The organism is Brevibacterium sp. FAM 27836 (genome assembly GCF_051351055.1).
GTDB lineage: Bacteria > Actinomycetota > Actinomycetes > Actinomycetales > Brevibacteriaceae > Brevibacterium.
On sequence record NZ_CP195711.1, the window covers coordinates 3,267,558 to 3,324,049 of the forward strand.

At 66.3% G+C, this 56,492-nt stretch carries 55 protein-coding genes and 3 tRNA genes (2 of these 58 cut by a window edge); 43 read left to right on the forward strand and 15 right to left on the reverse strand.

Going from position 1 to position 56,492, the window contains the following annotated elements; all coding sequences use genetic code 11:
• Positions 1-1,242 carry the 5' portion of an ATP-dependent helicase HrpB gene (gene hrpB, locus ACSE4D_RS14625; protein WP_436326149.1) on the reverse strand. 1,476 nt of this gene lie to the left of the window's left edge, so 1,242 of the gene's 2,718 nt are visible here — the first part of the coding sequence; the start codon lies at positions 1,240-1,242; the stop codon falls past the left edge of the window.
• Between the two features lie 178 nt (positions 1,243-1,420).
• Between hrpB and ACSE4D_RS14630 the strand changes: the two genes are divergently transcribed.
• The 5 genes from ACSE4D_RS14630 to ACSE4D_RS14650 all read left to right on the forward strand — a co-directional run bounded on the left by ACSE4D_RS14630 (position 1,421) and on the right by ACSE4D_RS14650 (position 5,415).
• A complete protein-coding gene (locus tag ACSE4D_RS14630) occupies positions 1,421-2,227 on the forward strand; it encodes a fumarylacetoacetate hydrolase family protein (RefSeq protein WP_426937374.1) in 807 nt (268 codons plus the stop codon).
• A 122-nt stretch (positions 2,228-2,349) separates the two neighbouring features.
• Positions 2,350-3,762, forward strand: coding sequence for a glutamate--tRNA ligase (gene gltX / locus ACSE4D_RS14635; RefSeq protein WP_426937499.1), 1,413 nt, complete (start codon positions 2,350-2,352; stop codon positions 3,760-3,762).
• Positions 3,763-3,764: 2 nt separating this feature from the next.
• The gene (locus ACSE4D_RS14640) at positions 3,765-5,105 is read left to right on the forward strand and encodes an alpha/beta fold hydrolase (protein ID WP_426937375.1); all 1,341 of its coding nucleotides are present in this window, start codon (positions 3,765-3,767) and stop codon (positions 5,103-5,105) included.
• A gap of 126 nt (positions 5,106-5,231) precedes the next feature.
• Positions 5,232-5,303: transfer RNA gene (locus tag ACSE4D_RS14645), tRNA-Gln, on the forward strand.
• A 39-nt stretch (positions 5,304-5,342) separates the two neighbouring features.
• A tRNA-Glu gene (locus tag ACSE4D_RS14650) sits at positions 5,343-5,415 on the forward strand.
• A 118-nt stretch (positions 5,416-5,533) separates the two neighbouring features.
• Here the strand turns inward: ACSE4D_RS14650 and ACSE4D_RS14655 are convergent.
• Both ACSE4D_RS14655 and ACSE4D_RS14660 read right to left on the reverse strand, forming a co-directional pair.
• Entirely contained in the window at positions 5,534-6,250 is a 717-nt protein-coding gene (locus ACSE4D_RS14655) for a DUF4282 domain-containing protein (protein ID WP_135539523.1), read from the reverse strand.
• Between the two features lie 138 nt (positions 6,251-6,388).
• Positions 6,389-7,462, reverse strand: coding sequence for an aldose 1-epimerase family protein (locus tag ACSE4D_RS14660; RefSeq protein ID WP_436326150.1), 1,074 nt, complete (start codon positions 7,460-7,462; stop codon positions 6,389-6,391).
• Between the two features lie 122 nt (positions 7,463-7,584).
• Between ACSE4D_RS14660 and galT the strand changes: the two genes are divergently transcribed.
• Together galT and galK are read left to right on the forward strand one after the other, a co-directional pair.
• Entirely contained in the window at positions 7,585-8,811 is a 1,227-nt protein-coding gene (gene galT, locus ACSE4D_RS14665; RefSeq protein ID WP_436326151.1) for a galactose-1-phosphate uridylyltransferase, read from the forward strand.
• The gene (gene galK, locus ACSE4D_RS14670; RefSeq protein ID WP_436326152.1) at positions 8,808-10,097 is read left to right on the forward strand and encodes a galactokinase; all 1,290 of its coding nucleotides are present in this window, start codon (positions 8,808-8,810) and stop codon (positions 10,095-10,097) included. Before galT ends, galK begins: the two co-directional genes overlap by 4 nt.
• 152 nt (positions 10,098-10,249) lie before the next feature.
• Here galK and ACSE4D_RS14675 read toward each other — a convergent pair whose 3' ends face one another.
• The 4 genes from ACSE4D_RS14675 to ACSE4D_RS14690 form a co-directional block, all read right to left on the reverse strand.
• Positions 10,250-10,537 carry a hypothetical protein gene (locus tag ACSE4D_RS14675; RefSeq protein WP_135539515.1) on the reverse strand — a complete coding sequence of 96 codons (288 nt, stop codon included), beginning with the start codon at positions 10,535-10,537 and terminating at the stop codon, positions 10,250-10,252.
• A 17-nt stretch (positions 10,538-10,554) separates the two neighbouring features.
• Positions 10,555-12,252, reverse strand: coding sequence for a sodium:solute symporter family protein (locus ACSE4D_RS14680; RefSeq protein ID WP_135539514.1), 1,698 nt, complete (start codon positions 12,250-12,252; stop codon positions 10,555-10,557).
• Between the two features lie 172 nt (positions 12,253-12,424).
• Entirely contained in the window at positions 12,425-13,183 is a 759-nt protein-coding gene (locus tag ACSE4D_RS14685; protein WP_135539512.1) for a DeoR/GlpR family DNA-binding transcription regulator, read from the reverse strand.
• A 76-nt stretch (positions 13,184-13,259) separates the two neighbouring features.
• Entirely contained in the window at positions 13,260-13,976 is a 717-nt protein-coding gene (locus ACSE4D_RS14690) for an IclR family transcriptional regulator (RefSeq protein WP_135539510.1), read from the reverse strand.
• A gap of 176 nt (positions 13,977-14,152) precedes the next feature.
• On the opposite strand from ACSE4D_RS14690, the gene leuC reads away from it, so the two are divergent.
• From leuC to ACSE4D_RS14725, 7 genes are all read left to right on the forward strand, one after another.
• Positions 14,153-15,637: a 3-isopropylmalate dehydratase large subunit gene (gene leuC / locus ACSE4D_RS14695; RefSeq protein WP_436326153.1), complete on the forward strand. Its 1,485-nt coding sequence runs from the start codon at positions 14,153-14,155 to the stop codon at positions 15,635-15,637.
• Between the two features lie 16 nt (positions 15,638-15,653).
• Complete coding sequence (gene leuD, locus ACSE4D_RS14700) at positions 15,654-16,253, forward strand: 3-isopropylmalate dehydratase small subunit (protein ID WP_135539506.1); 600 nt, start codon at positions 15,654-15,656, stop codon at positions 16,251-16,253.
• A 162-nt stretch (positions 16,254-16,415) separates the two neighbouring features.
• Positions 16,416-17,732 (forward strand): UDP-N-acetylglucosamine 1-carboxyvinyltransferase, encoded by a 1,317-nt coding sequence (murA, locus tag ACSE4D_RS14705; protein ID WP_425118820.1) that lies wholly within the window; start codon positions 16,416-16,418, stop codon positions 17,730-17,732.
• Positions 17,729-18,496, forward strand: a complete 768-nt coding sequence (locus ACSE4D_RS14710) for a lysophospholipid acyltransferase family protein (protein WP_425118818.1) — start codon at positions 17,729-17,731, stop codon at positions 18,494-18,496. Before murA ends, ACSE4D_RS14710 begins: the two co-directional genes overlap by 4 nt.
• Positions 18,493-19,506 (forward strand): NAD(P)H-dependent glycerol-3-phosphate dehydrogenase, encoded by a 1,014-nt coding sequence (locus ACSE4D_RS14715; RefSeq protein ID WP_425118817.1) that lies wholly within the window; start codon positions 18,493-18,495, stop codon positions 19,504-19,506. The genes ACSE4D_RS14710 and ACSE4D_RS14715 overlap by 4 nt, the downstream gene beginning before the upstream one ends.
• Positions 19,507-19,514: 8 nt before the next feature.
• Entirely contained in the window at positions 19,515-20,048 is a 534-nt protein-coding gene (locus ACSE4D_RS14720; protein ID WP_135539498.1) for a YbhB/YbcL family Raf kinase inhibitor-like protein, read from the forward strand.
• Between the two features lie 92 nt (positions 20,049-20,140).
• A complete protein-coding gene (locus ACSE4D_RS14725) occupies positions 20,141-21,256 on the forward strand; it encodes a D-alanine--D-alanine ligase family protein (protein ID WP_135539496.1) in 1,116 nt (371 codons plus the stop codon).
• 4 nt (positions 21,257-21,260) lie between these two features.
• On the opposite strand, the gene ACSE4D_RS14730 is transcribed toward ACSE4D_RS14725, so the two are convergent.
• Positions 21,261-21,809, reverse strand: coding sequence for a DUF3515 domain-containing protein (locus tag ACSE4D_RS14730; protein WP_135539494.1), 549 nt, complete (start codon positions 21,807-21,809; stop codon positions 21,261-21,263).
• Between the two features lie 32 nt (positions 21,810-21,841).
• Here ACSE4D_RS14730 and thiL point away from each other — a divergent pair, with 32 nt between their 5' ends.
• The 4 genes from thiL to rsmD are packed head-to-tail and all read left to right on the forward strand — an operon-like array spanning position 21,842 to position 27,260.
• The gene (thiL, locus tag ACSE4D_RS14735) at positions 21,842-22,885 is read left to right on the forward strand and encodes a thiamine-phosphate kinase (RefSeq protein ID WP_135539492.1); all 1,044 of its coding nucleotides are present in this window, start codon (positions 21,842-21,844) and stop codon (positions 22,883-22,885) included.
• 1 nt (position 22,886) lies between these two features.
• Positions 22,887-24,518: a DAK2 domain-containing protein gene (locus ACSE4D_RS14740; protein ID WP_135539490.1), complete on the forward strand. Its 1,632-nt coding sequence runs from the start codon at positions 22,887-22,889 to the stop codon at positions 24,516-24,518.
• Positions 24,515-26,662 carry an ATP-dependent DNA helicase RecG gene (locus ACSE4D_RS14745; RefSeq protein WP_436326154.1) on the forward strand — a complete coding sequence of 716 codons (2,148 nt, stop codon included), beginning with the start codon at positions 24,515-24,517 and terminating at the stop codon, positions 26,660-26,662. Before ACSE4D_RS14740 ends, ACSE4D_RS14745 begins: the two co-directional genes overlap by 4 nt.
• A gap of 10 nt (positions 26,663-26,672) precedes the next feature.
• The gene (rsmD, locus tag ACSE4D_RS14750; RefSeq protein WP_135539486.1) at positions 26,673-27,260 is read left to right on the forward strand and encodes a 16S rRNA (guanine(966)-N(2))-methyltransferase RsmD; all 588 of its coding nucleotides are present in this window, start codon (positions 26,673-26,675) and stop codon (positions 27,258-27,260) included.
• Between the two features lie 35 nt (positions 27,261-27,295).
• Here rsmD and ehuA read toward each other — a convergent pair whose 3' ends face one another.
• The 4 genes from ehuA to ehuB are packed head-to-tail and all read right to left on the reverse strand — an operon-like array spanning position 27,296 to position 30,492.
• Positions 27,296-28,117 carry an ectoine/hydroxyectoine ABC transporter ATP-binding protein EhuA gene (gene ehuA / locus ACSE4D_RS14755; protein WP_425118815.1) on the reverse strand — a complete coding sequence of 274 codons (822 nt, stop codon included), beginning with the start codon at positions 28,115-28,117 and terminating at the stop codon, positions 27,296-27,298.
• Positions 28,104-28,763 carry an ectoine/hydroxyectoine ABC transporter permease subunit EhuD gene (gene ehuD, locus ACSE4D_RS14760; protein WP_425118814.1) on the reverse strand — a complete coding sequence of 220 codons (660 nt, stop codon included), beginning with the start codon at positions 28,761-28,763 and terminating at the stop codon, positions 28,104-28,106. Before ehuD ends, ehuA begins: the two co-directional genes overlap by 14 nt.
• Positions 28,760-29,590, reverse strand: a complete 831-nt coding sequence (gene ehuC, locus ACSE4D_RS14765) for an ectoine/hydroxyectoine ABC transporter permease subunit EhuC (protein WP_425118813.1) — start codon at positions 29,588-29,590, stop codon at positions 28,760-28,762. Before ehuC ends, ehuD begins: the two co-directional genes overlap by 4 nt.
• Before the next feature lie 23 nt (positions 29,591-29,613).
• The gene (ehuB, locus tag ACSE4D_RS14770; protein ID WP_135539478.1) at positions 29,614-30,492 is read right to left on the reverse strand and encodes an ectoine/hydroxyectoine ABC transporter substrate-binding protein EhuB; all 879 of its coding nucleotides are present in this window, start codon (positions 30,490-30,492) and stop codon (positions 29,614-29,616) included.
• A 116-nt stretch (positions 30,493-30,608) separates the two neighbouring features.
• Here ehuB and ACSE4D_RS14775 point away from each other — a divergent pair, with 116 nt between their 5' ends.
• From ACSE4D_RS14775 to mutM, 7 genes are all read left to right on the forward strand, one after another.
• A complete protein-coding gene (locus tag ACSE4D_RS14775) occupies positions 30,609-31,367 on the forward strand; it encodes a GntR family transcriptional regulator (RefSeq protein ID WP_425118812.1) in 759 nt (252 codons plus the stop codon).
• Positions 31,368-31,433: 66 nt separating this feature from the next.
• Positions 31,434-31,964, forward strand: coding sequence for a pantetheine-phosphate adenylyltransferase (gene coaD, locus ACSE4D_RS14780; RefSeq protein WP_135539475.1), 531 nt, complete (start codon positions 31,434-31,436; stop codon positions 31,962-31,964).
• A 3-nt stretch (positions 31,965-31,967) separates the two neighbouring features.
• A complete protein-coding gene (locus ACSE4D_RS14785) occupies positions 31,968-33,158 on the forward strand; it encodes an MFS transporter (RefSeq protein WP_135539473.1) in 1,191 nt (396 codons plus the stop codon).
• Positions 33,159-33,313: 155 nt separating this feature from the next.
• A complete protein-coding gene (locus tag ACSE4D_RS14790; protein ID WP_240689754.1) occupies positions 33,314-33,793 on the forward strand; it encodes a YceD family protein in 480 nt (159 codons plus the stop codon).
• A gap of 2 nt (positions 33,794-33,795) precedes the next feature.
• Positions 33,796-33,999 (forward strand): 50S ribosomal protein L32, encoded by a 204-nt coding sequence (gene rpmF / locus ACSE4D_RS14795; RefSeq protein WP_025777330.1) that lies wholly within the window; start codon positions 33,796-33,798, stop codon positions 33,997-33,999.
• A gap of 4 nt (positions 34,000-34,003) precedes the next feature.
• On the forward strand, positions 34,004-34,708 hold the full coding sequence (gene rnc / locus ACSE4D_RS14800) for a ribonuclease III (protein WP_135539469.1): 705 nt from the start codon (positions 34,004-34,006) through the stop codon (positions 34,706-34,708).
• A gap of 38 nt (positions 34,709-34,746) precedes the next feature.
• Entirely contained in the window at positions 34,747-35,766 is a 1,020-nt protein-coding gene (gene mutM / locus ACSE4D_RS14805) for a bifunctional DNA-formamidopyrimidine glycosylase/DNA-(apurinic or apyrimidinic site) lyase (RefSeq protein ID WP_135539467.1), read from the forward strand.
• An 89-nt stretch (positions 35,767-35,855) separates the two neighbouring features.
• Here the strand turns inward: mutM and ACSE4D_RS14810 are convergent, their stop codons facing one another.
• Together ACSE4D_RS14810 and ACSE4D_RS14815 are read right to left on the reverse strand one after the other, a co-directional pair.
• On the reverse strand, positions 35,856-36,338 hold the full coding sequence (locus tag ACSE4D_RS14810; protein ID WP_135539465.1) for a hypothetical protein: 483 nt from the start codon (positions 36,336-36,338) through the stop codon (positions 35,856-35,858).
• Between the two features lie 534 nt (positions 36,339-36,872).
• A tRNA-Asn gene (locus tag ACSE4D_RS14815) sits at positions 36,873-36,945 on the reverse strand.
• Positions 36,946-37,031: 86 nt separating this feature from the next.
• Between ACSE4D_RS14815 and smc the strand changes: the two genes are divergently transcribed.
• From smc to ACSE4D_RS14905, 18 genes are all read left to right on the forward strand, one after another.
• Complete coding sequence (gene smc, locus ACSE4D_RS14820; protein ID WP_425118811.1) at positions 37,032-40,619, forward strand: chromosome segregation protein SMC; 3,588 nt, start codon at positions 37,032-37,034, stop codon at positions 40,617-40,619.
• Between the two features lie 287 nt (positions 40,620-40,906).
• Positions 40,907-41,308 (forward strand): hypothetical protein, encoded by a 402-nt coding sequence (locus ACSE4D_RS14825; protein ID WP_135539461.1) that lies wholly within the window; start codon positions 40,907-40,909, stop codon positions 41,306-41,308.
• Between the two features lie 195 nt (positions 41,309-41,503).
• On the forward strand, positions 41,504-42,646 hold the full coding sequence (gene ftsY, locus ACSE4D_RS14830) for a signal recognition particle-docking protein FtsY (RefSeq protein WP_425118810.1): 1,143 nt from the start codon (positions 41,504-41,506) through the stop codon (positions 42,644-42,646).
• A gap of 161 nt (positions 42,647-42,807) precedes the next feature.
• Complete coding sequence (locus tag ACSE4D_RS14835) at positions 42,808-44,028, forward strand: ammonium transporter (protein ID WP_425118809.1); 1,221 nt, start codon at positions 42,808-42,810, stop codon at positions 44,026-44,028.
• A gap of 327 nt (positions 44,029-44,355) precedes the next feature.
• Positions 44,356-45,969, forward strand: coding sequence for a signal recognition particle protein (gene ffh / locus ACSE4D_RS14840; protein WP_425118808.1), 1,614 nt, complete (start codon positions 44,356-44,358; stop codon positions 45,967-45,969).
• A gap of 157 nt (positions 45,970-46,126) precedes the next feature.
• Positions 46,127-46,561: a 30S ribosomal protein S16 gene (rpsP, locus tag ACSE4D_RS14845; RefSeq protein WP_135539453.1), complete on the forward strand. Its 435-nt coding sequence runs from the start codon at positions 46,127-46,129 to the stop codon at positions 46,559-46,561.
• Between the two features lies 1 nt (position 46,562).
• Positions 46,563-46,793 carry an RNA-binding protein gene (locus tag ACSE4D_RS14850; RefSeq protein ID WP_135539452.1) on the forward strand — a complete coding sequence of 77 codons (231 nt, stop codon included), beginning with the start codon at positions 46,563-46,565 and terminating at the stop codon, positions 46,791-46,793.
• A gap of 190 nt (positions 46,794-46,983) precedes the next feature.
• Positions 46,984-47,484 carry a ribosome maturation factor RimM gene (gene rimM / locus ACSE4D_RS14855; RefSeq protein ID WP_425118807.1) on the forward strand — a complete coding sequence of 167 codons (501 nt, stop codon included), beginning with the start codon at positions 46,984-46,986 and terminating at the stop codon, positions 47,482-47,484.
• A gap of 74 nt (positions 47,485-47,558) precedes the next feature.
• Positions 47,559-48,329 carry a tRNA (guanosine(37)-N1)-methyltransferase TrmD gene (gene trmD / locus ACSE4D_RS14860; RefSeq protein ID WP_425118892.1) on the forward strand — a complete coding sequence of 257 codons (771 nt, stop codon included), beginning with the start codon at positions 47,559-47,561 and terminating at the stop codon, positions 48,327-48,329.
• Between the two features lie 174 nt (positions 48,330-48,503).
• Positions 48,504-48,845, forward strand: coding sequence for a 50S ribosomal protein L19 (gene rplS, locus ACSE4D_RS14865; protein WP_135539448.1), 342 nt, complete (start codon positions 48,504-48,506; stop codon positions 48,843-48,845).
• A 31-nt stretch (positions 48,846-48,876) separates the two neighbouring features.
• Positions 48,877-49,500, forward strand: a complete 624-nt coding sequence (gene lepB / locus ACSE4D_RS14870) for a signal peptidase I (RefSeq protein ID WP_425118806.1) — start codon at positions 48,877-48,879, stop codon at positions 49,498-49,500.
• 173 nt (positions 49,501-49,673) lie between these two features.
• Positions 49,674-50,378: a signal peptidase I gene (lepB, locus tag ACSE4D_RS14875; RefSeq protein WP_436326155.1), complete on the forward strand. Its 705-nt coding sequence runs from the start codon at positions 49,674-49,676 to the stop codon at positions 50,376-50,378.
• Complete coding sequence (locus tag ACSE4D_RS14880) at positions 50,378-51,139, forward strand: ribonuclease HII (protein ID WP_436326156.1); 762 nt, start codon at positions 50,378-50,380, stop codon at positions 51,137-51,139. Before lepB (ACSE4D_RS14875) ends, ACSE4D_RS14880 begins: the two co-directional genes overlap by 1 nt.
• Positions 51,126-51,443: a DUF2469 domain-containing protein gene (locus tag ACSE4D_RS14885; RefSeq protein ID WP_135539440.1), complete on the forward strand. Its 318-nt coding sequence runs from the start codon at positions 51,126-51,128 to the stop codon at positions 51,441-51,443. The genes ACSE4D_RS14880 and ACSE4D_RS14885 overlap by 14 nt, the downstream gene beginning before the upstream one ends.
• Positions 51,444-51,597: 154 nt before the next feature.
• Positions 51,598-51,999, forward strand: coding sequence for a YraN family protein (locus tag ACSE4D_RS14890; RefSeq protein ID WP_436326157.1), 402 nt, complete (start codon positions 51,598-51,600; stop codon positions 51,997-51,999).
• A complete protein-coding gene (locus ACSE4D_RS14895; protein WP_240689750.1) occupies positions 51,996-53,576 on the forward strand; it encodes a YifB family Mg chelatase-like AAA ATPase in 1,581 nt (526 codons plus the stop codon). Before ACSE4D_RS14890 ends, ACSE4D_RS14895 begins: the two co-directional genes overlap by 4 nt.
• Positions 53,573-54,781, forward strand: a complete 1,209-nt coding sequence (gene dprA, locus ACSE4D_RS14900) for a DNA-processing protein DprA (protein ID WP_135539438.1) — start codon at positions 53,573-53,575, stop codon at positions 54,779-54,781. The genes ACSE4D_RS14895 and dprA overlap by 4 nt, the downstream gene beginning before the upstream one ends.
• Positions 54,782-54,937: 156 nt before the next feature.
• Entirely contained in the window at positions 54,938-55,990 is a 1,053-nt protein-coding gene (locus tag ACSE4D_RS14905; protein ID WP_436326158.1) for a tyrosine recombinase XerC, read from the forward strand.
• Between the two features lie 9 nt (positions 55,991-55,999).
• On the opposite strand, the gene ACSE4D_RS14910 is transcribed toward ACSE4D_RS14905, so the two are convergent.
• Positions 56,000-56,492, reverse strand: partial view of a D-alanyl-D-alanine carboxypeptidase family protein gene (locus ACSE4D_RS14910; protein WP_436326159.1) — the 3' end only. The gene runs 611 nt beyond the window's last position; only the last 493 of its 1,104 coding nucleotides appear in the window; its start codon lies off the right edge, out of view; its stop codon occupies positions 56,000-56,002.

Consider the following 56,492-nt stretch of genomic DNA (forward strand, 5'->3'; position numbering starts at 1 on the left):
GAGGTCCGAGGTCGCAACCTCGGGCGGAGTGTGCTCGGGCAGGCTCGCCCAATCGGCCTCGGACAGGCAGCGATAGGCCACACCGGGCCCCTGTCTCGCGGCGCGACCGGAACGCTGAGTGCCCGAGGCCTTCGACTCGCGCATCGTCACCAGGCCGGACATGCGCCGACGTGTATCCAATCGCGGCCCGCGTGCGAGCCCGGAATCGACGACGATCCGCACACCCGGAACCGTCAGCGCCGATTCGGCGACCGAGGTCGAGACGATGACGCGACGGGAAGACTGCGACTCATGAGGGCGGAGGATCGCGTCCTGTTCCTTCGCCGGCGTCCGGCCGGTGAGCGTGTGCACCTCGACCGGCGCGGCGGGTTCCGTCCCGGACGACGCAGACTCGGACGAGGCTGACTCCAAACGCCGCCGCACCCGCACAGCCACTTCGTCGACCTCACGGGCACCGGGTGCGAAGACGAGCACATCACCGGACCCGTTCTCTTCGATCGCCCGCAGCGTCGTCGCCGCCAGGTGATCCAGGAAATCTCGGGTCACACCCCTGGCGTCGAGGGGCCGCTCCTTCGCCGGTGCCCACCGGATCTCCAGAGGATGGACGTCCGCGGCCACCGACAGCAGCGTCGCCGGCGACTGCAGACCCTCACCGAGGCGTGCAGCCCACAGTCGGGCATCGAGAGTCGCCGACATGACGACCACGGACAGGTCCTCGCGCAGATCCACCAGCTCCCGACACATCGCGAACATCAGATCGGTGTCCAACTGCCGCTCGTGCACCTCGTCGAGGATCACCCCCGACACCCCGGCCAGCTCCGGATCCCGCAGCATCCTGGCCATGAGCACACCGGTGGTGACGAACTCGATGCGTGTGCGCGCTGAGGTCCGCGAATCACCGCGGACCGTGAACCCCACCACCTCGCCGAGGCGGGTCCCCGTCAATGCGGCCAGTCGCCTGGCCGCCGCGCGGGCAGCCATCCGCCGCGGCTGGGTGACGATGATCCGCCCCGGTGCGGCGTCTGCACCGCCAGCAGCGGTCGCACCGGCCGCCAGGGCCAGGCGCTCGGCAATCATCGGCGGCACCACGGTGGTCTTACCGGTGCCGGGAGGAGCCTCGATGACCAATCGCGGGGGACCGGCCGCCTCGGCGAGGTGGAGCTCCTCGATGAGCGCGGCTGCGGGCAGGCCCGCACCGATGCGGGCGAGATCGAAGCTGTGCGGGGCGGACGGATCGGGCATGACACCAGTCTCTCAGCCGCGCGGCCCCACCCGCGCACTCAGCCCCACCCGCGCACGCGGCTGCGCGGCGCTCCTGGACGGGAGCCGACCAGTCATCCGGACGCATCCGGCCCACCGGCGCACGGACCGACAACGACCCGTGCGCGGAAGCGGCCCGTCACTGACTAGACTGGGGCACATGCGTATCGCCAGATTTGTGCATCAGGACGAACCCAAATACGGAGTCGTCGAGGGAGACGTGCCGCCGATCACCGACGGCAGCTGGGACACCTCGGGACTCGAACTCGCCGTCCTCGACTCGGACCCGTTCTTCTCACCGGCCCAATCGACGGGGGAGAGGCTGAAGCTCGACGATGTGCGTCTGGTCAGCCCCATCCTGCCGCGCTCGAAGGTCATCGGCGTCGGCCGCAACTTCGCCGACCACGCCGCCGAACTCGGCAACGAAGTGCCCGTATCACCGCTGACCTTCTTCAAACCCAACACCGCGGTCATCGGTCCCGGCGACCCCATCCGACTGCCGGCCATCAGCGAATACGTCTCCTATGAGGCCGAACTCGCGGTCATCATCGGCCGCGTCGCCAAGGGTGTGAAGGCCGAGAACGCCCTCGACCACGTCCTCGGCTACACAGCCGGCAACGACGTCACCCTGCGCGACATCCAGAAGGCCGACAAGCAGTGGTCGCGAGCGAAGGGCTTCGACACCTCCTGCCCGCTGGGTCCGTGGATCGAAACCGCACTCGACATCGACGATCTGAACATCCGCTCCTGGGTCGACGGAGACAAGAAGCAGGACGGCACCACCGCCGACTTCATCTTCGACATCCCGACTCTCATCGAACACCTGTCGGAGACGATCACCCTGCTGCCCGGCGATGTCATCCTCACCGGAACACCGGCCGGAGTCGGCCAGATCGTGTCCGGCAACCGCGTCGACATCGCCATCGAGGGACTCGGCGTCCTGTCGAACCCCGTCATGGACGCCTGAACCGCGCCACCGCGCACCGACTCACACACCACCGACTCACACCCGAGAAGAACACGCAAAGGACAATCGTGAGCGTCACAGTTCGTTTCTGCCCATCACCCACCGGCACTCCGCACGTCGGCATGGTCCGCACAGCCCTGTTCAACTGGGCTTACGCCAAGCACACCGGCGGCAAGTTCGTCTTCCGCATCGAGGACACCGACTCCGCCCGTGACTCTGAGGAGAGCTTCGGCCAGGTCGTCGAGGCCCTCAAATGGCTGGGCCTGGACTGGGACGAAGGCATCGAGGTCGGCGGCGTCAACGGACCCTACCGCCAATCGCAGCGCGGTGAGATCTACGCCGATGTCATCGCCAAGCTCAAGGCCGGCGGCCACATCTACGAGTCCTACTCGACGAACGAGGAGGTCGAAGCCCGGCACAGAGCCGCCGGGCGTGACCCGAAGCTCGGCTACGACGGCTTCGACCGGGACCTGACCGACGAGCAGAAGGCCGCCTTCCGCTCCGAAGGCCGCGAGCCGGTGTGGCGCGTGCGCATGCCCGATGAAGACATCACCTTCACCGACCTCGTCCGCGGCGAAATCACCTTCAAGGCCGGCACCGTGCCCGACTTCGTCGTCGTCCGCGCCACCGGGCAGCCGCTGTACACCCTGGTCAACCCCGTCGACGATGCACTCATGGGCGTGACTCATGTGCTCCGCGGCGAGGACATCCTGTCCTCGACCCCGCGCCAGATCGCGCTCTACGAACACCTCAAGGCGATCGGAATCGCCGAGGCGACCCCCGAGTTCGGCCACCTGCCCTACGTCATGGGCGAAGGCAACAAGAAGCTGTCCAAACGCGACCCGGAATCGAACCTGTTCCTCCACCGCGACAACGGCTTCATCCCCGAAGGCCTCATCAACTACCTCGCGCTGCTCGGCTGGTCGATCGGGCCCGACCGCGACATCTTCAGCGTCAAGGAATTCACCGAAGCCTTCGACATCCACGATGTCCTGCCCAACCCGGCCCGCTTCGACGTGAAGAAGGCCACCGCCATCAACGCCGACCACATCCGCATGCTCGAGACGGATGACTTCCGTGATCGACTGGTGCCCTACCTCCAGGCCGCCGAGGTGCTGCCGGAGACGCCGACGGAGGCTCAGCTGGCGATCCTCGACCAGGCGGCACCGCTCGTACAGACCCGGATGAAGCTGCTCGGCGAAGCCCCGGACCTGCTTGCGTTCCTCTTCACTCCCGACGCGGATCTCGTCATGGCCGAAGACGGGCTGAAGACGCTCAAAGACTCTGCTCCCGAAGTGCTCGCCGCCTCGCTCTCGGTCCTCGAAGGACTCGAGGAATGGACGACGGAGAAGCTCGAGGAAGTGCTCTCGGCGAAGCTCGTCGACGAGATGGAGATCAAACCGCGCCTGGCCTACGGTCCGCTGCGCGTGGCCGTGTCCGGCCGCAAGGTCTCCCCGCCGCTGTTCGAGTCGATGGAGATCCTCGGCAAGGACTCCTCGCTCACCCGCCTCAAGGCGCTGGCCGCACAGCTGTGACCATGGTCGAACAGACGAACTGGACCCGCGGGGGACTGCACTTCTCCGATATCGTCATCGACGCGCCCTTCGACCATTTCGGACGGTCGGACGATGGACCGGGGACGGCCGCCTCGGTGGGTGCCACCTCGGGCGGGATGACCTCGCCGCCGGTCAACCTGCCGCAGACGCTGACCGTGTTCGCACGGATCATCGCGACCGAGCCGGCGAGCACCAAGCCCTACCTCGTCTTTCTGCAGGGCGGACCCGGCGTCGAGGCCCCGCGGCCGGTGACACCGGTGAGCCCCGGCAGCTGGGTGGCCCGAGCGCTCGAGGAATTCCAGGTCGTCATGCTCGACCAGCGGGGGACCGGCCGGTCGAACCCGATCGGTTCGGTCGACGGGACGATCACCGGGTTGGAGTCCGTCGGAGATGACCCGGCCGCGATCGCCGAGGCGCTCTCGTACTTCCGAGCCGACTCGATCGTCGAGGATGCAGAGATCCTGCGCGGCCACCTCGGCGTGGAATCCTGGTCGCTGCTCGGCCAGTCCTTTGGGGGTTTCACCACCCTGCGGTACGTCTCAGCGCATGCGTCTTCGCTCGACGAAGTGTACTTCACGGGCGGTCTGCCGGCGATCGGCCTCGACCCGGCCGCCGTGTACGGGCGGACGTGGGAAGGCATGATCGGCAAGTCTGAGCAGCACTATCGGACCTTCCCCGGCGACCGGGAGAAGATGCGTCGTCTGGTTGATCTCGCGTCGGCCGGCGAGGGCATCGCCCTGCCCGGAGGAGCACGCGCGACGCCCGAGCGGATCCGTCTGCTCGGGCACTTCCTCGGAGCCTCCGACGGACCGGAGAAGCTGCACTATCTGCTCGACCTTGATCCCGCCTCGGCGGCGTTCCGGCACGATCTGGCCGCGTCCCTGCCGTTCTCGGGACGCAACCCGCTCTACGCGGTCATCCACGAATCGTGTTGGGCCGACGGCACGGTGACGAACTGGGCCGCGCGACGGGCGATGCCCGACGCCGTCGCCGAGGATCCCACTCTGCTGGCCGGCGAACATGCCGGGCCCGAATCCCTCCACGAGGATCCCGAGCTCGCGCCGTTCGCCGAGGTGGCCGACCTCGTTGCCGTTCGTCAGTGGCCGAGGCTCTACGACGTCGATGCGCTGCGGGCCGCCGAAGTCCGCGGTGCTGCGGCGGTGTACTACGAGGACGCCTACGTGCCCGTGGAGCACTCGCTGGCCACTGCCGAGCACCTTTCCGGGGTGCAGGCGTGGGTGACGAACGAGTACGAGCACAACGGGCTGCGAGCCGACGGCTACCGAGTCCTCGACCGGCTCATCGGGCTCGCCCGCGGGTGAGGCCGGCGTGTTAAGAAGCTCACACTGAAAAGGAGCCCCGGAAATTTGTCGTGAGGCGGGGTGCTTGTGTAGAGTTATATCTCGTTGCTCAGGGAAAATCCCCACGGGGATGACCTTGAAAAACATTGGGCTATGGTGTAATTGGCAGCACGAGTGATTCTGGTTCATTTAGTCTAGGTTCAAGTCCTGGTAGCCCAGCGGACATCATCCGGAGGAGTCTCCAGGTGAGTGGTCTGAGCCCCCGTCGTCTAGTGGCCTAGGACGCCGCCCTCTCAAGGCGGTAACGGCAGTTCGAATCTGCTCGGGGGTACGGTTGAGCCCCGCATCGAAGTTTCGGTGCGGGGCTCACTCTAATTCACGGGGCCTGAGCTCGGCAGGATCGCCGGCCTCCCCCGGGGCGGCGATCTGCCCGAGCCGCGGCGGCGGACTCAGCGGGAGACGGAGTCGGCGATCTTCTTCGTGTTCTCGGCCGTCTTGATGTTCGACACGATGAGCTCGAGCACGAGACGCACGCCGATGACCCACAGCGCCGGAATGATCCAGCCGAAGACGATCGAGAGGATCAGCGGCAGGACGTTGAAGCTCGGGCCGTCGTTGAAGTAGCTCGCCGTCGTACCGGCGACGACTCCAGCGCTGATGCCGGCGACGATGGTGCCGAGGTACGAAAGCGCGGCGACGATCATCGCGATGATGTAGATGAAGCCCGCCCACTTCACCGCAATGAAGTTGTCGAAGCGGATGTCGAACAGCGACTTGAAGAATCCGGCCTGAGCGGGTGCCTGCTGCGGGGCCTGCCCGTACGCGGGCTGACCGTAGACCGGCTGACCATACGCCTGCTGGTCGTAGGCCTGCTGCTGGCCCGCGCCCTGCTGATAGGCGCCGGGCTGTGAGTAGGAGCCCTGCTGGTACGACGGAGACTGGTAGGCGTTGGGATCATACGTTCCCTGCTGGTAGGCGGCCTGTTGGGCCTGGCCCTGGCCCTGTCCCTGATCGCCGGCGCCTGCGCCCTGGCTCTCGGAAAGCTGTTCATTGGGGGTGGGCTGCCCCTCGGGAAGCGGTTCATTCGGATTGGGCTGACCGCTGTTGGGGTCGTTCGGGTTCGGCTGGCCGGTGTTCGGGTCGTTCGGATTCTGAGGAGTCGACATGTTCGTCCCTTTCGCGAATGGAGAGCGGTCCGTCCGGATTGCACTCCCTGGCTATCTGCCTGTAGTCGCAACCTATCAGGGCACCCTTTCAGAGGGAACGTCGTCCGTCATGTTGACAGAGACAGGAGAAACGACGATTCAGACGGCATCCTCCGGAGCGGAGTCCGCACTCGCCGACGAGGATCCCGCGCGGGGCCGCAGGCCGATGCTCCACTCGACGGCGAGCTCGTCTCCGGGTGCGACGACGTCGAAATCCTCGCCTGGAATTCCGGCGGCGAATGCGTTCGGCGGACAGGTCATCGGCTCGATCGCGATCGCCCGCCGGGCCAGATCCGCGCCGAGTCCATCACCGGTGCACACCTGCCAGGTGCGGAAACCAGGGTCCATCCCGATGATGACCTCACGATCGTCGGCGCCCTTGAGCCGGGCGCGTGACCATGCATCGTCCCCGCGCCGAGGCGAACCGAAGGCATCATCGAGCACCGTGTCACCGATCGTGCGCAGCGCCCGGAAGTCCTTGCACACGATGCACGCTGACTCATCGGCTGCATGGTCGGCCGGGATCACCGTGCCGTCATCGAAAGGACGGACGTCGGTCGGGATGAGTCGTTCATCGGTCTCGAACCAGGTCGTGGCGGGAACGACCAGCTGGGCGTCGTCGACTGCGCCGCCGGAGGAGTCCGAGCCGGGGCCGCCAGAGGAGCCCGAGCCCTTGCCGCCGGAAGAGTGAGTACCGGGACCGTCGGGGGAGTGCGAGCCGGGAGAGATCCACGGGTGGAAACCGAAACCGAACGGAGCCCGACCCGACCCCGTATTGCGGGCACGGGCGCGGACGCTCAGCCCCTCCTCGGCGAGCTCGTAGACGATGCGGAGTGCGAAGGCGAACGGGTAACCCTCCGCAGGCTCCAGTGTGTAGTCGAGGCTGACGGTGGACTCGGACCGCTGCGTCACCGTCCACTCGACGTCGGCGACGAGGCCATGCAGCGCGGTATTGTTGCCGGGCTCGGTGATCGGAAGCTGATGATTTCGCCCGTCGAAATCGAAGCGCCCACCGGCGATCCGGTTCGGCCACGGCGCGAGCACGGCACCGTCGAAAGCCTCCATCGGCACCACGATCGGGCGATCGCCGACGGTGAAGCTGAGCAGGGCCGCACCGATGGGGGAGACGACTGCCGTGGACTCGGTGCAGACGAGTTCGATGCTGGTGGTCATAGGTCTCCGGAGTCGGCGATGGCGGTGGGAGGATTCGTTGCCGATATTCTACGCTGTCCGCCGTCGCCGCAGCGGGCGGATGTTAGCATTATGATCGAAAATGATAACGTTTGGGAGGTCTGATGCCAGCGTCGCATCGCCGGACGAATCTGTCCGATGGTCGTGAGGTCCTGTTCTTCCAGGACCCCGACTCACCAGCACCGACGATCGCCGCGGACCCCCGTCCCGACGAATCCCGGCCGGCCAGCGGCGCCCTGCGCTTCGATGTGCTCACCGGCGAATGGGTGGCCGTGGCCACGCACCGACAGTCGCGCACTCACCTGCCCGCCGCCGCCGACTGCCCGCTGTGCCCGTCGACGACCGATCGGCCCACCGAAGTCCCGGCCGAGGACTTCGACGTCGTCGTCTTCGAGAACCGATTCCCCTCGCTGGGACCCGACCTCGGCGAGGTCCCGCCCGTGACGACCGTCGACGAGGCCCTCGCCGAGGCGGCACCCAGTTCCGGTGACACCGCCACCGGGGCCGACGCAGCCGCCGTCGAATCCGTGAGAGCCGCACTGTCGGCGCCCGGGTACGGCCGCTGCGAAGTCGTCGTGTTCTCCTCCGAACACAACGGCTCCTTCGCCGAGCTCGGCACCGCCCGCGCTCGCACCGTCATCGACGCCTGGGCGCATCGGACAGCCGAACTGTCGGCCCTGCCGGGCATCGAACAGGTCTTCATGTTCGAGAACCGGGGCGAGGAGATCGGGGTGACGATGAACCACCCGCACGGTCAGATCTATGCTTACCCGTATGTCACTCCGCACACGGCGATCACCTCGGCCCGGGCGCAGCAGCATCTGCGGGCGAGCGGCCGGGCGCTGATGGGAGACGTGCTGGCCTTCGAACGCGAGTCGGGGGAGCGGATGGTCCTCGAATCCGAACACTTCTCCGCTTTCGTGCCCTTCGCCGCCCGCTGGCCGATCGAAGTCCATATCGTCCCTCACCGGCAGGTGGGCAGCCTCGACGAACTCGATGAGGTCGAACGCGACGATCTGGCTCGAACCTACCCCGAAGTGCTGCGGCGCATCGACGGCCTCTATCCGACGCCCACCCCCTATATCGCGGCCTGGCATCAGGCGCCGGTCAACAGCGAGGATCGCGACGCCGAATGGCTCCACCTCGAAATCACGAGTCCGCGGAGAGCCGAAGCCAAACTCAAGTTCCTCGCCGGCTCCGAAGCGGCCATGGGTGCCTTCGTCGGCGACGTCTCGGCCGAAGAGACCGCGGCACGGCTGCGTGCAGTGCCGAATGCGGACACCGAAGCGACCGGCACGGTCGACGACTCGAACGAAGGCAGAAGCCGATGAGCGCAGCAGCACCGACCCCCGAGAGCCTTTCGACGGAGTTCGAGACCCTCTTCGGATATGCGCCGCTCGGCTGCTACCGCGCGCCCGGACGCGTGAACATCATCGGCGAGCACACGGACTACAACAACGGCTTCGTGCTGCCCATCGCCATCGACAGGGCCGTGTACGTGGCCATCGGACGGCGTCCCGCGCACAACACCGAAGAAGCCGACGAAGGCGCACTCGGGCGAAACCACGCGAACGACACGGGCAGAGGAAGTGCACAGCCGCCTCGGTGCGGGGAGAGCATTCGCATCATCTCCGACCACCGCGACGAATCGGGCGAACGCGTCAGCGGACAGTTCACGGCTGCAGAGCTGACCCCCGGAACGCTGCCCGGCTGGCTCAGCCACCCGGCCGGCGTCGTCGACGAAATCGCCAAGACGACCGGCACGATGGTCGGCGGAGTCGACCTCTACATCGAATCGACCGTCCCCGTCGGTGCGGGACTGTCGTCATCGCACGCCCTCGAAGTGGCGGTGCTCATCGCCCTCGACGAGGTCTTTGGGCTCGGGCTCGACGACCGGGAGAAGGTGCTGCTGACCCAGCGGGCCGAGAACGACTTCGTCGGCGCACCGACAGGAATCGTCGACCAGGCCGCGTCGATCATGACCGAGGCCGGACATGCGCTGTTCCTCGACTGCCGCGACCTCAGCGCCCGCCAGATCCCCTTCGACCTCGACGCCGAAGGGCTCAGACTGCTCGTCATCGACACCCGCGTCTCCCACTCGCACAGCGAAAGCGGATACGGGGCCCGGAGGAAGACCTGCGAGGACGTCGCCGCACTCTGTGGCGTCGAGAGCCTGCGGGAACTCGCCGACGATGTCGACCTCACCGGTTTCACCGAGGAGCAGCGCAAGCGGGTGCGCCACGTCCTCGCCGAGAACGCTCGCGTCCGCGCCACCGTCGAACTCCTCACAGACAGCAGATCGTCGACAGGCGCCGACCATGACGCTCGCGTCCAGGCGATCGGCGATCTGCTGGTGGCTTCTCACGAGTCCCTGGCCCATGACTACGAGGTCTCATGCGTCGAGCTCGATGCCGCCGTGACGGCGGCGCTGGGAGCCGGGGCGATCGGGGCGCGGATGATCGGCGGCGGTTTCGGCGGATCGGCGATTGCGCTCATCGACGCTGCTGAAGTCGACGCTGTCGGGCAGGCCGTGACCGCGGCCTTCGCCGAACTCGGATACCGGGCACCGGACATCTTCGCCGTCAGCGCGGGACGAGGAGCCGGCCGGTTCGAGTGACCCGGCGCCGGGCCGCCCCCATGAACCAGCAGTGAAACCGACGGATCGGCAGGCGTGATGCCTGCCGGTCCGTCGGTTTCGTCACCGGATGCGCGTGAGGAGCGCCCTCATCGCGGCTGGGCCCTGAACTGCACCAGCTGCGAACTGCAGTGTCAGTCGTTGTCCGGGGCCGCCTCGGTGCCGGTGACGTCATCGGTGGTCTCGACGATCCGGATCGGTCGCACCTTGGCCCAGGCGAGGAAGAGTGCGGCCGCGATGATGAGGCCGATTCCGGTCCACAGGTTCGCGTCGATGCCTCCCGTCCGCTCCGCCTCATCGGGAGTGAAGTCGACGATGCCGGCGATCGTGAGGACGATCCCGAAGATCCCCAGCAGCACGCCGATGAAATTGCGGATGTCGAAGGCGCCCGCGGTCTTGGTCAGTTCGTTCGAATTGCTCATTGGATTCACTGGCTCCTTCACCCGAAGGTCACGTTGAGGATGATGACGAGGACGAGCGCGGCTCCGGCCACCGGGACCGGACGCTTCCACACCGGCGGCTTCGGCTCGTTGAAGTCCTCGAAGTCGGCCTTCGGAGTCTCGGAGTAGACGAGTCCGCGCAGCTCATGGGCAGGCTTCGGTGCCGTCCGGAAGGTGACGATCACCGAGAGGAGGATATCGACGACGAAGGCCGTGCTGGCGGCGAGGAACGCCGCGCCCTGGCCCGGCAGGTCGAAGACCCCGGTCTCGCTGAGGATGAAGACCGCGACGGCCGAGAGCGTACCGCCGACCAGACCGACCCAACCGGCGGTTGCGGACATCCGCTTCCAGAACATACCGAGGATGAACGTGGCGAACAGCGGCGCGTTGAAGAAGCCGAACAGCGTCTGCAGGTAGTCCATGAGGTTGGAGAAGTTGCCGGCGATGAGCGCGGTGAAGATCGCGACGATGCAGGCGCCGATCGTGGCGAAGCGGCCGACCTTGAGGTAGTAGTCGTCCTCGCGGTCCTTGACCACGTACTGCTGCCACAGGTCGTAGCTGAAGACGGTGTTGAACGCGGAGATGTTCGCGGCCATTCCGGCCATGAATGCGGCGAGGAGACCGGCGATCGCGACGCCCAGCAGGCCGTTGGGCAGCACCTCGCGCATGAGCAGCAGGAGCGCATCGTTGTAGGTCACTCCCGTCTCGGCGGCGGCGCTGGCCTCGCCGACGGAGGCGGAGATCTCCTTGAACTTCGACAGCTGGGTGACGAGGACGGCGGCGATCATGCCGGGGATGACGACGATGAAGGGGATGAGCATCTTCGGGAATGCACCGAGGATCGGTGTCATCCGCGCGGCATTGATGCTCTTCGAGGCCATGGCCCGCTGGACTTCGACGAAGTTCGTCGTCCAGTAGCCGAAGGAGAGGACGAAGCCGAGACCGAAGACGATGCCGACGACCGAGAGCACGGGGTTGGCGAAACCGGAAAGCTGCTCACCGGGCCAGCTGCTCAGCTGCTCGGCACCGAGCATGCCGTCGTTGCTCACCTTCTCCACGAGGCCGTCCCAGCCGCCGACCCGGTTCAGCCCGATGATCGTCAGCGGCAGAAGGGCTGCGACGATGACGAAGAACTGGAGCACCTCGTTGTAGATCGCTGCGGTCAGTCCGCCGAGGGTGATGTAGGACAGGACGATGACCGCGGCGACGACGAGGGCGATCCACAGCGGCCACCCGAGCAGACGGTTGACGATCGTGCCGAGCAGGAAGAGGTTGACGCCGGCGATGAGGATCTGCGCGACCGCGAACGACAGCGCATTGACCAGGTGAGCACCCGGACCGAAGCGCTTGCGCATGAACTCCGGTACGGATCTGACCTTCGACCCGTAGTAGAAGGGCATCATGACGACGCCGAGGAAGAGCATCGCCGGCACCGCTCCGATCCAGAAGTAGTGCATCGTCGGCATGCCGTACTGAGCGCCGGTGGCCGACATGCCCATGATCTCCACGGCACCGAGGTTGGCCGAGACGAACGCGAGAGCCGTGACCCACGCCGGAAGGCTCCGGCCCGAGAGGAGGAACTCGATGCTCGAGGAGATCCCGCGTTTGGCGAACCACCCGATTCCGAGGACGAAGATGAAGTAGATCGCAATCAGCAGATAGTCGATCCACTGTGCGTCCAAGCGGATTGCTTCCAAGGTTCCTCCAACAGCGTCGGTGAATGGTCGTCTGTGGTCTGAGCCACCCAAACCGACACTTTAGAGGATTGTGAGCTTGATCGCTAGTGATCGAACCTGAACAGTTTTGATCGCTTGTCCGGGGGTGTGTCGAAGCCGGTGTCGACGGAGGCGTCGACAGTGGGTCGGAAGGTCACGCAACTTCGACATCGACGCCTGCAGACCGCAGCGCCTCGAGCGGGGTCTTCTCGCTCTTGCCGTCGGTGATGAGGTGGTCGATCTCGTCGGTGGGCACGGTGAGCACAGAGGAACGCAGGCCGATCTTCGTGTGATCGACGAGCGCGATGACGCGAGTGGCGCCGGCAGCCATGGCGCGATCCGTGTCGGCGACGGGGAAGGCGGGAGTCGAGAGACCGAAGTCCGCGGCCAGCCCATTGCCGGAGAGGAACACGGTGTCGGCGCGCAGTCCGAGCAGCTGGGAGACCGTCCCGCCGCCGACGAAGGCTCGGATGGAGTGGCGGAGGATTCCCCCGACGACGATGACCTCGTTGTCGGGGGAGGAGACCATGGCCTCGGCGACGAGGAGTGAGTTCGTCACGACTCGCAGTCCTGAGCGGCCGACGAGCTCCTTGGCCAGCAGTTCGGTCGTCGTGCCGGGGCCGAGTGCCACGACGTCGCCGTTGCGCACATGCGCCGCCGCGGCCCTGGCGATTGCGGTCTTCTCTGCCAGCGCCTGTTCGAGCTTCTCCGCATAGCTCGACTCGCGGGCACTCGATACCAGCACGGCGCCGCCATGCGTGCGGATGAGCCGCCCCTCATCGGCGAGCTGGTCGAGGTCGCGCCGGATGGTCACGGCCGAGGTGTCGAGCTTCTCCGAGAGCGAGGAGATCGATACGGCTCCATCGCGTTCGATCGTGTCGACGATGATGTTGCGTCTCTGAGCGGCGATCATGGGGCCATAGTACAGACCGCGGGCCCGGAGGAGAGTTCCTCCGGGCCCGCGGTCGGGTGCGGCTTCGGGAGCGTGGCTAGCCGCGCACGAGTGCTTCGGTCAGCGTCCTCGCGGCGTCGATGACGGACTTCGCGTGCAGGCGACCCGGCTGCCGGGTGAGCCGGTCGACGGGGCCGGAGATCGAGACGGCCGCGACCACGCGATTGCTCGGCCCGCGCACGGGGGCCGACACCGAGGCGACACCGCGCTCGCGTTCAGCGATCGACTGCGCCCATCCTCGGCGACGGATACCGGAGAGCATGGTCGCGGAGAACCGGGCCCCGCGCAGCCCGGTGTGCAGCCGGTCGGGCTCCTCCCAAGCCAGCAGCACCTGGGCGGCGGAACCGGCGCGCATCGACAGCGTCGCCCCGATCGGCACGGAGTCGCGCAGACCCACGGGGCGTTCGGCCGCGGCCACGCACAGACGCAGATCGCCCTGACGGCGGAAGAGCTGGGCGGACTCACCGGTCTGATCGCGCAGCTGCCCGAGCACGGGACCGGCCGCGGCCAGCAGGCGATCCTCGCCGGCGGCCGAGGACAGCTCGGCCAGGCGCGGACCGAGGACGAAGCGCCCCTGCAGGTCACGACCGACGATGCGGTGGAATTCGAGGGCAACAGCCAGGCGGTGGGCAGTGGGGCGTGCCAGTCCGGTCAGCGTCACCAATTCGGCGAGAGAGGCGGGTCCGGCCTCAAGTGCGGAGAGAACCATTGCGGCCTTGTCGATGACCCCGACGCCGCTACCATTGCTTGTCATAGACACCATTGTGCGCGTCTCAGTGGGCGAGATGCAAGTTCGCATTGCGATACGGGCGAGTAGATTTCCCTTACGCACTCACTCCAGTGCAGACAACCCAGTTCATCGACGCGCCGACCCTCGTCGCGTCAGATCTACATCGGGTGCAGGGAACCCCTGCACCGGCGGGAGGAACCATGCCACGCACATTGGCCGAGAAGGTCTGGGCCGATCACGTCGTCTCACTTGGTGTTGACGGTGCGCCGGACCTTATCTACATCGACCTCCACCTCGTCCACGAGGTCACCAGCCCGCAGGCCTTCGATGGACTCCGACTCGCCGGGCGCCCCGTGCGCCGCCCCGACCTCACGATCGCCACCGAGGACCACAACACACCGACCTGGGACATCGACAAGCCGATCGCCGAACCCACCTCGGCCACGCAGATCAACACCCTGCGCAAGAACGCCGGGGAGTTCGGGATCCGCCTGCACAGCCTCGGCGACGCCGACCAGGGCATCGTCCACGTCGTCGGACCGCAGCTGGGCTTGACCCAGCCGGGCACGACCGTCGTCTGCGGCGACTCGCACACCTCCACCCACGGTGCTTTCGGGGCTCTGGCCTTCGGCATCGGCACCTCCGAGGTCGAGCATGTGCTCGCCACTCAGACGCTGAGTCTCAAACCGTTCAAGACGATGTCGATCACCGTCGACGGCGACCTGCCCGAAGGCTCGTCCGCCAAGGACATCATCCTCGCCATCATCGCGAAGATCGGCACCGGCGGAGGACAGGGCTACGTCCTCGAATACCGCGGCTCGGCGATCCGTCAGCTGTCGATGGAAGCACGCATGACGATCTGCAATATGTCGATCGAAGCCGGCGCCCGCGCCGGAATGGTCGCCCCCGACGAGACGACCTTCGACTACGTCAAGGGCCGCCCGCATGCCCCCGAAGGCGAAGACTGGGACGCCGCAGTCGAATACTGGAAGACCCTCTACACCGATGAAGGCGCCGAATTCGACGCCGAGGTCGTCCTCAAGGCCGAAGACATCGAACCCTTCGTCACCTGGGGCACGAACCCCGGGCAGGGCCTGCCGCTGTCGGCCTCGGTGCCCAGCCCCGATGACTTCACCGACGAGAACGACAAGACCGCCGCGGCCAACGCCCTGGCCTACATGGGGCTGACCCCGGGCACCCCACTGCGCGAGATCGCCGTGGACACCGTCTTCCTCGGCTCCTGCACGAACTCCCGGATCGAGGACCTGCGGGCCGCTGCCGAGATCGTCCGCAGCCGGAAGAAAGCCGAGAACGTCCGCTTCATGGTCGTGCCCGGCTCGGCGAAGGTCCGCCTCCAGGCCGAGGAGGAAGGCCTGGACAGGATCTTCAAGGACTTCGGCGGCGAATGGCGCTTCGCCGGCTGCTCGATGTGCCTGGGCATGAACCCCGACCAGCTCGCCGAAGGCGAACGCTGCGCCTCGACATCGAACCGCAACTTCGAAGGCCGCCAGGGCAAGGGCGGACGCACCCACCTCGTCTCACCGCTCGTGGCTGCGGCCACCGCGGTGCGCGGCACCCTGTCCTCGCCTGGCGACGTCGCCGACCTGCCGCGGGACGCCGAACCCGTGGAATGGGCCGACGAACGACTCAGCCTGTCCCTGACCCCGATCTCGGCGAACGACTGAAGAAGGAAGACGAGCCATGGAAGCTTTCAGCACCCACACCGGCGTCGGCGTTCCTCTGCGCCGATCCAATATCGACACCGACCAGATCATCCCCGCGAAGTTCCTCAAGCGGGTCACCCGCACCGGCTTCGAAGATGCTCTGTTCTACCGGTGGCGGACCAGTGACGACTTCGTCCTCAATGACCCGGACTTCTCGGCCGGCTCCGTGCTCGTGGCCGGCCCCGACTTCGGCACCGGGTCCTCACGCGAACATGCCGTCTGGGCGCTCAAGGACTACGGCTTCCGGGTCGTGCTGTCCTCGCGCTTCGGCGACATCTTCCGCGGCAACTCCGGCAAGGAGGGCCTGCTGGCCGCGCAGCTCGAACAGCACGACATCGAGCTGATCTGGAAGATCCTCGAAAACCAGCCGGGTACTTCCATCACCGTCGATCTCGAGGAGAAGACAGTGACCTGCGATTCGGTCACCGTGCCCTTCCAGATCGACGACTACACGCGCTGGCGCCTGCTCGAAGGCCACGACGACATCAGCCTCACCCTGGCCAAGGAAGAGGACATCGTCGCCTACGAATCCTCCCGGTTCGCATTCAAGCCCAAGACCCTGCCCGCCAAGGTCTGACCCTCGCCGAGGCGGCCGACTCCGGCTCGGGTCGGCCCCGCCTCGGCGAGTCGGTGGGAACCCGATGCCTGCGATAGTCTAGGACGGTGCCCCGGCCAACGTTCGGGCACCGTCTCCGGGCGTCACCATGCCCGGATCCGATCATCGGAATCAGGGAGGAACATGCTCGAAGTACGTGGGGGAAACCCGCTGGACGGCACCGTCAGAGTCCGCGGCGCCAAGAACCTGGTGCCCAAGGCGATGGTCGCCTCCCTGCTGGGAGAGACCCCATCCGTGCTCCGCGGTGTGCCCCAGATCCGCGACGTCGAAATCGTCACCGGACTCCTCGAGCTCCACGGGGTGCGTGTGAGCTCGGCCCCCGACGGAGACCAGCCCGACGGTGAACTCCACCTCGACCCGGCCGACGTCGCGCAGGGCTCGATCGTCGACATCGACGCTCACGCCGGCTCCTCGCGCATCCCGATCCTCTTCTGCGGACCGCTGCTGCACAGTCTCGGGCAGGCCTTCATCCCCGACCTCGGCGGCTGCCATATCGGGGACCGGCCCATCAACTTCCACCTCGACGTCCTCCGCCAGTTCGGTGCCGAGGTCGACAAGACTCCCGGCGGCATCATGCTCAAGGCGACCAGCTGCCTGCAGGGAACGAAGGTCGAACTGCCCTACCCCTCGGTCGGCGCCACCGAACAGGTGCTGCTGACGGCCGTGCGTGCCGAAGGCGTGACCGAGCTGCGCAATGCCGCGATCGAACCCGAGATCATGGACCTCATTGCGCTGCTGCAGAAGATGGGTGCGATCATCACCGTCGACACCGACCGGGTCGTGCGCATCGAAGGCGTGGAGTCGCTGCGCGGCTTCATCCACCGTGCCCTGCCCGATCGCAATGAGACCGCCTCCTGGGCCTCGGCCGCCCTGGCCACCGGGGGAGACATCTTCGTCGCCGGAGCCAGCCAGCCCGAGCTCATCACCTTCCTCAACATCTTCCGCAAGATCGGCGGCGAGTTCGAGGTCCAGGAATCGGGGATCCGTTTCCGCCATCCCGGCGGCAAACTCAAATCCTTCGCCCTCGAAACCGACGTCCACCCCGGCTTCATGACCGACTGGCAGCAGCCGCTCGTCGTCGCAATGACCCAGGCCGAGGGACTGTCGATCATTCACGAAACCGTGTATGAGAACCGCTTCGGCTTCACCGAGGCCCTGCGCGATATGGGGGCACAGATCCAGCTCTACCGCGAATGCCTCGGCGGCACCCCCTGCCGCTTCGGCCGCCGCAACTACCAGCATTCGGCCGTGGTCTCCGGACCCACCGACCTCAAGGGCACCCGCATCGACGTACCGGACCTGCGCGGCGGATTCAGCCACCTCATCGCCGCTCTGGCCGCCCAGGGCGCGAGCGAAGTCCACGGCATCGAACTCATCAACCGCGGATACGAGAACTTCCTCGACAAGCTCGTCGGACTCGGCGCCGAGGTGTCCGCATGAGCGCGGTCACCGAACCGGACTCGAACAACCACGACCTGGTCTCCTTCGACCCCGCCTCGGTGCGGTCTCAGAACCGGGCGGGCACCGTGGCCGCGACCGCGGCCTTCGGGCTCATGCGCACAGCCACGAAGATGAGCGTGCGCGGCATCGAACACCTGCCGCCGAAGGGCACCGGAATCATCGTCGCGGCCTACCACGCGAACCACCTCGACCCGATCCTCGTCGGCCTCGCCCTCAAACGCAACGGTCGGATGCCGCACTTCCTCGCGAAGTCCACCCTGTTCTCCGGGGCCCTCGGCCTCATCCTCAAGACGATCGGACAGATCCCCGTGCTGCGGTCATCGGCTTCGGCGGGAGACTCCCTCGAATACGCGAAAGACGCCCTGGCCCACGGGCAGACCGTCGTCATCTACCCCGAAGGCACGCTGACGAAGGACCCCGAGCTCTGGCCCCAGCATTTCAAGACCGGCACCGCCCGGCTCGCGCTCGAGACCGGAGCCCCGATCATCCCCGCCGCCCACTGGGGACTGAACACGATCTTCCCGCGCGGCCAGAAGAAGCTGCGCTTCAAACCCTTCAGCAATGAGTCGACGGTCGTCTTCGGACCGCCCGTCGACTACTCGGACCTGTGGGTCCACCGTGCCGAGAAGGCGACGATGGGGAAGCTGTCCAAACGGCTGAAGGACACCATCGCACGGATGGTCGCCGAACTGTCCGAACGTGCACTGCCGCAGCGATTCGAAGAGAAGGAGACGGGCGAATGAGTGTGGACAAGATCGCGGTCCTCGGAGCCGGATCGTGGGGGACGACCTATGCCGCGGTCATCGCCGACGCCGGGTTCCCCGTCACCCTGTGGGCCCGCCGCGCCGAGGTCGCCGAGGAGATCAACACCTCACACACGAACGACCGCTACCTCGGCGAGCGCATCCTGCCCGCGGGTCTGTCCGCGACCGCTGATGACATCGCCGCCGTCACCGACGCCGAGGTCATCGTGCTCGCCGTTCCCGCCCAGACTCTGCGACAGAACCTCTCCCGGTGGAAGCCGCACCTGCGTCCCGGGGTCAAGCTCGTGAGCCTGATGAAGGGCATCGAGGTCGACACCGGCAAACGCATGTCCGAAGTCATCGCCGAGGTCGCCGAGGTGGACGAGAACCAGATCGCCGTCGTCTCGGGCCCGAACCTCGCCCGTGAGATCGCGGACCGGCAGCCGACCGCCACCGTCGTGGCATCGGCCGATATCACCACCGCCGAGGTGGTCGCGGAGATCAGCGCGAACGCGTACTTCCGTCCGTACACGAACACCGACGTCGTCGGCGTGGAGGTCGGCGGTGCAATCAAGAACATCATCGCCCTGTCCGTGGGCATCGCCGACGGGCAGAAGCTCGGCGACAACTCGAAGGCCTCGATCATCACCCGCGGACTCGCCGAGACCTCCCGACTGGCCGCGGCCATGGGCGCGGAAGCGCACACCCTGTCCGGGCTGGCCGGGCTCGGCGACCTCGTCGCCACCTGCGCCTCACCCTTGTCGCGCAACCGCACCTTCGGGCGCCACCTCGGTGAGGGGATGAGCCTCGAGGACGTCATCGCCCACACCTCGCAGACGGCCGAAGGCGTGAAGTCGGCCCCGGCCGTGCTCGCCCTGGGCCGCCGCTTCGACGTCGACCTGCCCATCACCGAGGCGGTGTGCGCGGTGCTCGCCGGCAAGCTGCGGGTTGACGAACTCGCCGGTTTGCTGTTGTCTCGGAAGCGTAAGCACGAAGGACCCCCGGCCTAAGGAGCATCATGAGTGCGAACTCACCGTTCTACAATCTTCCCGAACTCCCGACCTTCACGCTGACCAGCACTGACATCGAGGACGGCGGGGTGCTCACCGGCCCCCAGCTCTCCGGTGCCATGGGTGTTCCCGGCGGCGAGGACGTCTCCCCGCAGCTGTCCTGGTCCGGCTTCCCGGCCGAGACCAAGGCCTTCGCCGTGACCTGCTTCGACCCCGATGCCCCGACCGGATCGGGATTCTGGCACTGGGTCGTCACCGACCTCGACGCCACGACGACGAGCCTGCCCGCCAACGCCGGTGACCCGGCCGCAGACCTGCTGCCCGGTGGTGCCGTGACGCTGCGCAACGACGCCGGAGAGCCGCGCTTCGTCGGTGCCGCCCCTCCGGAAGGCCACGGCCCGCACCGCTACTTCTTCATCGTCACGGCCCTGGCCGAACCGCTGGGCATCGACGAATCCGCCTCACCTGCCTTCGCCGGTTTCAACATGTTCTTCAAGGGCATCGGCCGCGCGTGGCTGGAATGCACCTTCGAGGCCAAGTGAGCTAGAGTCTTTCAGTCCGCGCACACCTCGACGGCGTGCGCACCCCCGTTTCCGGTCCCAGTTCGGGGGAGCTCCACACAACAAGGAATCTCATGGCAGACAACGATCACCGGCCCCTCGTCGCAGTTCTCTTCGGCGGGCGTTCGAGCGAGCATTCCGTCAGCTGCGTCACCGCGGCCGGAGTGATCGGTGCCATCGACGCCGAAGCCTTCGACGTCCTGCCGATCGGCATCACGAAGACCGGCGTGTGGCGGGTCGTCGACGACTGGGCGAGCATGCGCTTCGACCCCCAGGACATGCCCGAGGTCACCGACAACGGCACCGAGGTGATTCCTCCGCTGGCCGCAGACGGGGCGCCTCTTCTGCAGCGCGACGCCGAGGGCAACTGCTCCGAACTCGGCTCCGTGGATGTGTTCTTCCCGCTCCTGCACGGACGCTTCGGTGAGGACGGGACGCTGCAGGGTCTGTTCGAGCTCAGCGATACCGCGTTCGTCGGTTCCGGTGTGTTCTCCTCGGCCGCGAGCATGGACAAGCACTTCACGAAGTCGCTCATGGCGCAGGCCGGGATCCCCACCTGCCCGTGGGAGCTCGTGACCGAGACGATGTGGGAGATCGACCGTGCCGAGGTCGAGGCCCGCATCGCCGGCCTGGGCCTGCCCGTGTTCGTCAAACCTGCCCGCGCCGGCTCGTCCATGGGCGTGAGCCGAGTCGCCGAGGCGGCCGACCTCGAGGCCGCACTCGCCGGAGCCTTCGAACACGATTCCAAGGTCATCGTCGAACCCCAGGTCAACGGCCGAGAGGTCGAATGCGCGGTGCTCGGCTCGCTCTACGATACGACCCTGCGCGTGTCCTCACCGGGGGAGATCAGCGTCACCGGCGACCACGCCTTCTACGATTTCGATGCGAAGTATCTCGATCTCGCCGATGCCGAGGTCACCTGCCCGGCCGACCTCGATGAGATGACGACGGAGGCGGTGCAGGACGTGGCCGCAGCGGTGTTCCGTCTCTTCGACTGCACCGGCCTGGCCCGTGTCGACACCTTCGTCACGGACACCGGGGACGTCGTCGTCAACGAACTCAACACCCTGCCCGGGTTCACCCCCACCTCGGCGTACCCGTTCATGTGGGCGAAGTCGGGAGTCGAATACTCCGAGCTCATCGGCGAACTCATCTCCATCGCGCTCGTCGATCACGCCCGCGCGAAGTGAACCTCTAGTCTTCGACGTCCTCGGCGCCGACGCATTCGGCTTCGGGCTCGAGCTTCGCCAGGGCCGGGGAGACCGCGGCGAGCACATCGTTGCCGGATTCGGCCTTGCGGTTGACGAGCACCTCGACGGCGGGCTTCCGGCCATAGCTGGTGAACATCCACGTCGCATCGTCATCGTCGTCCGACGGCTTCGAGATCCAATCGACTCCGCTGACACTCACACACTGATCGGTCGTCGGCCCGGGCGGGGTGACCCCGCAGCGCAGCACCGCGATGTTCGGATCGCCCCACGCCTTCGTGCCCTGTGAGGACGTGGTGCGGGCCTTCTGCCCGGAGATCTCATCGGGCAGGGTGAGCATGATGTCCGCACACTTCGGGTTCGCGGCATCCTTCGCCGGTTCGACGATGACCTTGTGCGCACAGCCGGAGAGCGCGACGCCGACCAATACGGCGGCCACGGCGGCCAGGGCCAGAGAGCGCGGGCGATGCGGCGACCGCGAGGCGCGGCGCGGCGACTGTGAGACGCGGCGCGGCGAAGCAGAGCGAGATCTCATAGGACTACCGTATCTCCCGATAACCTGGAGGCATGACCCGACTGTCCGAACTTCGCGAATCACACATCATCGCCCGCGTGCTCACTGGCAACCCGAGCAGCGCTCACGTGATCGTCGGACCCGGAGACGATGCGGCCGTGACCGCACCGGACGGTCGGCTCGTATCGACGGCGGACATGCTGGTGGAGAACGAGGATTTCACCCGCGACTGGTTGGAATGGGAGAAGCTCGGCCGGAAGGCCGCCGCCCAGAACCTCGCCGATGTCTGCGCCATGGGTGCCCGCCCGCACGGACTGCTCGTGTCCCTGGCCGTTCCCGACGACACGGACATCACCGCCGTCGAAGCCCTGTACTCGGGTCTTTTCGCCGAGGCGGGGCGTGCCGGTGCCGCACTCGAGACCACCGTGCCGATCATCGGCGGAGATCTGTCGTCCTCCGGCCTCATCGTCGTCGCGATCACCGCACTCGGGACCGTGGGCCAGGGCAGCACCGCGGCCGCTGTCGGCACCGCAGGTGTGGACGGGCCGGGCACGGGTCCGGCGATTCTGCGCTCCGGCGCCCGACCGGGAGATTCTCTCTACCTCGCCGGGACGGTCGGTCGGGCCGCGGCCGGACTCGACCTCCTCTTCTCCGGTCTCCGACCGGACACGGCCGCACCCGAACTCGCCTCCCTCATCACCGCCCAACTGGCCCCACGCCCCGACTACGGGGCGCTGCTCGGTCTGAGGGCCGCCTCGGCGATGATCGACGTCTCCGACGGTCTGAGCCTCGATCTGGCCCGGATCGCCGTCGCCTCGGGGGTCGGCGTCGAGCTCGACCGGACGGCGCTGCAGGATCTCGTCGACCCGCTGCTGCCGGCCGCTGAACAGGTGCTCGGTGAAGTGGCGGGCGCAGCGGATCTCGCCCTGTCCTGGGTCCTCCACGGAGGAGAGGACCACGGCTTCGTCGCGTCGAGCGCCTCGAGTCAGGACCCTGGAGTAGGCTGGCGGAGAATCGGTGAGATCCGCACCGGACACGATGTCAGCCTCGACGGCACACCCGTGCCGACGAGCGGTTTCAGCCATTTCGGGAAGTGACATGAGCAACGCCATCAGCCTCAACGGTCGACTGGCCGCCCGTTGGGCCCGTCGGGCGGTCGACCGGCTGCGCAAGGAACGCACCGAGATCGACGAACTCAACGTCTTCCCCGTCCCCGACGGCGACACCGGCACGAACATGTACCACACCCTGCGCTCGGCCTACCTCGCCGTCGAAGAACTCACCGGACCCGTCACCCTCCCGCAGGTCGTGGCCGCACTCGCCGCCGGTGCCGGCCGAGGCGCACGCGGCAACTCCGGACTCATCCTCGCCGTCGCCCTCCAAGGCGTCGCCGATGCCTTGGCCGAGGTCACCGTCGCCACCGCCGACGCGATGGCCACCGCCCTCGAGACCGCATCCGACCGGGCCCGCGCCGCCGTCGCCCGGCCCGTCGACGGCACCATGCTCACGGTCCTTGACGCGATGGCCACCGAGGCGCGTGAACGCGCCGAGACCGGTGGTGACCTGCTCGAAGTCATCGAAGCCGTGCGCGAACGCTCGCGTTCGGCCCTGCGTGAGACCACCGGTCAGCTCACGGTCCTGCGCGAAGCCGAAGTCGTCGACGCGGGATCGACCGGCATCGTCGAACTCTTCGACCTCCTCTACGCGACCGTCACCGGACGCACCCCGCAGGATTCGATGCTCACCGAGGTGGCCCGCGCCCCGAAGATCATCCACGAGGCCACGGCCGAGGAGCTCGAGATCGTCGTGATCCTCGCGACCGCCCCCGCCGCCGAGCTCGCTGAGGAGCTCGACCGCCTCGGCGGGACCTCGATCGTCATCACCGCGCACAAGGTCCACGTCCACGTCATCGACGAAACGGTCGCCGCGACGGTCATCGACCACCTCGGCGGCTATGGGATCGCTCGCCTGGACATGGAGGATCTGCGCCTGCACGAGGAGGAGGGGGAGACGAAGCTCGTCGCCCTCGTCCAGGGCACGGGACTGCTCATGCATGCTGCGCTCAACGGGGCCACGGCACTGACCTCGTCGGTCGGGGATCTCGCGGAGACGATGTCCGAACTCATCGCCTCCGAAGACCGTGAGGTGATCGTCGTGCCCAGCTCCACTTCGGCGCTCAAGGCCCTCTCCGGGCTGCGCGCGGTCACGGGAAAGGATGCGGAACGGGCCGGGCGGGCGCAGGTCGTGCGCTCACGCAACGCCGCCACCCTGCTCTCGGCTCTGGCCGTCTACGATCCCTTCGCCCCGGCCGCGGAGATCTTCGCCGATATGACCGAAGCCGCTGCCGGCACCCGGGTCGGGACGATCTTCTCGGCCGATCAACTCGCCACGGACCCGCCGACCGGGGTGCTGCCGATCGTCCGCGAAGGCGACGACGCAGGAACAGCCTCGGCGCTGGGAGCAGCGGCTCATCCGGCGCAGTTCTACCGGGTCTACATCGAAGGCAAGGCGAAGACGCAGAGCACGGAGCTGAGCACGCTCGTCGTCAAACTCGCCGACCGGCTCCTCGGGGCCGGGGGAGAGCTGCTCACCGTCGTCCACGGACCCGACTGCGTCCCCGAGGTGCTCGACCATCTGCGGGACTGGATCGCGAAGTCCCACGACAATGTCCACTTCCAGGAGTTCGACGCCCGCGACCGCGGGGTGCTCGTCATCATGGGGGTCGAATGACGACCCGGCTCGAAGACAATTTCCGCAAGGCCGACCGCACGCACCTGGCCAAACGCGGTGTGCACACGGTGGCCGACCTGTTCCGGTTCTTCCCCCGTCGCTACCTCGTCCCCGGTGAGTCCACACGGTTGGGCGATCTGCCGCTGGGGGAGACCGCGATCATCCAGGCCGAGGTGATCAGCGTGAGCACACGGCGGATGAAGCAGCGGCGCGGCACGATCACCGAGGTCATCGTCCACGACGGGGAACAGTCGATGAAGATCGCGTTCTTCAACCAGCACTGGTTGGACAAGGCTCTGACGCCGGGGCTGACCGTGGTATTCGGCGGCAAGGTCGAATCTTACCGCGGGCAGCTCACCCTGGCCTCCCCTGCGTGGCTCAACCGCACCGAGGACGACCACGAGTGGACGCCAGAGGATCTCAACTCGCCGTTTCCCATCTACCCGGCGGTCAAGAAGATCGCGCAGTCGCGGCTGTGGAGCGCGATCAAGACTCTGCTCAGCGTGGCCGGGCCCGAAGAGTTCGCCGACCCCCTGCCCAAGGGCCTGCGCGAGAAATACGATCTGCCGGATCTGCGTACGGCGCTCGAGGACATGCACAAGCCGCGCCGGATCGAGGACGTCGAGAGGGCCCGCCAGCGGTGGAAGTGGGAAGAGGCGCTGGCCCTGCAGACCGAATTCGTCTCCCGCAAGGCCGCCTATGCGCAGGAGAACGCCACCCCGCTGCTGACCGAGGGGCCGAAGAGCCGGCGCTTCGACTCCTCGCTGCCCTTCACGCTCACCCCGTCCCAGGTCAGAGTCGGTGAGGAGATCGGTGCGGACATGGGCCGGGAGCAGCCGATGCACCGACTCCTCCACGGAGATGTCGGCTCCGGCAAGACCCTCGTGGCTCTGCGGGCGATGCTCACTGCCGTCGATTCCGGGGCCCAAGCCGCGATGCTCGCCCCCACCGAGGTCCTCGCGACTCAGCATTTCCACTCCATCCAGCACTTCCTCGGCGAACAGATGGGGCTCTCGCCCCTGCTGTCCGAGGACGACCAGGTGACGGTGGCGCTCATGACCGGATCGATGCCGGCCCGGGAGCGGCGGGAACTCGCCCTCGACCTGGCCACCGGGAACATCGACATCGTCGTCGGCACGCATGCGCTGCTGTCGGCATCGACGATCTTCGAGAACCTCGGGCTCATCGTCGTCGATGAACAGCACCGCTTCGGTGTCGAACAGCGTGAGGCGATGCGGGCCAAGGGCGGGGAGTCCACCCCGCACACGCTCGTGATGTCCGCGACCCCGATCCCGCGCACGGTCGCGATGACGGTCTTCGCCGATCTCGACATCTCGACACTGACCGAGATGCCGGCCGGGCCGAAGAACATCGCCACCCACGTCGTGCCGATCGTCGACCAGCCGAACTGGTTCGCACGGGTCCGGACGCTCATGCGCGAGACCGTCGAATCGGGGCGCGGGGTCTTCGTCGTCTTCCCTCGGATCGAACCCACGGACATCGAGGACCCGGAGACCGGTGCCGTGATCGGACAGAAGCAGGGCATCGAGGATCTCAGCCGCAAACTCGAAGACACCCCGGAGCTGTCGGGGAAGAGATTCGGGCTGCTGCACGGGCGGATGTCGACCGGTGAGAAGGACAAGGTGCTCAAGGACTTCGCCGACGGGGACATCGAGATCCTCGTCTCGACGACGGTCATCGAGGTCGGAGTCGACGTGTCACGGGCGACGATGATGGTCATCGCCGAGGCGGAGAACTTCGGTGTCGCCCAGCTCCACCAGCTGCGCGGACGTGTCGGACGTGACGGCAGTGCGGCCATGTGCTTCCTGCTCACCGAGCTGAGCGAGACCGATGAGAGCTTCGCGCGGCTGCAGGCCGTGGCCGAGACGCTCGACGGATTCGCCCTCGCCGAGTACGATCTGGATTCCCGCGGGGAAGGCGATGTGCTCAGCGCCTCCCAATGGGGCGGATCCTCGCTGCGGCACCTGTCGATCCTCCGCGATTCCGAGATCGTGGCCGAAGCCAGGAGAGTCGCCGAGCAGATCGTCGCCGTCGACCCGCAGCTCGACGCGGTACCGGCGCTCAAGGCCTTCATCCGGCGGGTGCTGCCCGAAGGCGACGCACACTTCATCGAAGCAGGCTGAGGAGGCAGGTATGAGAATCATCGCCGGAGCGCACAAGGGTGCCCGCTTGTCCTCCCCGTCCGGGGCGAACACGCGCCCCACTGCCGATCGGGTCAAGGAATCCCTGTTCTCCATGCTCGAAGGCTATGGGGTGCTGCAGGCCGCGAACGTCCTCGACCTCTTCGCCGGATCCGGAGGCCTCGGATTCGAAGCGATGTCACGGGGCGCCGCGCAGGTCGACTTCGTCGATTCGTCGCTGACTTCCATCCGCTCCCTGCAGTCCAATGCCGAGAAGCTCGGTATCGAACACTCCGCGGAGGTGCACGCCGGAGACGTCCTCCACTTCCTGGCGGGACTGCCGGTGACGGACGCCCCGGAAGCGCGGACGTTCGACCTCGTGTTCATGGACCCGCCGTATCCGCTCAGCGAAGACGCGGTCACACAGATCCTCGGACGGCTGACCGCGCACCTGGATCTCGAGTCGATCGTCGTCGTCGAACGCGCCGCACGCTCACCGGAGCCGACGATGCCCGACGGGCTGGAAGTCTTCCGGTCGAAGACCTTCGGTGAGACCGCGGTCCATTTCGTCCAGCTCGTCGGGGAGCCGGGCGAGGCCTGACTCCCCGACGCGGTGCTGACGCTTCGGAAGCGAGATCAGAGCACGCTGGAGAGGAACGACCGCGTGCGCTCGTGCTGCGGGTTGTTGAAGATCTGATCCGGCGGACCCTGCTCGAGGACCTGACCGCCGTCGAACATCATCACCCGGTGGGAGACGTCGCGGGCGAACTGCATCTCATGCGTGACGAGCAGCATCGTGATGTCCGTGGTCTCGGCGATGTCGCGGAGCACTCCCAGCACGTCTCCGACGAGCTCCGGATCCAGTGCCGAGGTCACCTCGTCGAGGAGGAGGATCTCCGGGCTCATCGCCAGCGCACGGGCGATCGCCACACGCTGCTGCTGACCGCCGGAGAGCCGGGTCGGGTGCTCATCGGCCTTCTCGGCCAGCCCGACGCGTTCGAGCAGCTCCTTGGCTTCCTTGCTCGCTTCGCTCTTGGACTTGCCGAGCACATGGACAGGGGCCTCGATGATGTTCTCGAGCACGGTCATATTCGGGAACAGGTTGAACTGCTGGAAGACCATGCCGATGCGCGTGGTCATCTCGCGAGTGCGCTTCTTCGGCAGTTCGACGCGCTTGCCGTCGCGTTCCTCGAAGGTCAGCGGCTCGCCGTCGACGAAGATGTAGCCGCCGGTGAGCTCCTCGAGCGTCATCACCAGGCGCAGGATCGTCGTCTTGCCGGAACCGCTGGGCCCGATGAGGGTGACGCGTTCGCCGGGTGCGACGGTGAAGTTGAGGTCCTTGAGCACGGTCGTGGGCCCGAAGCTCTTCTCCACGTCCTTGAACTCGATCGCCGGGGTGCCCGAGGCTGAGGCGTTCGGCCCGGAGGGGGTGGCTGGGGTGTTCTCAGTAGGTGGCAAGGCGTCGATCCAATCTCTGAATGAGCAGTGAGGTCGGGTAGCTGGCGGCGAGGAAGATGATGCCGGCCAAGGTGAAGGCTTCCGTGTAGGCGAAGGTCGAACCGCCGAACTGCTTGGCCGCAGTGACGAGCTCGACGACGGAAATCGCGAACAGGAACGGGGTGTCCTTGAACATCGCGACCGCGTAGTTGCCCAATGACGGGATGGTCGCACGCAGCGCCTGCGGCAGGATGATGGCCGTGAACTTCCGCACGGGCGGAAGCGACAGGGCTGTCGCCGCCTCGTGCTGTCCGGGAGGCACAGAGTCGATGCCGGCACGATAGCTTTCGGACATGTACGTCGAGTAGTGGATGCCGATGACGATGAAGCCGATGACGAGTGCAGGGACGTCCACGAGTCCGGGGATGCCGGAGAAGGCGAAGTAGACGAACATCAGCTGAACGACCAGTGGAGTGTTGCGGATGAATGCCACGAGCAGTCGCACGAGCCAGTTGATCCACCGCGGCAGTCCGCGGATGGCCACGGCGAGGATGAGGCCGAGGATCGCGGCGATGACAGTGCCGATGACCGTGGCGATGAGAGTGTTGACGAAACCGTGGAGCAGGAGGGGCAGGGCTTCAGCGGCGAATTCCCAATTCCAGTTCACAGGTCACCTCCCTCGCCTGAAGAGGGACGTTTGAGCGGATCCGTTCCGAGTCCCGAGTTTGTGCCTTCACCCGCGACGCCGTGTGAGACGAGGCGGTCTTTGCGCACGGTGTCCGCGCGGGCGGCGCGTCGGGCCTCACGACGGTCGGTGCGCGAATTCGGGCGTCGGCGGCCGAGTGCGGCCGTGGCCCTGCGTTCGAGGAAGTTCATGAACTCCTGCAGCATCCAAGCGAGGATGAAGTAGATGATGAGACCGATGGAGAATGCGAAGTATGTATCGCCCGTCGACTGGCGCAGCTGATTGATCTTGTCGGTGAGATCGGACAGCGTGATGAAGAAGACGACCGCCGAGCCCTTGAGCAGCTGGATGAGCAGCGTCGCCAAGGAGGGGATCATCAGAGCCCAGGCCTGTGGGAAGATGACACGCAGCATCCGGCGGGTGGGGGAGAGGCTGAGCGCGATCGCGGCCTCCCACTGGCCGGGCGCCACGGTCTTGATCGACGAGCGGACGACCTCGGCCGAATAGGCACCGTAGTTGAGCGCGAGAGCCCCGATGCCGCAGAGCAGCGGGTCGAGTTCGAATCCGAGGAGCGGGAGGACGTAGAACAGCCAGAACAGCTGCACGAGCAGAGACGTGCCGCGGAAGAACTCGACGATGATCCGTGCAGGGGCGCGCAGCCACCAGTGCGGCGAGGTCATCGTGATGCCGAGGACGAGCGCGATGATGATGGCGCCGACCGAGCCCGCGACCGTGAGGATGATCGTTGTCTGAATTCCCTCCCACAGCTGTGGGAGGAAACTCAGCAACGTTGCGAGATTGTCGTTCATGATCTCAAGTGCCGAAGGACGACTCAGGAATCAGCGGTGGGCAGGTCGCCCTTGCACAGCTGATCGGTCGTGATCGAACCGTCAGGACGCTCTTCCTTCGTGAATCCGTAGTCACCGACCACGTCGAGGTAGGACTTCTCATCGGAGACGATGTTCTCCAGAGCCTTGTTCCACTCGTCTCGGAGTTCATCGTCATCGGTGCGGAAGACCGTGGCACCGGCACCGACCTGCGGAACATCGTCGATGACCTGGACGAAGGAGTCGCTGACTTCGACGCCGGAGTCCTTCGTGTTCTTCTCCATCCAGTTGAGCGAGATGGCGGTGAGGGCGAAGACATCGGCGCGGCCGGTCGTCACGGCGTCCATGCCGTCCTGGGGCGTGCCGACCTCTTGGGTCTTGATGCCCAGGTCCTTCGCATAATCTGATTCGACGGCGCCGGTCATCGTCGCGAGTTTGGCGCCCTTCTTCTTGACGTCGTCGAGGTTCTTCATGCCGTCCTGCTTGCCCTTCTTCGTCATCAGGGCGGTGGTGTACATGAATTCGGGATCGCCGAAGGAGGCCTGTTTGCAGCGGTCGGGCAGGATCGACATGCCGGCTGAGATCGCGTCGAAGCGTTCGGCGTTGAGGCCGGGGATGAGGGAGCCGAATTCGGTGTTGACGCCTTCGACGTCGTCGACGCCGAGCTCCTTGAACACGGCCTTCGCTATGGCGACGGACGCTCCCTGGAGCTCTCCGCCCTTTTCGAAGCTGTACGGGGCTTCGCCGGCGAAGCCGACGGTGATCTTTCCGTCGTCGATGGCCTTCTGCAGAGTCGACTTGTCCGAGTCGCTTCCTCCGCAGGCACCGAGGGTGAGCGTCAGCGCGAGAATCGATGTCGCGGCGGCCAGTCCTTTGAGTTTCATGTGCTGTTCCTTCCTTGAACGTCGACACATCGTCGTGACGTGCGTCTCCTGGACAGTATTCAATACTTATGTTGTCCGAATGTCACACTGTCAGACAAAGTTATATGATCGTAACCGTGACGAATCCTCCCGCCTCCGAGCTGCCGGTCCTGCGCAAAGTGGTCCGTTCCTCGACGAGCGACCTCATCGCCGACCAGCTGCGCAATGCCATCTACAACGGATCGCTCGAACCCGGGCAGTCGATCAACGAAGTGCGCACCGCCGAACTCCTCGAGGTGTCGCGGCCGTCCCTGAGGGAAGCGCTGCAGCGGCTCATCAGCGAAGGCGTGATGACGCATGCGCCGGGGCGGGGAGTCCATGTCAAGAAGATGCGGGTGACCGACATCGACGACGTCTATGCCGTCCGGGAAGCCATCGAATCGCAGGCGATCAAGCTCATCATCCGGCGGGAGCGCGCCACCGCCCGGATCACCCGCGCGCTCAGGGAGCTGGAGCGGGCGATCGAAGACAATGCTGCGCGCACCATCGGCGATGCCGACCTGTCGTTCCATCATGCGCTCGTCGCCTGTTCCGGTTCGGCCCGGCTGACAGACCTGATGAAGGTCTCGATGGTCCACACCCGTCTGCTGTCTCTGTCGGACCGACGCGGCTACGAGGTTCGCTGCGACGTCCTCGACAGCCACCGCGAACTCGCCGAGGCGGTCACCGCCGGCCGCGAATCACAATCCCTTGGGGTCCTTGCCCGGATCATGGCCGAAGCGGCTTCCCGACTGCACGGGCCCGACGCCGGAGTCGACGCGCAGGTCGTCAAGGCCCTCGACGACGGTGCCGCCGCCGATGACCAGTGGTCGCGGCTGCGGGAGAGAGTGCAGTGAGCACGGTGGGGCGTCCGCGACCCGGGATCGGCACCGCAGGCGACCGCCAGCCGATACGATGAGGGCATGAAGGTCGTCTGTCCCGGTTCCTATGATCCGATCACCATGGGTCATCTCGATATCATCGCCCGCAGCGCACGCCTGTTCGAGGAAGTGGTCGTGGCCGTCGTGCACAACCCCTCGAAGTCCGGTCGTTTCGCCCCGGAAGTCCGCGCGGACCTCATCCGCCGCTCGCTCGATGACGATGAGCGAACCCGGAGCGCCGAGAACGTGAGCATCGACATCGTCTCCGGCGGCCTCCTCGTCGACTACTGCACGAGCATCGGTGCACCCGCCGTCGTCAAGGGGCTGCGTTCGGGCACGGACTTCGCCTACGAACTGCCGATGGCGCTGATGAACAAACACCTCACCGAGCTCGAAACGATCTTCGTCCCCGGCAATCCGCGGTTCGAACACGTCTCCTCGTCTCTCATCAAGGAAGTCCACGCGAACGGCGGGGACATCCACGGGCTCGTCCCCGCCTCGGTGCTGGAAGCTCTGCACGGTCATGACACCGGTGCCGGTGATGACGGCTCCGGCAACGACAGCGCCGACTGAGGGATGAGCGCGGCCGCAACACCTGCCAACAGGGCCTGGTTCCCGGGCCTCGTCACCCACACCGTCATCGCACACGCGACGTACAACGGCGTGCGCGTGCTCATCTCCTACCGGACCCTCGAGCTCGGCGGATCGGGGGTCGTCCTCGGTCTCATGACCGCCGTCTACTCCCTCGTTCCGCTGCTCACGGCCCTCTTCGTCGGCCGGCTCGTCGATCGGGGGTACGCCACCGCGGTGCTGTGGGTCGGCACCATCCTGTCGATCCTGCCCGTCGCGCTCGCGGCCGTCGCACCCAACCTCGGCGTACTCCTCATCGCCACGATGAGCTTGGGCGTCGGGCAGCTGCTGACGACCGTGGCCTCCCAAGCGCTCATTCCGCAGAGCTTCCCCGCCGACCGGATGACCGCGAAGTTCGGCCACCTCACCCTCGGGGTGTCCATGGGCCAGACCATCGGACTGCCCGTGGCCGGCATGATCGCCGACGCCACCTCGGGTGACGCCGCGATCACCAATGCGCTGTGGTTCATGACCGCGCTGTCGGCGCTGACCCTCATCGCCGCTGTCGTCGTCATGCTCCGCGGGCGCACCCCGCACGTCTCCCGCGCCGAGGCGGCCGAAGGCGCCATCGCACCGTGGACGCTCCTGTCGACCCGGGGAATGAAACCCGCGATCTTCGCTTCCATGGCCACGCTCGCCGCCGTCGACCTGATGACGGCGTACCTGCCGCTCATCGGACAGGAGAACGGACTGTCCGTGACGCTGGTGACCTGGCTGCTGGCGCTGCGAACGCTCGCCTCGGTGATCTCGCGCCTGTTCATCGGGATGCTCACGACCAGGTGGCGCAACCTGTCCCTGCTGTGGACCGCCTCGGCGACGGCCGGTGTCTGTGTCGCGCTCATCCCCGTGCTCAGTCAGCCGTGGACGCTCGGACTCCTGCTCGCCCTCGCCGGATTCTGCTTCGGACTCACCCAGCCGCTGACGATGACCTGGGTCTCGACCCTGGCCGATGCGAAGAATCGGGCCGCGGTGCTGTCCATCCGTTTGGCGGGCAATCGACTCAGCCAGGTCGCGATCCCCTCGGCCGCCTCGGCGCTGACGGTCATCGCCGGTTCCGGGGCCGTGTTCATGATCGCCGGCGCGCTGCTCCTCGTTGCCGGGGGAGTGACCTGGCGCAACGAACACGAGCGATGGTGATGAGGAACACCTGCGGCGGTCGATCGGGGCGATTGGTAATGACCGCCGATGATGATTAGAATGGTGAGTCGCGTGTGAACGCAGGAGCGACATCCTCAAACCACCGGGAGGACGGCATGAAGCAGCGATCTGAATTCGTCTTCGATCTCAGATCGATGGGTCTGCTCGGCAATCCGGGTGAGTGGGAACGGGTGAACACCACCTTGTCTGCTCCAGCGGATCTCAAGATCGAAGTGATCGGGGTTGGTCAAGGTTCACCACTGGCGCTCGAGCTGATGTTCGAGAGCGTGTCGGAGGGGATCTACGTGTCGGGCACAGTCTCGGCGACGGCCCGCGGCGAGGACGCGAGGACACTCGAGCCCATCGAGCTGCCGATAGATGTCGACATCCAGGAGATGTACGTCTATGAGCAGGCCGAAGGCGACGAGGACTCCTACGTCATCGACCGGGATCAGCTCGACCTCGAGCCCGCGATCAGAGACGCCGTGGTGATGGCTCTGCCGTTCAATCCTTCACAGGATGAGAGCGAGGAGTTCAGCTACACCCTGGGGGAGGACCTCGAGGTGGAACCGGACGAATCCGAATCGCCGTTCGCATCATTGAAGAATCTGTTGGATGAGAAGAAAGAGAGCTAGACGTGGCTGTTCCGAAGCGTAAATTGTCGCGCAGCAACACCCGCCACCGTCGTTCGCAGTGGAAGGCCAAGGCTCCGAACCTGGTCAAGACTGTGGAGAACGGTCGCGTTGTGTACTCGCGCCCCCACCAGGCCAAAGTCGTCGAAGACGCAGCCGGCACCCCGCTGTACCTCGAGTACAAGGGCCGCAAGGTCGCTGACGTCTGAGACTGTGGACACTGACACCACAGCAGCACTGAAGAAGAGTCTCGGGATCGATATTGATCCCGAGACTTTTCGTCTCGCGCTCACGCATCGTTCTTATGCCTTCGAGGCCGGCGGAATCCCCACCAATGAGCGCCTCGAGTTCCTCGGCGATTCCGTGCTCGGCCTCGTGGCCACCGAATCGCTCTACTACGACAACCCGGACCTGCCCGAAGGCCAGCTGGCCAAAATGCGGTCGGCCGTGGTCAACACTCGAGCCCTGGCCGCGATCGCCCGCAGGCATGGGATCGGCGAGCACATTCTGCTCGGCAAGGGTGAGGAGCTGACCGGCGGCCGCAACAAGGATTCGATCCTCGCCGACACCGTCGAGGCTCTCATCGGCGCCGTCTTCGTCTCTCGGGGACGCGACGTCGCCTTCGCCTTCGTCCATCGCCTCATCGACGGCATGCTCGACGACGCGGTCAACCTCGGCGCCGGAATGGACTACAAGACCACGCTGCAGGAGGCTGCGGCCGACCTCAGCCTCGGGGCCGTGAGCTACGAGATCACCTCGTCCGGGCCCGACCACGCTATGGTGTTCACCGCCACCGCGATGCTCGGCGACAACGGCTGGGGCAGCGGGGACGGCTCGTCGAAGAAGGCCGCCGAAGCCGCCGCCGCCGAGGTCGCCGTCAAAGCCATCCGCACCGTCTACCCGGACTACCGTCGCTGAGCGATCTGTGGGTCCGCGTGTGACAGGACGGTGTTCCCATGCCTGAGCTTCCCGAGGTCGAAAGCGTCCGCCGCGGCGTCGACGAATGGACGACGGGGACGACGATCACCGGCGCCGAGGTGATCGACCCCCGAATACTCGGCACGACCTCCCAGCGCCGCATCGACCCGTCCGCGATCGACGGCTTCGTCACCGCCGTCAACGGTGCGCACATCCTCGGTGCCGAACGGCGCGGGAAGTTCATGTGGCTGAGCCTGGGGGAGGGCAGCCGGCCACAGCCGGGCCCGGCCGATCGGCAGAATACGATGCTCGGAGAGACGCCCGAGTTGGGCATTCTCGTCCATCTCGGGATGAGCGGGCAGCTGCGCATCCACGATCCGAATGACGAACTGCACCGGCACACGCGAGCGATCCTGCGCCTCGGCGGCAGCGACAGTGAGCTCGGTGGCCGAGCAGGCGATGGGGCAACCAACGGTGGGGCAGCCAACGGTGGGGGAGGCGTCGCCGGAGTGGGTCGCGAACTGCGCTTCGTCGACCAACGGATCTTCGGTCATATCGGCGTCCAACCGCTCGTGCACGGGTATGGGCGGCTCGTGCCCGCCTCGGCGATCCACATCGCCGCAGACCCACTCGAACCCGCATTCGACCCCGAACGGGTCGTGGAAGCTCTGGCGAAGAAGCGCACGGCGATCAAAGCGGCGCTGCTCGACCAGACTTTAGTCAGCGGCATCGGCAACATCTACGCCGATGAGGCGCTGTTCCGGGCGGGAGTCCATCCTTCTGCTGTCCCTGCGCGCACGCGGAAGAGCCGCCTCGTTGCGGTCCTCGAATCCGCGACGAAGGTGATGACCGATGCCTTGGCCGTGGGCGGGACGAGTTTCGATGCCCTCTACGTCAACGTCAACGGCGAATCCGGATACTTCGACCGGGCGCTGCTCGTCTACGGGCGCGGAGGACAGGAATGCGTGCGCTGCGGGACCGAGATCGCGAGGATCACCGTCGGCGGCCGCGGCACTCACTTCTGCCCGGAGTGCCAGAAACCCCCACGGTACCGGTAGTCCCCGGGCCGATCACCTCGGCGAACGTGGGCTCGGCCGAGCTGCCGACCGTCCGAGCGGGTGAGGGGTGCCGGTTACGGGGAGTGGAATCAGCGACGTCCGGCAGCCCCGGCGAGGAAAGCGCGATGACCGTCGATGAGAGTTCGCTGCGCCTGCGAGTGGTTCGGGGCCGAAAGCATGTTCGCGGGGTTCGTCGGTGACAGCCACAAGGCGTCGACCTCCACGACGGCTCCGTTTTTCAGTCGTGCAGCCGCGACGAGGCGGGGGCGGGAGCCGGGAGCCGGGATGAGGATCCTGTCGAGTTCTCGCCACGAGATTCGCCTGGCCCGCCCGACGAACCCGCACCAGATGAACTCGTCGGGAGTGATTTCGAGCCGAGCCCGCGAGCCGAGCCAGAAGTTCACTCCGGCACCGATGAGCAGGAGGAGGGGGCCGAAGAGGAAAATGAGGAACATGGTGTCGCCGAGGACGGCTAAGAGGATCACCGCAATGAGAGCCAGAGCCGCCATGATGGTGAGCATCCAGCCGATGACGAATGAGATCTTCCCCTCGCGCCTGATGACCGCGTTCATCTGATCAGACTCTGCCTTTCCTCGTGTCGACCAAGCTGGCTTCCCCGCGAACCGATCCCTCAAGAACAGCGATCGCCGTGCGCGTCAGCGTCTCAGCGTCACTATGATCCCACACCTGTCCCGCAGCGCTCCTTGAAGCGGGCACGGGGAGACGGGGCAGAAGCTCTGCTCGCCGGTGCTGTTTCGTCTCTTGTGTACGAACGCATCCAACACCGTTCGCGGCGAATCACACCGTTCGCGGCAGCATGCACCGGTGCGGCGCGCTGAATTGCCGCTAACGGTGCCGGATGCCCGGCTGAAGCTCGGAGACGGGCTCGGACTGGCGGCCGATGCGAACCGAGCAGAATGCACCCGATCGGCTCACCCCCATGATCGTCGCGGGCGCAATGAAGCCGCCTGCGGGCAATGGGCGAAGATGGCCGGATGTCCGTCTTCTCGGACCGTCATCGGTCGCATTCGCTGTGCAACACCACCTGCCGTCGGCGGGCGGTGAATGGTCAAGGGCCCCGTCGCGCACGACAGGGCCCCCACCAGCTCCCCCGGCTGGGCTCGAACCAGCGACCCTTCGATTAACAGTCGAATGCTCTGCCAACTGAGCTACGGAGGAAAACGGCGCAGTTGCCTGCGCACGAGGAGACACTTTACCAAAAGATTCCGAATCTCGTGGCCCGCCCGGATATGCTGGTTTCCAATATGCATCTCAAAAGCCTGACACTGCGGGGATTCAAGTCCTTTGCCTCGGCGACGACTCTCAGATTCGAGCCGGGCATCACCTGCGTCGTCGGTCCCAACGGTTCAGGCAAATCCAATGTCGTCGACGCCCTGTCCTGGGTGATGGGCGAGCAGGGTGCGAAGAATCTGCGCGGCGGAAAGATGGACGACGTCATCTTCGCCGGAACCTCGAAACGCCAGGCCCTGGGGCGCGCCGAGGTGACTCTGACGATCGACAACACCGACGGAGCCATCCCTGTCGACTACACCGAGGTGACGATCTCGCGGACCCTCTTCCGCACCGGCGGGTCCGAATACGCCGTCAACGGGGCCCCGGCCAGGCTCCTCGACATCCAAGAGCTGCTCAACGACTCCGGCCTGGGCAAGGAGATGCACGTCATCGTCGGTCAGGGCCGCCTCGACGCGATCCTCCACGCCGACCCGCTGGAGCGACGCAGCTTCATCGAAGAGGCCGCCGGTGTGCTCAAACACCGTCGCCGCAAAGACAAAGCGGTCCGCAAACTCACCGGACTGCAGACGAACCTCGACAGGCTCACCGATCTGCGCACCGAACTCAACCGGCAGCTCGGGCCCCTGGGCCGACAGGCCGAAGCCGCGGCGAAGGCCGCCACCGTCCAAGCCACACTGCGAGACACCACCGCCCGACTCCTCGCCGACGATGCGGTGCGGATGCAGTCCTCGCTGGCGACGACGAGCGGGGGCGAGGACCACAGCGACCGCATCGACGAACTCGACCGGCTCCGCACCAGCACCGAGGCGCGACTGGGTGAGGTCGAAACCCGCCTGTCGGGACTCGACACCGAACTCGAGGCGCAGCGGACCGCCGAATCGAAGACTCAGACGCAGATCGTCCGTGCCCAGGGCCTGAGCCAGCGGGCCGAAGACAAGCGCTCCCACCTGCTCTCGGAGGTCGCGAGCCTGGGCCGCCGCGAATCCAAGTCTCCCGATGAGCTGCGTGCCCAAGCCGCCCGCTTCAAGGACGAACTCACCGAGGCCGAGGCGGCCGTCACCGAGACGAACTCAGCGCTCGAGGCCAGCCAGAAACGCAAGGAAGAACTCACCCGGGACCTGCGCACCGCCGAAGACGAAGTCAAGGCAGCACAGATCGCCATCACCGAAGCAGTGAAGAACCGGTCGGCTCTGCAGTCGAAGCAGACCCAGGCCGAGGAGCGCATCGCGGACCTGCAGTCGCGCATCGCCGCCAACCGGTCCGAAATCAACACCGTCACCGCTCGCATCGCCGAACGCAGCGCCGAACTCGAGACCGCAGAGACCGGGGTTGAAGACGTCGAAGCAGGGGAGACCGAACTCGACTCCGCTTATGAGACGGCGCTGGAGGCCCAGGAGAAGTGTGAGGCCGAACGCGCCGAGCTGCAGGAGAAGCAGTCGCAGGTCGCCTCCGAACTGTCCTCGGCCAGAGCGCGGGCCGAAGCCCTGGCACTGGGCACCGCGCTCGAGGCCGACCTCGAAGACATCATCAACGCCGAACTGCCCGGAGTCGGCACCGCCGTGACCGAACACCTGAGTGTGACGACCGGCTTCGAGATGGCGGTGGCCGCGGCCCTGTCGACCACGGTGTCCGGCGTCATCGTCGACGACGGCCAGTCGGCGCTGGGAGTCCTCGACCACCTCGGCGAGGACACGAACGTGTCCCTGACGATCCCGACCGGCGCCGAGGCGGTCGCCGGCAAGGGCGGCAATGGAACGGGGCGAACGGAGCTCGCTCCGCTGCCCGAGCTGGCGGGGCTCTCCGGCACCGAGGCGGGGCAGCCAGCTGCCGGGGCGGGGAAGCTGCAATGGCTGAGCGAACTCGTCACCAGCGATGTCCCCGAGCTGCGGATCCTGCTCGCGGCCGCCCTGCACGCAGTCGTCTGCGTCCCCGACGCTCGTGCCGGCGTCGCTCTGACCAAGGCCCGCCCCGAACTCACCGCGGTCACCGTCGACGGGGAGGTGGTCTCGGCCACGCGCATCAGCCGGGCGCGCACGGCCTCGGGCACCCGGTTGGCCTCTCAGACCGCACTCGACGACACCCGTGCGACGATCATCGAACTCGAGGATCGGGCGGAGACGCTCAAGACTGCGCTCGCCGACCTCGAACCGCGCCTGAGCAGAGCCCGCGAGGAAGCGGCGGCGGCACTCGATGCGCTCCACTCCTCGGACGCGAAGATCATGGCCGCAGCCGAAGAGGTCTCGCGTATCACCGGCGAGATCGGTGTTGCCCGCACCCGCCTGCAGCGTGCCGAAGAGAACGAAACGGAGCTGAAGTCCCGCCTCGATGCGGCCCAGCGCGAGGTCGAGACCGCGCAGGCGGCGTTGGCCGGAACCGCCGAGGTCGTCGAAGTCGTCGACACCTCCCGCCGGGACGAACTGAGCGCGCAGGTCTCCCAGTCGTCCGAAGACCTCGTCGAGGCACGCATCAGCCACCGTTCGGCCACGGACCGGGCACGGTTCCTCAGCGACCGGGTCGACTCTCTGCTGCGGGCGGCGAAGGCCGAAGAGGCGGCGCGGGAGCAGAACCAGCGCACGATTGCGAAGAAGAAGCGCGCGGCCGCCTCGGCGAAACTCATCGCTGAAACCGCGGCCGACGCCGCGGAACTGGCACAGTCGACGGTCGTCGAACTCGGCGAGGCGATCCAGGTCCTCGTCGACGAACGCGGCGGTCTGCGCGAAGAGAAGGGCCGCCTCGGCGAGGAATTGGCTGCCACTCGAACCCAGCTGCAGAAACTCAAGGACGCCGCCGCCGAGGCGGAGCTGGCCAAGGAACGGTATCGACTGAAACTCGAGGAGATCGCCCACCGGGCGCAAGAGGAGACTGGGCTGGGCATCGATCGGCTCATCGACGAATTCGGCCCCCACCTGCCCGTGCCCTCGTTCGAGGAGGGGGTGGAGGACACGCCGTACGTGCGTGCCGAAGTCGAGAAGCGGCAGAAGCAGGCGTCTGCCTCGCTCAAGCGCATCGGCACGGTCAATCCGCTCGCGCTCGAGGAGTATGAGGCGCTGAAGGAACGGCATCAGTTCCTCGAGAAGCAGATCGCCGACATCGAAACCTCCCGCAAGGACCTCATGCAGCTCGTCGAGGAGGTCGACCGGCACGTCGAACGCGTCTTCGCGGACGCCTATGCGGACACGGCACGGGAGTTCGAGGACATCTTCTCCCGACTCTTCCCCGGCGGTGAAGGTGCGCTGAGCCTGACCGACCCCGACGATATGCTCACCACCGGTGTCGACGTCCACGCCCGGCCGGCCGGCAAGAAGGTCAAACGGCTCTCCCTGCTCTCCGGCGGTGAACGCTCGCTGGTCGCCGTGGCGATGCTCGTGGCGATCTTCAAGGCCCGACCGAGTCCCTTCTACGTCATGGACGAGGTCGAAGCCGCTCTTGACGACCTCAACCTCTCGCGTCTGCTCACGGTGTTCGAGGAGCTGCAGGACTCCTCGCAGCTCATCGTCATCACCCACCAGAAACGGACGATGGAGATCGCCGATGCGCTCTACGGGGTGACGATGCACGGCGATGGAGTGTCAAAAGTCATATCGCAGCGCATTCCGTGAACCCAGCTTGTCAATGTCGAAGGACTGCCCGCGGCCACGAGCGCGGCGGCGGGCGCGCCTGAGGGCTCGCCACGGGGGCGATGTGGAGGTTCGGGCCCGGGCCGATGAGGCGATTCGGCACGGACGCCCAGGACAGTCCCAGGGAATTCTCCAACTGCCATGCGGCCCTGTAATACGATTGTCGTCGCCCGGGACTATAGACTTGGGTCGAGACCCAGGTATTCGAAGAATGTGAGGAGCGGGACGTCCATGGCCGAGGCTGCTGATCTGCGAGGTGGCTCGAGGGCATGAATTCGGTGCTTGTCATCATCGTAGGACTGGCGATCTCGTTCGCTCTGGCTCTCGTCGTCGTCCTCCTCGTCGCTCTGCCCGGCCTGCGTGCCGAGGGCCGACTCAAGTACTCCTCCGAGGTGCAGCGATTCCGTCTGCCCGCCCAATGGACCGGCTACGACGACGAAGTCCACGAATTCTTCGGCCACGACGACGGCACCTCGCATCTGGCCACGCGGGAACAGGCGGCGGTCACCGCGATCCGCGACCATTCCTATGTGCTGCGTCCGCAGCCTCGCCGTCATGCGGCCCCCTCGCTCATCACGGTGCGTCCGCGTACCCGCCACTGGAAGATCCCGGAGTCGGGAACCGGGTGGAAGACCACCGCCGGTCTGCTCTTCGGCAGCCGCGGATCCTGAGTGCTGACAGGTTCTGAGCGCAGACGAAACCAAGATCACAGACAAACCGGTCCCCGCGGAATCGGGGCCGAGGACAATGGAAACCGCGCCGACTGATTCCGGCGTGGGACACGACAGACAGACACCACCGGATGAGTCCGGGAACTCGAGTGCCGGCGGCCTGACCGAAGGCTCTCAAAGGAGGACGGAAGAACAATGGATCAGCCGATCATCTTGCTCGTCGTCGCGGCCATCGTCTTCATTCTCGTTGTTGCGCTGGGCATCTCCCTGCGCGTCAGCGGCACGAAGCGAGGACCGCGCGAAGAACGCAGCATCGATGCCGATGTCACCGGTGAGCTCAGTACCGATGAGGTCGCCGAGGCGGTCGCGAAGGAGAAGGCCGAGGCCCGCGGTTCGGAGGTTCCCACGGAACCGGCCAGCCGGCTCGTGCGCCTGCGCGAACGCCTCGCGAAGTCGAACTCCGGGCTCGGCCGTGGCCTGCTCAACCTCCTGTCGCGGGACAACCTCGACGAATCCGCATGGGAGGAGATCGAAGACACGCTCATCCTCGCCGACGTCGGTGTGGAGCCGACGACCGAACTCGTCGACCGGCTGCGCGAACGCGTCAAGGTCCTCGGCACGCGTGACCCCGACGAGGTGCGCGGGCTGCTCCGGGAAGAGCTCATCACCCTCGTCGACCCGACCATGGACCGCTCCCTGGCCGATCAGGGAACCGGCGGAGATCCCGCGGTCTTCCTCGTCGTCGGAGTGAACGGATCGGGGAAGACCACGACCGTGGGCAAGATCGCCCGCGTGCTCGTCGCTGAGGACAGAACCGTGCTCCTCGGGGCCGCGGACACCTTCCGCGCAGCCGCCGCCGAGCAGCTGGCCACCTGGGGTGAACGCGTCGGCGTCGAAACCGTGCGCAAGGAAGAAGGGGCCGATCCCGCCTCGGTGGCCTACTCGGCCGTGGAGAAGGGGCAGGCCGACGGCACCGACGTCGTCCTCGTGGACACGGCCGGACGGCTGCAGAACAAGCGCGGCCTCATGGACGAGCTCGGCAAGGTCAAGCGTGTGGCCACCCGCCCGCTGGGCGAGGGCCACGAGATCGACGAGGTGCTCCTCGTCCTCGATGCGACCACCGGGCAGAACGGCATGCAGCAGGCGAAGGTCTTCGCCGAGGCGGTCGACGTCACCGGAATCGTGCTCACGAAACTCGACGGCACGGCGAAGGGCGGCATCGTCATAGCCGTCCAGCGTGAGCTCGGCGTGCCGGTCAAGCTCATCGGGCTGGGTGAGGGTGCAGACGATCTCGCGCCCTTCACCGCCGAAGGATTCGTCGACGCGCTGCTCGACTGATTTCGCGTACTGATCCTGCCGGGTCTCACCCTTGTATCGACGGGGTGGGGCCCGGCTTGTCACACTGCGGAAACATGACCGAAGCATCACTGTGACATGCGTCATGGAGACTGTCTCTGCGCGGTTCGATCCGGAACCGGCTTGGACAGATGAGAGACGACATGGAACTCGATGCAGTGAACGTATGGATGATGGTCGCGGCAGGGCTGGTGCTGCTCATGACACCGGGGGTGGCGTTCTTCTACGGCGGGATGACGCGAATCACCTCGGCCATCAATATGATGATGATGGTCTTCTCCGCAATGGCCGTCGGCGGGCTCGTCTGGGTGCTCTGCGGATATGGTCTGAGCTCGGGTGATTCGATCGCCGGAATCGTCGGCAATCCGCGGTCCCAGCTCGGACTCAGCGGTGCCGTGGCCGATGATCCCGCCTCGCTCATCTCGATCGGCTACGGATCGACCTTTGCGATGATCGCGATCGCGCTCATCGCCGGAGCCGTCGCCGACCGAGCGAAGTTCTCCACCTGGCTCGTCTTCTCCGCCGCCTGGGTGACTCTGGTGTACTGCCCGCTGGCGTTCATGGTCTGGGGCGACGGTCTGCTCAGCGAATCGGGTGCGATCGGCCGCCTGTTCGGACCCGCCATCGACTTCGCCGGCGGCACCGTCGTCCACATCAACGCCGGCATCTCCGCCCTCGTCCTCGTCATCGTCATGGGTCGCCGCGCCAGATTCTCGGCCCCGCACAAGCCGCACAATATTCCGATCACCGTGTTGGGAGCGGCCCTGCTGTGGTTCGGATGGTTCGGCTTCAACGGGGGCGCCGCCGCGACGATCGAACAGGGCGGTCTGATCTGGATCAACACCCTGGCCAGCCCGGCCGCCGGCATGATCACCTGGATCATGATCGAACGCCTCCGGGCTTCGCGACCGAGCAGCATCGGCAGCGTCTCCGGAGCGATCGCCGGCCTCGTCGCGATCACCCCGGCGTGCGCTGACGTCGACCCCTATGCTGCCGTGCTCATCGGCATCGCCGCAGGTGCCGGAGCGATCTTCGCCGTGGAGGCGAAGAATCGTCTGCGCTACGACGATGCGCTCGATGTGGTGGCCGTCCACCTCGTCGCGGGGGTCATCGGCACTGTGATGATCGGCTTCTTCGCCTTCCCGCACGAGGACGGGCCGGCCGGTCTCTTCTACGGAGCCGGTTTCGAACTGCTCATCGCGCAGGTGCTCGCCTGTCTCGTGGCCGTCGTCTTCGCCGGCCTCGCCACGCTTGCCATCGCACTGGTGCTGCGCGGGACGATGGGGCTGCGGATCGACCCTCGCGAGGAGCTCGAGGGGATCGATGCCTTCGAGCACGCGGAGCAGGCCTACTCCTTCCGGTGACCTGCGACCGGCGGCCGCCGCTTCCCGCCGGTCACTGCGGCCCGGTGGTCACTGCCCCGCCGCCCGTCTGCAGGTGCTCTCTCCTGCAGTCAGGCGGGCATCCATCATCGTTCACCGCAAATCACCGTGGCGCAGCGAGGGGGTTTGCTGCTTACGGTGCCTGTTGCGACTAACGGTGCCTGTTGCGAGGGAGCGGGTGGGGGAGTGCGAGGCGGGGCCGCCTCGGCGAGAGTTCACCGGGCATTGTCAGCACTCACGGTTTCAGCCGGACGCGGGTGAGTTGCTAGGCTTAAGAGTCGACCAAATCATCGTGAAGAAGGCTTGTACGTGTTTAACTCTCTGTCAGACAGGCTCACCGCGACTTTCAAGAATCTGCGCGGGAAGGGCCGGCTGTCCGAAGCCGACGTCGATGCCACCATTCGTGAGATCAGACGTGCCCTGCTCGACGCCGACGTCGCCCTGCCTGTCGTGCGTGCCTTCACCGGCCGGATCCGGGAGCGTGCGCTGTCCGAGGAAGTCTCGGGCGCACTCAATCCCGGCCAGCAGGTCGTCAAAATCGTCAACGACGAACTCGTCGGCATCCTCGGTGGTCAGACGCGCCGTCTGAACTTCGCCAAGCGTCCGCCGACGGTCATCATGCTCGCGGGCCTCCAAGGTGCCGGTAAGACCACCCTGGCCGGAAAGCTCGCGCACTGGCTGAAGTCCGAGGGCCACCGCCCGATGCTCGTCGCCGCCGACCTGCAGCGGCCCAATGCGGTCAACCAGCTCCAGATCGTCGGTGAACGTGCCGGAGCCGTCGTCTACGCTCCCGAACCGGGCAACGGTGTGGGCGATCCGATCCAGGTCGCCACCGACTCCCTCGAGGTCGCGAAGTCGAAGCTGCACGATGTCGTCATCGTCGACACGGCCGGCCGGCTCGGCATCGACGAGGAGCTCATGGCCCAGGCCGCGGACATCCGCACCGCGGTCAACCCCGACGAAGTCCTCTTCGTCATCGACGCGATGATCGGCCAGGACGCGGTGAAGACCGCCGAGGCGTTCCTCGAAGGCGTCGACTTCACCGGCGTCGTGCTCTCGAAGCTCGATGGCGACTCCCGCGGCGGTGCGGCACTGTCGGTCGCCGAGGTGACCGGCAAGCCGATCATGTTCGCCTCGACCGGTGAGTCGATGAAGGACTTCGAACAGTTCCATCCGGACCGGATGGCTGACCGGATCCTCGACATGGGCGACATCATGACGCTCATCGAGCAGGCCGAGAAGAACTTCGACGAAAAAGAGACCGAGAAGCTCAAGAAGAAGGTCGAAGCCGGCGAGGACTTCGATCTCAACGACTTCCTCACGCAGATGGCGGGCCTGAAGAAGATGGGCTCGATGAAGAAGATGCTGGGCATGATGCCCGGCATGAGCCAGTACAAGGAACAGCTGGCGAACTTCGACGAGCGTGAGGTCGACCGGGTCGAAGCGATTGTGAGATCGATGACACCCCAGGAGCGATCGAACCCGAAGATCCTCAACGGCTCCCGCCGCGCCCGCATCGCCAAGGGTGCCGGCACCACCGTCACCGCGGTCAACCAGCTCATGGAGCGTTTCGGCCAGGCGCAGAAGATGATGCGCTCGATGACCCGCGGCGGCGGGATGCCCGGAATGCCCGGTGGCGGCGGTGGCATGCCGCAGATGCCCGGAATGGGCGGAATGCCCGGTGGTCCGGGGACCCGGAAGAAGAAGGTCTCGGGGAAGAAGAAGGGCCGCAAGGGCGGTCAGTCAGGCAACCCGGCCAAGCGAGCCCAGGAAGCGAAGGCGCTGGCCGATAAGAAGGCCGGCAAGACCCAAGATCCGGTCGGTTCGGCCTTCGGCGGAGTCGATCTGGGCAAGGACGAGGAATTCGACCCCTCGAACCTGCCGAAGGGATTCGGCGGAATCGTTCCAGGTGGCAAGAAGTAGAGCCTTCTGGCACAATTGACTCTTGTACTTTTGCTCTCGGTCCGGGCCCTCTCATCCGCGCCGAAGTGATAGTCCGAGCCGCGGCTTCCAGCAGGTCAACCCCACGATCGAACTGGATCAGCTGTGCACACAGAACACAAAAGGAGACACCACTCAAGTGGCAGTCAAAATTCGTCTGACCCGCATGGGCAAAGTCCGTGCACCCTTCTACCGCGTCGTCGTCATGGATTCGCGGACGCGCCGCGACGGCAAGGCCAAAGAGCAGATCGGCATCTACCACCCGACCCGTGAGCCTTCGGTCGTCGAGATCGACTCCGAGCGCGCTCAGTACTGGCTCTCGGTGGGCGCTCAGCCCACCGAACAGGTGCGTGCCCTGCTCAAGCTCACCGGTGACTGGCAGAAGTTCACCGGCGAGGGCGAAGCGGTCAACACCGTCAAGCCGCAGCAGGAGAAGGAAGCCTACGTGGCTCCCAACGCCGAGTCGGTCGTGAAGGAAGCCATCACGCAGAAGGGCGGCAAGTCCGCTGACGCTGCTGAGGCTCCGGCCGCCGAAGCCGCACCTGAGGCCGCTGAAGAAAGCGCTGAAGCCTGAGATGTTGGCTGATTCGCTCGAGCATCTGGTCCGCGGCATCGTCGATCATCCCGACGACGTGTCCGTTCGCTCGCGTTCATCGCACCGCGGCACGACCCTCGAGGTTCGGGTTCACCCCGAAGACCTCGGTCGGGTCATCGGCCGTGCGGGCAGGACCGCCAAGGCCCTGCGCACCGTGATGAACTCTCTGGCCGGCCGTGAGTCGGTGCGAGTGGACCTCATCGAGGCGTAACACCTTCTGTGCGAGAGGGGATGCAGTGCATATGCGCTGCATCCCCTCTCGTGCATTCACCACCCCGTCGCCGACTAGACTGGTGCCTGAACACGGCCGCAGGCGCAGGATCTGCCGCGACGGATCGTCGCGCACATGCACCGACGTCAGCCGGCCGGACACTCAACGACCGCGAACTTCGAGGAGCAGAATGGACACGGTGATCGCCCGCCTGGGCAAGCCGCACGGGATCAAGGGCGAATTCACCGTCGAGGTGCGCACGGACCGTCCCGAGGAACGGCTCACCCCCGGGGCGAGCTTCGCCACCGACCCGGACATCGGCACGCTGACGCTGAAGTCGGCGAGGTGGCACCGCGACCGACTTCTCCTGGCCTTCGAGGAAGTCCCCGACCGCAACCGCGCCGAGGAGATCCGCAACACCCTCATCCTCGCAGAACAGGACGAAGAGGATGAGGACGACGACGCCTGGTACCTCGACGACCTCATCGGCCTCAACGTGTATGAGAACGACGAGCTCGTCGGAGAGATCGTCGACGTCACCAACGGCACCGCTCAGGACCTGCTGCACATGAAGCACACGCTCGGCCACGTCGTGCTCATCCCGTTCGTCACCGCGATCGTGCCCGATGTCGACATCGAGGCCGGCCGCCTCGTCGTCACCCCGCCCGCAGGCCTCTTCGACGCCGAATGAGTGAACCGTCCCCGATGAGCAGCAACGACACCCCCGCCGAAGAGGCCGCCGCCGTTGGGCAGGGGGACCGGGCCATGTCGATCGACGTCGTCTCGATCTTCCCCGAGTACCTTGCCGGACTGCAGCTCTCGCTCATCGGCAAGGCCGTCGAACGCGGGCAGCTCGGACTCAACGTCCATGACCTGCGCGACTTCACCTTCGACCGGCACAACACCGTTGACGACTCTCCCTATGGCGGGGGAGCGGGCATGGTCATGAAGGCCGAACCCTGGGCGCTGGCGCTCGAACACATCCTCGCCGGTCGCCCCGCCGGGGAGGCGAAGCCCACGCTCATCGTCCCGAGCCCCGCCGGAGAGGTGTTCGACCAGCGCATCGCCGAGGATCTCGCCTCCCGGCAGCATCTCGTGTTCGCCTGCGGTCGCTACGAAGGCATCGATCAGCGGGTCATCGACTGGGCCGGGGAGCGCTTCGAACTGAGGCCCATGAGCATCGGCGACTACGTCCTCAACGGCGGTGAAGTCGCGTCGATGGTGATGATCGAAGCGATCAGCCGACTCATCCCCGGGGTCATCGGCAACCCGGAATCCCTGACCGAGGAGAGCCACGAAGACGGTCTGCTCGAATACCCGATCTTCACGAAGCCGGCGAGCTGGCGTGGCCGGGACGTGCCGGAGATCCTGCTCAGCGGCAACCATGCGGCGATCGCGCGGTGGCGGCGTGACCGACGTCTCGAAAAGACCGCCGAGGTCAGACCCGACCTCCTCGCCCGGCTCACCGACCTGAGCAGAGAGGACCTGGCCGCGCTCGAACGGTTTGAGTCTGAGCGTGGAACCGTGACAGAATAGAGCGTCGCGTTTGTTGGCCCTCACCTGCTTCAGGGGGATGTGGGTCCACCATGATCCGCCGTCTCTGATGCGGCGGATCGACGGGGAGCAATCCCGACAGACGATCCAGTCACCGGTTCACCGGTCCGATATGCGTGTCCTCGACCTGAAGCTGGGGCCACAGGAGAAACCACAATGCAGAAGCTCGATGTTGTAGATTCAGCCTCGCTGAAGTCCGATGTGCCTGAATTCCGCGCCGGCGACACCCTCAACGTTCACGTCAAGGTGATCGAGGGCTCGCGCTCGCGTATCCAGGTGTTCAAGGGCATCGTCATCCGTCGCCAGGGCGACGGAGTCCGTGAGACCTTCACCGTTCGTAAGATCAGCTTCGGCGTCGGTGTCGAGCGTACCTTCCCGGTGCACTCGCCCAACGTCGACAAGATCGAGGTCCTCTCTCGCGGCGATGTCCGCCGTGCGAAGCTCTACTACCTGCGCGAACTGCGCGGCAAGGCTGCTCGCATCCGCGAAAAGGCCTGATTTGCCCGGCACTGTGGGAGATGATCACACCGTGCCGAACCGACATGAAGACGCGACCTTCGGGTCGCGTCTTCTGTATTCGGCCAGGTTCTGGAAGACGATCGCGGCCATCGCCGTCGTCATCGTCATCCTCGGCGGATCCGTCCGCGGATTCGTCATCCAGCGCTTCACCATTCCCAGCGCCTCGATGGAGCCGACTCTCAAGGTCGACGACTCGATCACCGTCTGGCGTCCCGACGCCCTGCGCGGCGACATCCAGCGCGGCGACATCGTCGTCTTCGACGGCCGTGGCTCCTTCGTCGACGATGCCCTGCCGACGCCTCTGCAGAAGATCGGGTCCTGGGTCGGACTCGGCCCCCGCGACGTCTACTACGTCAAACGCGTCATCGCCGTCGGCGGCGACACTCTGCAGTGCTGCGATGCCGACGGTCGGCTCCTGCTCAACGGCGAACCTCTGCGTGAAGACTATGCCCCCACCCCCGCCTCGGCGGTGGAATTCTCCGTCGAAGTGCCGGCCGACACGATGTGGGTGATGGGTGACAACCGCACCGACTCCGCGGACTCGCGGTCGCTGCTCGGCCGTCCCGGTGGGGGATTCATCCCCACCGACCGGGTCATCGGCCCGGTCATCGGCCACGGTTCCTCGATCGACTGAGCCTTCGCCGCGACCGTCGGTGCGACTCAACCGCCATGGTGGGTGAGGCGGTTCGCGACTGCGCCTCCGCCTCGGCGAGGGCAACCGTGTGCGGTTGAGGATCCGGTCAGGTTCGTGCTGGTACGCTCGGTTCAGTCCCAGCGGAAACCGTGGCCGAATGTGAAAGCGAACGAATGACCAGCGACTCTCAAGCTTCCCCGCCCCCCGCCTCGAAACGGTTCGTGCGGGGGCTGTTGGAGACCGTGGCGATCATCGTCATCGCCCTGCTCATCTCGACGGCGCTGAAGACCTGGGTCGTCCGCTCGTTCTACATTCCCTCGGAATCCATGATGACCACCCTGCAGGTCGATGACCGGGTGCTGGTCAACCAGCTCGCCCCACGGTTCGGGCCGGCCAACCGCGGCGACATCGTCGTCTTCGACGACCCCGCGCACTGGCTCTCGGCAGCCGAGACCACCCAATACACCCCCAACCCGGTCCTCGAATTCATCGGCCTGGCTCCCTCGGATGCGGGAAACCAGCTCATCAAACGCGTGATCGGGGTCGGCGGCGACACCATCGAATGCTGCGATGCGCAGGGGCGCCTCATGGTCAACGGCGAATCGATCGACGAGACCTACCTCGACGAAGGCACCGCACCGTCCGAGGTCGAGTTCAAGATCACCGTCCCCAAAGGCCACTACTGGGTGATGGGCGACAACCGCGGCAACTCCGCCGATTCCCGTTATCACATGGACAGCGAACCCTTCGTCTCCGAAGACGACATGGTCGGGACCGTGTTCCTCATCAACTGGCCGTTCAAGCACTTCAGCTGGGTGTCGAACCCGGAAGACGTCTTCGCCGACGTCCCCGATTCGCAGGGAATCACCGGGAACTGATGACCATGCGCGGACTGACCGACCTCAGTGTCGAGAACGGACTGTTGAGGGAGGGCTTCGACTTCGTCATCGGTGTCGACGAGGTCGGACGCGGCGCCCTGGCCGGCCCCGTCAGTGTCGGTGTCGCCCTGTTCGATCTGCGGAAGATCACCGGCGCCGAGGTGCCCGCGGGCATCCATGATTCCAAGCAGCTCAGCGCCCGGTCTCGGCAGGACGCCACCGACCGTGTGCGTTCGTGGGCGGCCGCTGCGGCGGTGGGTTCGACGAGCCCCGCCGAACTCGACGAGATCGGCATGACCATGGCGCTCAACCTCGCCGGACGGCGGGCGATGATCGAGATGCTCGACGTTTGGGGTGGTGCCGGTGTTGGTTCGGTCGCCTCGGCGGGGGACTGCCCGGAGCGGACGATGGTTCTCCTCGACGGCCGCCACGATTGGCTCTCGGCCCCACTTACCCTCGACTGCCTGGGGATATTCGGGCACTGTGCCGAATTCGAACTGCCGCCGGTTCGCACCGTGATCAAGGGCGACGGCTCCGTGCCGGCGATCGCGGCGGCGAGCATCGTCGCGAAAGTGACTCGCGACGAGACGATGATCGCACTCGCCGAGGATCTGCCGCACTATGGTTGGGAGTCGAACGTGGGATACGGCACGGCGAAGCACCGGCAGGGCATCGTCGACTTCGGTCCCAGCATCCACCACCGTCAGAGCTTCCGCTTGCACGCGGTATCAGAAGGGAGGGGTCATCATGAGCGCCGATGATCTGGACGACTACGAGGCTCAACTCGAGCTCCAGCTGTACAAGGAATACCGAGATGTCGTCGGTCTCTTCGCCTATGTCGTCGAGACCGAACGACGCTTCTACCTCGCCAATCACGTCGACCTCAAAGCCCACAACGATGCCGGGGACGTGTACTTCGAACTCACCCTGCGCGATGCGTGGGTGTGGGACAGCTACCGTTCCTCCCGGTTCATCAAGACCGTGCACGTGCTGACCTTCAAAGACGTGAACATCGAGGAGATCGCGAAATCCGATCTCGAACCGCCGACGTCGATCCGGGGCTGAGTTCGGGAAGCGAGTCCGGGCGGGCACTCGCGCACCAGCATCTGTGGATCATGCTCTGACTCCGGCGTGATTCGGCTGTGGACGGCCGTGCGGCTTCCACAGGCTCATTTCTCCCTCTTCTCGCCGCTCTCGTTGCCGTGGTCAGCTGGCCGACATGGCACAGACACGGGCAACTCGGCGAAAACGCACTGCGCAGGGCATGCGCAAGCAGGCTCTGGGCGACAGAGGAGAGGACCTCGCGGCAGCGTACCTCGAGCACGCCGGGCTCGTCATCGTCGAACGCAACTTCCGCTGTCCGCGCGGTGAACTCGACATCATCGCCCGAGACGGTGACACCGCCGTCTTCGTCGAGGTCAAGACCCGTCGCACCGCTGCCCTCGGATCACCGCTCGAGGCCGTCACGCGAGCCAAACTCACCCGCATCCGCATGCTCGCCGGAATCTGGCTGCGGGGGCAGAGCGAATACTTCCCCGCAGTCCGCATCGACGCGCTCGGCATCATCATCGAGCCGAGCATCCAGTATTTCCACTGCCCGAACATCCAGGTCGACTCATGACCGAGGCACCGGAAATGCGGGAACCCGGCACCGCTGAGCCGAAGGGCCACATCATCGGCCGCGCCTGCGCCGTGGCTCTGTGGGGACTGAGCGGAAAGATCGTGTCGATCGAAGCCAGCATCAGCGCCGGTCTGCCCGGAATCGACATCGTCGGACTGCCGGACACCTCGGTGAGCGAGTCACGCAAACGACTGCGTGCGGCCCTCGCCTTCCTCGGTGCCCCTGTGGCGACACAGCACCTGACGATCAACCTCACCCCGGGCACGGTGCCGAAGATCGGCACCGGCTTCGACCTCGGCATCGCCGTCGCCGTGCTCAAGGCCCTGGACCTCATCTCGAGCGAGGACACCGGGTCGATCATCCACTGCGGCGAGATCGGACTCGACGGCAGGATCCGACCCGTGACGGGAATTCTGCCCGCCCTGCACACCGGGATGCAGGCAGGCTTCGACCGGTTCGTCGTCCCCATCGGCAATGCCTCGGAAGCCTCTTTGCTCGGACGAGCCCGCACCCTCCCCGTCGCCTCCCTGGCCGAACTCGTCAACGCCTACGGCGGATCCATGGCCGTACCTCCTCTGCCCGCGGTGATCGACATGGACCGTCCCGTCCCCGTCACACCGGAACTCCACGACCTCGCCGAGGTGCAGGGCCAAGCCGAAGGGCGATTCGGACTCGAAGTCGCCGCCGCCGGAGGACACAACCTGCTCATGCGCGGCACACCCGGAGCCGGCAAGACACTGCTCGCCCAGTGCCTGCCCGGGATTCTGCCGGCTCTCAACGATGACGAAGCCGTCGAAGTCGCCACCGTACGGTCCCTGCGGGGAGAACTCGACGGCAGCGAGGGACTCGACCACCGACCCCCGTTCGAAGCACCCCACCACCGCAGCACCGCCTCGGCGCTCATCGGGGGACGTCGCCCCGGAACGGTCGGGATCCTCAGCCGCGCACACCGCGGGGTGCTGTTCATCGACGAAGCTCCGGAATTCTCCCGCGATGTGCTCGAAGCGCTGCGGCAGCCGATGGAATCCCGCCGCGTCCACATCCACCGGGCCTGGGGTTCCATGGTGCTGCCGGCGGCCTTCCAACTCATCATGGCCGCGAACCCGTGCCCCTGCGGAGTCGGAATGGCCGGGGCCGGAGCGGACTGCCGGTGCACCCCCTTGGACAAACGCCGCTATCGCAATCGCCTGTCCGGGCCGCTGCTCGACCGAGTCGACCTGCAGCTCGAGCTCTTCCCCGTCTCTCCTGCAGACATCCGTCTCGGCGGGGGACAGGAGACCAGCGCCGTCGTGGCCGCACGTGTGCTCGAAGCCCGGAGGCGACAGACCGAACGCTTCGCCGACTGTTCCTGGCACCTCAATGCCGAAGCGCCCGGCACCTGGCTGCGCGACCACTTCGGTCTCAGCCCTGCGGCATTGACCGACCTCGACCGGGCACTCGACACGGGACGGATCACGATGCGCGGCTACGACCGGGTGCTGCGGGTCGCGACCACCCTGGCCGACCTCGACGGAAAACCGGGACCCGACCACGACGCGATGCGGATGGCGCTCGCCCTGAGGACGCAGGAGTCATGACCGTGAACACGAACGAGGAGGTCCGCGCGGCCATCGCCTCCCTGCTGCGCATCGGCGAACCCGGCGACGGTCTGCTCAAACGCCTCGTCGACGACATCGGACCGGTCGCCGCGCACACGATCGTCACCGTCGTCGGCCGAGGTGAGGCCACCGCGGATGAGGCGATGGCGGGGCTGAACTCCACCGGCGCCGAGGCGGCCACGCACGGGCAGATGCGCGAAGCCATCGAGAGGTGGGCAGTCCGCGCAGGCGACGAGGACGTTGCTGTCGCCGGGCGCGATCTCGACAAGATCGCACGACTCGGCGGTCGGCTCGTCATCCCCGGCGACGAAGAATGGCCGAGCATGCTCGACGACCTCGGTCCGGCCGCACCGTTGGGGCTGTGGGTGAGAGGCACTGTGAGCCTCACGCGCGCCCTCTCCCGCGCGGTCGCCGTCGTCGGAGCCCGGGCCGCGAGCAACTACGGCACCAAATGCGCCTCCGACCTCGCCTGGGATCTCGCCGCTCACGGGATCACCGTCGTCTCCGGTGGAGCGTTCGGCATCGACGCCGCCGCGCACCGGGCCGCCATCGCCCGCGAGGCACCGACGATCGCGTTCATGGCCGGGGGAGTCGACCGCTTCTATCCGGCCGCAAACGCCGATCTGTTCGAGCAGATCCTGGCCACCGGCGCGATCGTGTCCGAGACCGCTCCGGGGATGACCCCGATGCGCCACCGGTTCCTTCTGCGCAACCGACTCATCGCCGCCTCCGCACAGGTGAGCGTCATCGTCGAGGCCGGATGGCGAAGCGGAGCGCTCAACACGGCCCGTCATGCCCTCGAACTCTCCCGGCAGGTCGCTGCGTTCCCCGGATCGGTCTATTCGGCGTCATCGACCGGGGCCCACCGGCTCGTGCGTGAGCATGAGGCAGAACTCGTCACCTGCAGCGACGACGTCATCGCACTCATGGACGATCACGCTCCGGCGCTCTTCGACACCGACAGCGGTGCCTCTCAACGACCCGATCCGCTTGAGGACCTCGGGGAGAGGGAGAAGATCTGCCTCAATGCGCTGACCGTGTCGAAACCGCTCGACGTCGGCACGATCGCCTCCCGGGCGGGACTGACCATCACAGGTGCGCTCAGCTCCCTGACCGTGCTCGACCTCGCCGGATTGGCCGAACGCCGCGACACCGGGTGGGTGAAGCTGCGCGTGCGGCGCTGATTCCTCGTGGGTGATTCCCCATAACCGTGCCGCGAGGCTTCACCGGCGTCTTCTCCATCGGTGAGTTCATCGTCGACGACCTCGATCCGATGGTGTCCGACCTGCCGCAGAGGCCAATCCTCACTCGCACGTGATCGCACACGTATCCTGGGGACTGTGAGCACACTGTCGACGGTCGCCGAAGTGGTGGCAGGCTATGCCGACCACCTGCGATCCCGTGACGTCTCCGAGCACACCGCTCGCGCTTATGTCTCCGATGTCACCGATTTCCTCGACCACGCCGTGCACTCGTCGAAGCTGCGCCTCGGCAGGGCAGAGGAGCACTCCGGTTCGCCGAAGGATGGGGGAAAGCGGATCGATCTGGTTGCCGTCGAACTCGATGATCTGCGATCATGGCTGATCGCCCTCGACGATGCCGGTGCCGCGAAGTCAACGGTGGCACGTAAGATCGCCGCCGTCCGCTCCTTCTTCGCCTTCGGCGTGAACAGTCTGGGACTGCCGAACAACCCCGCGGCACGGCTGCGGACTCCGAAGAAGGACTCGCGGCTGCCCACGGTACTCAAACCGCAGCAGGCCGCTGCCCTCGTCTCCGCCGCCGATCGGGACGATGCTCCGCCCGAAGCCTCCGCCGCCGATGGTTCTGCCTCGCCAGGATCGGGTTCTCAGCGATCCGCACGTGAGCGCAGCGACGATCCGTTCGAAGCCGCCAAACGACTGCGTGATGCCGCGATCCTCGAAATGCTCTATGCGACCGCAGTGCGTGTCTCCGAGCTCACCGGTCTCGACCGCCGCGACGTCGACCACCGGAAAGCGATGATCACAGTGCTCGGCAAAGGCGACAAGGAACGCCGAGTGCCCTTTGGCGCTCCGGCACAGACGGCGCTGAATGACTGGCTCGCCGCCCGCGATCTGTTCGCCGGGCCCAACAGCGGGGACGCTCTGTTCCTCGGGGTCCGCGGCGGACGCATCGGAGCCCGGCAGGTGCGCGAACTCGTCCACCGCTACGGTGCCGAGGACCCGAGCGCACCGGACATCGGGCCTCACGGGCTGCGGCACTCGGCGGCCACCCATATGCTCGACCGCGGGGCCGACCTCAGACAGATTCAGGAGCTGCTCGGCCACTCGACCATGAGCAGCACCCAGATCTACACCCACGTGTCGATGCAGCGTCTGCAGGAGACGTACCGCCGCGCCCATCCGCGGGCCTGAGCGCCAGCGCTATTTGCGGAACTCCCAGTGCCAGGGCTCGGGCAGCGAACCCGACTGCCTCGCCCACCCGGGATGGATCCATCCGAATTTCGGGGCATTGGCCCGCATCCACTGGTGCTGAGCGGTGCCGAAGGAATTGATGCCGCTGCCGAGATCGACCGCGAGAGCCCACCCGTGGTTCGACGTGCCCGGTGTGGCGGCCATCCGACCTTTCCGTTGTTTGAGGATCACCTGCGTAGCGTAGTCGCGATAGGCATCCGTGACAGAGATCGGTGATCCGAACCGAGCCGCGAACGCCAGCGACATCCGGTCGAAGGCGGCCTGCGCATCGCAGCGCAGCATCTGACCGGGCGCCGTCTTCAGCGGACACATCGCCGAGGCGGGAATCCGGCCGTTGCTGTGTCCGCCCCAGGCCCCGGCCCCCGACGTCGCCGAACCGCCACCGCCGGCCTTGGCCTCCTCATCCGGTTTCCGCGACAGCGGCAGCAGCAGGGACTGCTCC

What these genes read in the sequence shown, in the direction of transcription:
- ACSE4D_RS14730 (WP_135539494.1), bottom strand. Translation starts at nt 21,809, where the DNA reads ATGAGATCTCGCTCTGCTTCGCCGCGCCGCGTCTCACAGTCGCCGCGC.
- coaD (WP_135539475.1), top strand. Translation starts at nt 31,434, where the DNA reads ATGAAGGTCGTCTGTCCCGGTTCCTATGATCCGATCACCATGGGTCAT.
- smc (WP_425118811.1), top strand. Translation starts at nt 37,032, where the DNA reads ATGCATCTCAAAAGCCTGACACTGCGGGGATTCAAGTCCTTTGCCTCG.
- ACSE4D_RS14880 (WP_436326156.1), top strand. Translation starts at nt 50,378, where the DNA reads ATGACCATGCGCGGACTGACCGACCTCAGTGTCGAGAACGGACTGTTG.
- mutM (WP_135539467.1), top strand. Translation starts at nt 34,747, where the DNA reads ATGCCTGAGCTTCCCGAGGTCGAAAGCGTCCGCCGCGGCGTCGACGAA.
- ACSE4D_RS14690 (WP_135539510.1), bottom strand. Translation starts at nt 13,976, where the DNA reads ATGACAAGCAATGGTAGCGGCGTCGGGGTCATCGACAAGGCCGCAATG.
- rplS (WP_135539448.1), top strand. Translation starts at nt 48,504, where the DNA reads ATGCAGAAGCTCGATGTTGTAGATTCAGCCTCGCTGAAGTCCGATGTG.
- ACSE4D_RS14785 (WP_135539473.1), top strand. Translation starts at nt 31,968, where the DNA reads ATGAGCGCGGCCGCAACACCTGCCAACAGGGCCTGGTTCCCGGGCCTC.
- ACSE4D_RS14790 (WP_240689754.1), top strand. Translation starts at nt 33,314, where the DNA reads ATGGGTCTGCTCGGCAATCCGGGTGAGTGGGAACGGGTGAACACCACC.
- ACSE4D_RS14675 (WP_135539515.1), bottom strand. Translation starts at nt 10,537, where the DNA reads ATGAGCAATTCGAACGAACTGACCAAGACCGCGGGCGCCTTCGACATC.
- trmD (WP_425118892.1), top strand. Translation starts at nt 47,559, where the DNA reads ATGTCGATCGACGTCGTCTCGATCTTCCCCGAGTACCTTGCCGGACTG.
- ACSE4D_RS14835 (WP_425118809.1), top strand. Translation starts at nt 42,808, where the DNA reads ATGGAACTCGATGCAGTGAACGTATGGATGATGGTCGCGGCAGGGCTG.
- ACSE4D_RS14660 (WP_436326150.1), bottom strand. Translation starts at nt 7,462, where the DNA reads ATGACCACCAGCATCGAACTCGTCTGCACCGAGTCCACGGCAGTCGTC.
- ACSE4D_RS14810 (WP_135539465.1), bottom strand. Translation starts at nt 36,338, where the DNA reads ATGAACGCGGTCATCAGGCGCGAGGGGAAGATCTCATTCGTCATCGGC.
- ftsY (WP_425118810.1), top strand. Translation starts at nt 41,504, where the DNA reads ATGGATCAGCCGATCATCTTGCTCGTCGTCGCGGCCATCGTCTTCATT.
- murA (WP_425118820.1), top strand. Translation starts at nt 16,416, where the DNA reads ATGCTCGAAGTACGTGGGGGAAACCCGCTGGACGGCACCGTCAGAGTC.
- ACSE4D_RS14710 (WP_425118818.1), top strand. Translation starts at nt 17,729, where the DNA reads ATGAGCGCGGTCACCGAACCGGACTCGAACAACCACGACCTGGTCTCC.
- galK (WP_436326152.1), top strand. Translation starts at nt 8,808, where the DNA reads ATGAGCGCAGCAGCACCGACCCCCGAGAGCCTTTCGACGGAGTTCGAG.
- ACSE4D_RS14885 (WP_135539440.1), top strand. Translation starts at nt 51,126, where the DNA reads ATGAGCGCCGATGATCTGGACGACTACGAGGCTCAACTCGAGCTCCAG.
- rimM (WP_425118807.1), top strand. Translation starts at nt 46,984, where the DNA reads ATGGACACGGTGATCGCCCGCCTGGGCAAGCCGCACGGGATCAAGGGC.
- galT (WP_436326151.1), top strand. Translation starts at nt 7,585, where the DNA reads ATGCCAGCGTCGCATCGCCGGACGAATCTGTCCGATGGTCGTGAGGTC.
- ACSE4D_RS14740 (WP_135539490.1), top strand. Translation starts at nt 22,887, where the DNA reads ATGAGCAACGCCATCAGCCTCAACGGTCGACTGGCCGCCCGTTGGGCC.
- ACSE4D_RS14630 (WP_426937374.1), top strand. Translation starts at nt 1,421, where the DNA reads ATGCGTATCGCCAGATTTGTGCATCAGGACGAACCCAAATACGGAGTC.
- ACSE4D_RS14720 (WP_135539498.1), top strand. Translation starts at nt 19,515, where the DNA reads ATGAGTGCGAACTCACCGTTCTACAATCTTCCCGAACTCCCGACCTTC.
- ACSE4D_RS14640 (WP_426937375.1), top strand. Translation starts at nt 3,765, where the DNA reads ATGGTCGAACAGACGAACTGGACCCGCGGGGGACTGCACTTCTCCGAT.
- rsmD (WP_135539486.1), top strand. Translation starts at nt 26,673, where the DNA reads ATGAGAATCATCGCCGGAGCGCACAAGGGTGCCCGCTTGTCCTCCCCG.
- thiL (WP_135539492.1), top strand. Translation starts at nt 21,842, where the DNA reads ATGACCCGACTGTCCGAACTTCGCGAATCACACATCATCGCCCGCGTG.
- ACSE4D_RS14685 (WP_135539512.1), bottom strand. Translation starts at nt 13,183, where the DNA reads ATGATCGCCGCTCAGAGACGCAACATCATCGTCGACACGATCGAACGC.
- leuC (WP_436326153.1), top strand. Translation starts at nt 14,153, where the DNA reads ATGCCACGCACATTGGCCGAGAAGGTCTGGGCCGATCACGTCGTCTCA.
- ehuC (WP_425118813.1), bottom strand. Translation starts at nt 29,590, where the DNA reads ATGAACGACAATCTCGCAACGTTGCTGAGTTTCCTCCCACAGCTGTGG.
- ACSE4D_RS14725 (WP_135539496.1), top strand. Translation starts at nt 20,141, where the DNA reads ATGGCAGACAACGATCACCGGCCCCTCGTCGCAGTTCTCTTCGGCGGG.
- lepB (WP_436326155.1), top strand. Translation starts at nt 49,674, where the DNA reads ATGACCAGCGACTCTCAAGCTTCCCCGCCCCCCGCCTCGAAACGGTTC.
- ehuB (WP_135539478.1), bottom strand. Translation starts at nt 30,492, where the DNA reads ATGAAACTCAAAGGACTGGCCGCCGCGACATCGATTCTCGCGCTGACG.
- gltX (WP_426937499.1), top strand. Translation starts at nt 2,350, where the DNA reads ATGGTCCGCACAGCCCTGTTCAACTGGGCTTACGCCAAGCACACCGGC.
- leuD (WP_135539506.1), top strand. Translation starts at nt 15,654, where the DNA reads ATGGAAGCTTTCAGCACCCACACCGGCGTCGGCGTTCCTCTGCGCCGA.
- ACSE4D_RS14890 (WP_436326157.1), top strand. Translation starts at nt 51,598, where the DNA reads ATGGCACAGACACGGGCAACTCGGCGAAAACGCACTGCGCAGGGCATG.
- ACSE4D_RS14715 (WP_425118817.1), top strand. Translation starts at nt 18,493, where the DNA reads ATGAGTGTGGACAAGATCGCGGTCCTCGGAGCCGGATCGTGGGGGACG.
- dprA (WP_135539438.1), top strand. Translation starts at nt 53,573, where the DNA reads ATGACCGTGAACACGAACGAGGAGGTCCGCGCGGCCATCGCCTCCCTG.
- ACSE4D_RS14895 (WP_240689750.1), top strand. Translation starts at nt 51,996, where the DNA reads ATGACCGAGGCACCGGAAATGCGGGAACCCGGCACCGCTGAGCCGAAG.
- ACSE4D_RS14655 (WP_135539523.1), bottom strand. Translation starts at nt 6,250, where the DNA reads ATGTCGACTCCTCAGAATCCGAACGACCCGAACACCGGCCAGCCGAAC.
- ACSE4D_RS14850 (WP_135539452.1), top strand. Translation starts at nt 46,563, where the DNA reads ATGTTGGCTGATTCGCTCGAGCATCTGGTCCGCGGCATCGTCGATCAT.
- ACSE4D_RS14825 (WP_135539461.1), top strand. Translation starts at nt 40,907, where the DNA reads ATGAATTCGGTGCTTGTCATCATCGTAGGACTGGCGATCTCGTTCGCT.
- ACSE4D_RS14745 (WP_436326154.1), top strand. Translation starts at nt 24,515, where the DNA reads ATGACGACCCGGCTCGAAGACAATTTCCGCAAGGCCGACCGCACGCAC.